The organism is Ornithinibacillus californiensis, assembly GCF_001038485.1.
In the GTDB taxonomy this organism is placed as follows: Bacteria; Bacillota; Bacilli; order Bacillales; family Amphibacillaceae; genus Ornithinibacillus; species Ornithinibacillus californiensis.
This window is the reverse complement of sequence record NZ_LDUE01000061.1, coordinates 1-54,379: the sequence shown is the minus strand read 5'-3', so window position 1 is coordinate 54,379 and position 54,379 is coordinate 1. Positions and strand designations below refer to the sequence as shown.

Below are 54,379 nucleotides of genomic sequence, written 5' to 3'. Positions count from 1 at the left end.
CTCTCCACCACATCATTAACAGCGTAAGCAACATCATTTTCTTGTAATTTCATTTCTAAATCTATCGGCAAAACAACTTGATTCATGGTATAATGTTTGAACATAGGGATACCTCCTGATAGGTTATTGTGTGGTTACTTTAATTTTATCAGAGGGTGTCCTTTTTGTTTACTAAAAAGAGTAAGAATATTAAAAAAGACGTAGCACTTACCATTTTAAATGGTTAGCGCTACGTCTTTAATTATTTACTGGGGTTTTGTCCCAGCCTCTTTCTATATTATTCGGTTTAAGAAGACTAATTAGTTTAGAGGGATTTACTCATTTAAGTGTAAAATGATATATTTGATGTATAAGAGATGGAGGTGTTAAACGTGAAATGGGAGCAAGTTCGTAAACAATATCCAGAACAATGGGTACTTGTTGAAGCAATCTCTGCCTACTCGGAAAACTCAACTCGCTATGTAGAAGAATTATCTATCATTTCAAATTTCTCCGATTCAACTATTGCCTGGAAAGAATACAAGAAGCTACATCTAGCAGAACCTTCACGTGAATACTATATTTTCCATACTGACCATGAAACACTTGATATTAAGGAAGAAAAATTCATTGGAGTTAGGAGGCGACTCCAATGATTATCAGCATGCAGGATGGTTTACCAATAGTCTCTGTCACTCTTTTATATAGAGGAAAGTCAATACTAATAGATAACATTCTTTTAGACACTGGATGTTCCACAACAATCTTTGATACCGATGAAGTAGAATGTATTGGTCTTACGATAGACCGTAGAAATGGTAGACCGAAGCGAATGTATGGTGTTGGCGGCGAGAGTGAGCTATGTTATGAGCAAACCGTTTATGAGTTATCGATAGGCGACTATTTAATGGATTCTTTTGATTTACAGTTAGGTATTACAAAAGAAACATACGGATTTAATGGAATATTGGGCGTTGATTTCATGATGAAATCAGGTCTAACCATTGACTTTGAAGAAATGGAAGTAAAAATATAAGCGAACTAGAAACTATAACCTCCCCCTTAGACTTTAAATGAAAAAGAAGGATGTACTCTTCATCAGGAGTACACCCTTCCTTTAAACCCTACTTCGTATAATTATCAAAATACCCTTGAATATAAATCATCGGTGTCCCTTTATCTCCACTACCGGAAGTCAAATCAGATAGTGATCCAATAAGGTCTGTTAATTGTCGAGGCGTTGTACCTTGTGCTTCCATCGCACCAACAAGATCTTCATCTTTATTCTGAATGTATTCAGAAATAGCTTGTTTTAACTCTTCCCCGCGTAGGTGAGAGAAGTTGTTATCCGCAAGGTATTTTAACTTCACTTCATTCGGTGTACCTTCTAGTCCTGCAGTGTAAGCAGGAGATACAACAGGATCTGCAAGCTCCCAGATTTTCCCGACTGGATCTTTAAAAGCTCCATCCCCATAAACCATAACTTCCACGGTCTTGCCAGTGATTTCTTTTAACTTCGCTTGAATGCCATCTACGATTGGTTGGCAGTTATTCGGGAAAAGCTTTACACTTTCCTCGGTTGATTTATTCGAACCAAGTAAACCGTAGTCTTTATTAAAACCACTGCCATTAACGGATTCGTTTAGAATATCATCCAGGCCAAATATGGTTTCCACTCCATTGTACGTTAGAATGCGTTTCGTTCTAAAGCGAGAGTGGGTATCACATGCTAGTGCGTGTTTCGTATAGTCTAAAATTATATTTGCTTGTAAAAAAGTTTCAACCTTATATTTCTGAATATTTTAATTATATCTTTATTAAATGGCGCCACTCGTATACTATTAAGGTGTGAGAATTTCTACTTATAGCTAATAGGGCAGAGGAGTTTAACAAGGGCTAGGGGGGGCGGTATGAATTCTGAAAATAATATATTAAAGTGGGTTCGGACATTACCATTAATCATTGGAATTATATTCATTGTTTATGGCTGGATTCAATCTTGGAGTTACCAAGGTGTCTCATCGAATTATTATAGTGAAGAGATTGCGATGAAGTATACAATTCGGTCCTATGTTTTTGTTATTAGTGGCATAGTTATTGTATTAAATGGAGTTTTGTTAGGGAAAGTTATTAAATATTTTCATTCCCGTGAAAAACATCTTGAACATGAGATTAATCAATTAAAGAAAATCCAGTAGATGAAAAATATAATCTTTATCAATTCTAGTTCAAGTATTGAGGTTTAATTCAATGAGTTACTAAACTATTAGGAGGTCGATTGTGAACATCGTACATTATTTATTAGTATTAGTAATGGTAATTGGAATAGTAAATATAATAATGTCGCGTGTTTATAGAGATGAGGAAAAAACAGATAAAGGTTTTGAACTAATGAATCATAAATTAACGTATAGAAGGAGAATGTTGCGTGGATTGTTGAGCATTCCCTTTGTATTCCCAGTATATTTTGCCTTTATTGGGATAAGGGGAGATATAACTTCAAATGAAAAGATAGCGATTGGAGTCTTTATAGTGCTTATTCTCATGTTAGAGATCTCCTATAATTATGTGAAATGGAGAAAAGTAGAAAGGAATATATAACCTATAAGTTACTAGAAGAGTGTTGTTTTAGGAGGTGGAAATGATGGGGCAAAATTATTTTATATTACAAGCTAATAATTATAGAGAGTTCCAAATAGAATTCGGAAAAATACAGTGGATGTACTATGACATGGTTACAGATTATGCTGGATTCGGACACAATATTGATTATGAACACTTTGAATATGAGAGATTTCTCTTTGCTACTACGGACAATGAGTTGGATTTTTATCAAAGACAAATGGAAATCGTAAAACAAGGAGCATTAGTAGCATTAGGATGTGAAGTGGTCGATCTTCTTGATGAAGCCCGCAGAGATAGTAAGGTCTATCAATTCATTACAACTGCATTGTCTCATCCAACAATAGAGAAAGTACCATTTGAAAAAGAAGTACTGTTATCCATGAAGAATGCACTAGAAGAAGAAATTGATCATGCATGGACAGTTCTTCCCAATGGTTCCATACTGAATGATAAATTGGGAGAAGTTTACCAAAGATATGTATTCCAATACTTTAAGAATATGTTTGAGGAAGCGAAAAAAACATGAGTTTTTGTACTGTACTAGGATATTTATAAGATAAGCTAGTCTAATTGTGTAACAAGACAATTTAATGAATAATTTTGTTTCAACTTGTGTTTAATAGAATTATAAAGAAGCTATACAGCCAATTTTTTAAAAATGATATAATGTTTTTAAGAGTAATGAAGAATGTGAGGGATTTGTTATGCTATTTGATGTTCTTCAAGAAAAGCGTGATTTGATTTTAAAAGTGGCAGATGATCATGGTGTTCAGAATGTACGTGTTTTTGGTTCTGTTGCTAGGCATGAAGATGGACCTCTAAGTGATCTTGATTTACTTGTACAATTTGAGAAGGATAGAAGTTTGTTTGATTTGATTCGATTTAAACAAGAAATGGAAGAGCTACTCGATGTTAAAGTCGATGTTGTAACAGAAAATGCCATTCATTGGAGTATGAAAGAAGATGTGTTAAGCGGAGCTATTCCATTATGAAAAATGACAAAATCTACTTGCTCCATATTTTAGAATGTATAATAAATATCGAATCCTATATTCCAAATGGCGAGAATGATTTTTTTAGTTCTAAATTAATTCAAGATGCGGTTATCCGTAATCTAGAAATTGTCGGGGAAGCAACTAAGCGTGTATCAAAAGATTTTCGAGAGCAACATTCCCATGTACCTTGGCGTGAGATGGCAGGATTAAGAGATGTTCTAATTCACGATTATTTTGGAGTAGATAATGAAATTGTTTGGAACGTGGTTGAGAAAGAAATACCACTTTTAAAAGATAAGATAAGTGATTTATTGGATCGATTGAATAACTAAGGGCTTGGATTATAAAGAATCTAAAGCCTTTTTAATATTTAATTGTTTTGTATTAACTACAATAAAAAAATCCATTTTTAGGAGTGATTACATGAAGAGAATGTTGTATTCACTATTCTTTATAACTATATTTATAACTATAAGTGTCCTACTTTTATCTGCATGTGGTTCAGAACAAACTGCCGATGAAAAAGATTGGGAACTAACAACTTATGAAGCTGTAAATACATTAGACGGAGTAACTATGAATGTGAAAGAGGAGACGGTATCTGCTACAGGTTTAACCGTAACATTTGAGAACAACACCGACAAGCAGTGCATTTATAGTGAGGATTTTTTGTTGGAAAAGAAAATAGATGGAAAGTGGTATCAAGTTCCCGTTATCCTAGATAACTATGGCTTTAATGAACCTGGCTATGAGATCAATCCTTCCAGTGAGTGGACAGTCGATTGGGAATGGCTCTATGGTAGTCTGGATTCTGGAGAGTACCGAATAGTGAAGAGTGTACTGGGTTTTAGAGGGACTGGGGACTATGATGAGCATCATTTGACAGCGGAATTTACCATTGATTAGTAAAGATATTTAAAGGGAAAGAATGCTCTTCTAGCACCCTTTCCCAGCCAAACCTACTTCGTATAATTATCAAAATACCCTTGAATATAAATCATCGGTGTTCCTTTATCTCCACTACCAGAAGTCAAATCAGATAACGAACCAATTAAGTCTGTTAGTTGTCGAGGTGTTGTACCTTGAGCTTCCATCGCGCCAACTAAGTCCTCGTCTTTATTCTGGATATATTCAGAGATAGCTTGTTTTAGCTCATCGCCACGTAGGTGAGAGAAGTTGTTATCCGCAAGATATTTTAACTTTACTTCATTCGGTGTACCTTCTAGTCCTGCTGTGTAAGCTGGAGATACAACAGGATCTGCAAGCTCCCAAATTTTACCGACTGGATCTTTAAAAGCTCCATCCCCATAAACCATTACTTCTACTGTCTTGCCAGTGATTTCTTTTAACTTCGCTTGAATGCCATCTACGATTGGTTGGCAGTTATTCGGGAAAAGCTTTACACTTTCCTCGGTTGATTTATTCGAACCAAGTAAACCGTAGTCTTTATTAAAACCACTGCCATTAACGGATTCGTTAAGAACTTCATCCAGGCCATACACTTTCTCTGCACCGTTGTTGTTCAGAATGCGTTTCGTTCTAAAACGAGAGTGAATATCACATGTTAATACATGTTTCGTATAGTCTAAAATCGTTTTTGCATTATTAGAGAAGATGACTTCACAAGTAGCCCCTTCAGCTTCAATTAATTCTTTGTAGTATTCAATATAGTCTACACCAGTAAAGCGGTGTTTTTTATAACCGAAATGCTGACGGAATTCAGCTTCTGAAAGGACGTCTGTCCATGGGTTAATTCCTTTAATATCTAACTCATCGATATCAACCAAGTGGTTTCCAACTTCATCGGATGGATAGCTTAGCATTAAGACAATTTTCTTTGTTCCTCTTGCAATGCCTCGTAATATGTTAGAGAAGCGGTTACGGCTAAGAATTGGGAATATCACGCCAACAGTTTCCTCACCAAATTTTCCTTTTATATCAGTAGCAATATCATCAATCGTTGCATAGTTTCCTTGTGCACGAGCAACAACCGATTCGGTGATAGTGACAATGTCACGGTCTTCAATTGAAAAACCTTCCACCTCTGCTGTATGTAATACGGTGTTTACTGCGATTTCTTCAATGTTATCTCCAGTGTTAATGATTGGTGTACGAAGTCCGCGTACGACTGTTCCTACGACTCTTTCCATGTTGATCGCTCCCTAATAAGAGTTTTCTAATATCTGGGTCTATCTATTAACCCTTAGCTACTATACCTCTTAAATTGCTATAAGTAAAATTAATATTTATAATATCCCATATAAGGGGTGTTAATATGATAGGCAAGTTAGATTTATATCGTATCTTCCAAGCGGTGAGCCAGAATGAAAGTTTCTCCAAGGCAGCGAAGGAACTGTACATGACGCAATCTGCTGTCAGCCAAGCTATTTCCAGGCTGGAGAAAGAATTAGATATACAGCTTTTTAACCGCACGTCAAAGGGCGTTGCACTAACCTCTGAAGGAAAATTACTACACGAGCACGTCCAGTCAGCGCTTGGCATGATCCAAGTGGCAGAAGATAAACTAACCGAATTTAAAACATTACAAACGGGCCAATTGCGTATCGGAGTTGGCGATACGATCTCTCGTTATTTTCTGTTACCTTACTTAGAGTTATTCCATGAAAAATTCCCAGGAGTCAAATTAAACATTTTAAATCGTACGACCTCTGAAATTATCAACCTTATAAAGTCAGGGAAAGCAGATGTTGGGATCTGTAATTTACCGGTGAAGGATGAACAACTTGAGGTGATTCCGTGTAAAGAGATTCAAGATACCTTTGTTTGCGGGGAGAAGTATAAGGAACTTGCGGAAAAGCCGATCCAATTAGAAGATTTGATGAAGCAACCGCTTATTTTCTTGGAGCGAAAATCCAATTCGCGTATGTTTGTGGAAAATTTCCTGAAAGAAAGAGGATATCATGTATCACCTGTATTTGAGTTAGGGTCGTATGATCTCTTGTTAGAGTTTACCAAAATTAATTTAGGTATCTCCTGTGTCATTAAAGAATTTGCGAAGGATTACTTAGAACGAGGCGATTTATATGAGGTGAAGTTAGAAGAGGAAATACCGAAAAGGAGTATTGGGATTTGTTATTTGAAGAATGTCCCACTTTCGAATGCTGCGAGAAAGTTTGCGGAGAGTATTCAAGCGATTTGAGTGAGGAGAAAGGGGCTAAGTGAAACAGCCCCTATGTCCCCTAATCCTACAGTTTTTTAACTGCGCTTGCTATATTTGGAGCATGTGCTATGGCTGAGATAACAGCTACCCCATCTGCACCTGCGTCTATGACTTGATAAGCATTAGTGATGTCGATACCTCCGATGCCAACGAGCGGTATCTTTGGATAATGCCTGCGTATGGTTGAAATCCATTTGACACCTACAGGTTCTTTCGCATCGGCTTTTGTTTTTGTTCCAAAAATCGGCCCAGCACCCAAATAGTTGATTATTTCAATGGGGCTTTGATTTAACTCATCGGTGTTGGATACAGAAAGTCCAATTATTTTATCGGGCATGAGCTCCCGTATTTCCTGGACTGACAGGTCCTCTTGCCCAACGTGTATTCCGTCCGCCTCTAAAGGTTCTACCAGGTCGATATCATCATTCACGATAAACAATACACCACATTCCCAGCATATTTCTCTTAGTTTTTTTCCTAATTCTAATTTGTGCACCCCAGTTAAGGAGCCAATTCCTTTTTCACGAAATTGGAAAGCGGTTATTCCTGCTTTTGCTGCGAGCTTCAGTGTTACCACAGGATCGTGGTTACAGTTTTGCGAGCCCATGACAAAATACTTTCTTAGTTTTTTGGCTAATAATGTGTTGTCCATGTCTACCTCCTCTGTAGTGCTTCTACGTCCATTGCTAATGCATCGATAAAGTACGGGATAAAGGTTCCTGGTCCATTTACTGCTGGTAGGGAAGCAGCATAGCTTGCTGCTAATCCGTAATAGGATACGGCTGTTAGTGCTTGTTGTTCGATAGGGTCATTGGTTGTTAAGCAAGCAGTTAAAATGGAACCTAATAAACATCCTGCTCCAGTCACTTTCGTTAATAACTCATGTCCTAATTGGTTATGGATTAGTTTGGTACCAGCACAAATGATGTCTGTTTTCCCTGTAACGATGGCAGTAGTTTGATAAATTTCTGCAACCTTCATGGCTACTTTCTCTGCATCACCACTACCAACAGCATCTACCCCTTTTGACTCCCAAGGAATGCCTGCTAAATGGGCAAGTTCACTAGCATTCCCTTTGATGGCAGTTGGTTGGACTTCTTGTAGTAGCTGCTTTACAACAGACATCCGGAACGGGGTTGCGGCAACGCCAACCGGGTCTAGAACGACTGGTATGTTTCGTTCGTTAGCGGTTTTCCCTGCTAGAATCATAGCTTCAATGTCTTGAGCGGTTATCGTTCCAATGTTTAGCAATACTCCATCAGCCACTTGTGCCATGTCTTTCGCTTCTTCCGTTGCTTTTGCCATGACGGGCGATGCTCCAAAGGAAAGCAGCCCATTAGCAGTAAAGTTCATGACGACTTGATTTGTTAGATGGTGGATAAGTGGTTGTGTTTCTCTGACCTTTTTGATGATCGTTTCATTCATTACTTCACAACCTCCATCCGCCCAGCAAAATGATTGGTTGGTCCATTTCCTTTCCCGAGTGGGAAGGCATGTTGAATAGCTTGGGTAATAAACTGTTTCGATTTCTCCACGGCGATAGGAAGTATAACTCCCTTGCCTAAGTAGGCGGTAATGGCAGCGGAGTACGTGCAGCCTGTTCCGTGGGTGTTCTTGGTATGTATGCGTTCGGCAGTATACGTATACATTTTCTCTCCGTCATAAAGAATATCAGTGGCATCTCCGGTTAAATGTCCTCCCTTTACAAGGGCAGCCCCAGCGCCATATAGGTTTACGAGCTGTTTAGCTGCATACTGCATATCGACAATCGTTTTAATGGTTCTGCCGGTAATGAATTCAGCCTCGGGGATGTTCGGTGTGACAATGGTAGCTAATGGTAAGAGGTGCTCCCGTAAATAACGACGGGCATCCTCATTGATTAAAGCATCTCCGCTAGTTGCAACCATTACCGGATCGAGAACGTATGGGACATCAAGGTTTGTGATTTTTTCTTTAATTGCTTTCATCATGTCCACACTTGCTATCATGCCTGTTTTTAAAGCGTGTAGGGGCATATCAGACAAGATGGAATCGAATTGCTGGGTTATCATCTCAATTGGTAGGTGATGAACGGCTTGAACACCTGTAGTGTTTTGGGCAACCACTGAGGTGATCACAGACATGCCATAGGTTTTTAGTTCCTGAAAGGTTTTTAAGTCTGCGTGAATGCCTGCTCCGCCACTTGGATCGGTTCCTGCGATGGTAAGTGCACATGAAACATTACTCATTAGCAAGCACCGTCCTCTTTGCTGGCCACTCTTCACAGGTAAATGCCATCTCCCAGAACTTCCACTCTAGCTGGCAGCTTTTCCGAAAAGCATCTTGAACACGGACAACCTCTTCCGGTGATGCGTGTTTCATATAGTTGTCGAGAAGGTCCCGCATTTCGAGTGTTATTTTTTTTACGCTATCATCGGCATAGAAAGTAATCCAAGGGTAGAACGGATGGGCTTTTGTTGGATTGTACTTTTTCATTAGCTCTTTACCGATTTCCAAATAAGTCCATGGACAAGGGAGAAGAGCACCTAATATTTCTCCTAACGTCCCCGATTGGGCATGGTACATCATATGTTTAATATAATGGTCTGCGGTCGGGGGCAGTGGATGACCTTGTAACGCTTCATAGCTAACCCCAATATAATCACAGAAATTGTGATGAGGATGGGACTCATCATGTAAAACAAAGCTAATCTTCTCATGGAAGAAGCCGATAGTTTCTCGGTTGGATGATTTAGCGAGTGCCATTCCGTAGATTCTCATGAATGCATTGAGATATTCAAAGTCTGCTTTAACATAATGGGTAATGGCCTCTTTGGCTATATCACCTTTTCCAATTCCTTCTACAAATGGATGTTGAAAAATTAATTGAAAGATATCATCATTCTCACGACGCAATTTTTCTGTGAAATTCATTTCAAAGCCCTCCTTTAGATGGTTGTATCAGTTTTCCTTGACCTACTCGAGATAAAATAAACCAACCTATCAGACCACCTGAAATACTACTGATAAGAAACGACGGTAGGAAAGCAAATGCTCCAACCGAGCTTCCCATGAGTAGAATGGCAAATGGTACAGCAGAAAGTGATCCGATAACCCCGGTACCAACTGCTTCTCCTAGGACAGCTACTCCATTCTTGCGAAACCGTTGATAAAGGACTCCGGCTAGAAATGCACCAATCATCCCTCCTGGAAATGCTAGTAAGGTTCCGAGACCAAGTAAGTTACGCAGCAAGCCAATCATAAATGCAACGGCTACGGCTGGCCCTGGTCCTAGTGTTACTGCGGCCATTACGTTGACAGCATGTTGAACAGGGTAGGCTTTTGCAATGCCCGCTGGAAACCATAATAGTTGGGCACCGATCGTGCCGATTGCGACAAAGATTGCCATTGTGGTTAATAAACGTGTTCGATTCATGTTTTCCCTCCATCTTTTAGGGACCAAAAAAGCCAGATCCATAGGAGGACCTGGCTGTATAAGCTGAAATAGAATAGACGTGTATCGTCCGACTACTTCCCTCCGCTGGTACTAACCAGATCAGGTCCATAAGAGTCAGAAAGCTAACGTGCTTTCCTCTCAGCCCACATTTTTGGGCACCCCTAGTAGTTGATATTGCATATTAAGTTGTTCAGCTATACCATAACAAATGATATTGGATTTGTCTTGAAAAATGGAGAAAAGAGGAAATAAGACCTACAATGTTAATTCCTCAGGAAGTTGTAGATTTAGAATTTACTAAACGTACTATATAATAAGATATGCGCTCGAATCCTGTTACTAATGATGTAAAGAAGTCGTAACCTGCTTCCTTATTTTAATCCATTGTTTCAAAAACTTATATCCTTCAACAAAATAAGGTATATTATACTTAGTGAATGGTCTCTTTAAGGACCAGAAAAGTAGGTGAACAAAGTGGGAAAATATCAATTGGATACCAAAGGTAAGGCAGCTGTGACAAAGTATCATGAAAAACACAAACCTGCCCAATTTGATAAAAAGCAAAGACTTGAAAAAATACGTGCGGAGTATTTGAATAAGAAGCAAGAACAAACAGATAAATAATCATGAAAAAGAAATTAAAAACGCTTGGAATCAAGCGTTTTTGTTTGTTATTTAGGGTGTTAAGATCGATGTTTCTAGATATGAAATTTAACGTGAAATTTTGCTTTTTCTCCTTGTTATCCGAACTACTTACCTTTAAGATGGCCATTTTTAAGTAGCTTGCTATACGGGGACAACGCTCTTTCCCTCTTGCATTTCATTTTTTCGATACATAACGGCTAATACGAAAGCCGGTATCGTACAGGCAACCATACCAATAAATGCATATTTCGGTTCTATATCATACAAGAAGCCACCGAAGATCGTGAAGACAGCAGTACTCCAGCTTAGTGCGAGTGCAGAATACATACCTTGCGCATTTGGAATCTGTGCATGTGGAATATATTTGATTAAGTATTTCATGAATGCATAATGGGCCATAGCGAACGAGAATGCGTGTAAGATTTGCGTGAAACTAAATATGATAACGCTGGGAAAGGCAAATGCTAATACCCAACGAGCAGTTGAACCAATGGCAGATAGTATAAGCAAGGATCCAATAGAATAATTACGAAATGCCCTGTCCGCGACTGCGAAGAAAATAATCTCTGCGATTACAGCGATGTTGATAATAAGACCGATTAAGTATATCGGCGCTTCTATTTCTTGTAGATAAATATAGCCATACGTATAATAAGTAGCGTGTGCTGCTTGTAATAAGATTGCGATAATCAGTACTATACCAAAGTGTTTCACACGTAATAGCTGCAACATACTACTCTTTTGTTTCGTTTCACTTGTTTGTTGTTTCTCCGCTAAAATTGTAGGAGTTTGCATAAATCCTAGTCCAACAAAGCCAATCATTCCGAGGAACAGTGCCCATAATATTACTTCATCCCCAAGCATACCGGTAAATACGGTTAGTATCATTCCGATGGAAACAAAGCCAATCGATCCCCACTGACGACTCCTGCCATAATGTTTTAATTGCTTGTTTTGTACTAGAATACTAGCTGCAGTATCAAGCGCAGGCATGAGAAGGGGATAGAATATATGGATGACAATGGTTACGATTAGTAGACTAGTAAACGAGTTTGCCGGAATATAGCAAAGTATAGCTATAATCGTAGCAATTCCTGCCATATGGAGGAGAATTTTACTACTAATTTTTCCAGACAAATATGGAAATGCAAATAAAGTAGCAATTCCTCTAGCAACTAACCCTAAGCTCATAATTAAACTAGCCTCTGGGACGGAAATTCCTTTTGTCGAGATCATCCATCCTGCCCAATAAGGGAGAAATATTCCCCATGTTAAGAAAAAGCTAAAAAACTGCATACTCATCCAACGTTGTGTATTCATCGATTTCCTCCTTATGGATTGCATGATATCATGATAGTAGAATGAAATAATATGAGATATCTCCTATTTTGAGGTGAATGATGGAAATTTATCGAGATGAGAAGAAACGGTTATATTTGGAACAGATCCTTTTAACAGAGCTATTCTCCTTCCCGGTTGAGGAGAATATGGAGATTCACGAATATAAGCGGGATGACTGGATTATACAAGAGGGGAAACGGCCAGATTATTTATTTTACGTGTTGGAAGGGAAAGCGAAGATATATATTACCCACCAAAACGGGAAGGTTACGCTTATAAATTTTATCAATGATCAAGAGTATATTGGTGAAATGGAGTTATTACATGATGTGTACTATACAAAAGGAATTCAAGCTTCAACGAAGACCATCTGTTTGGCGCTCCCCATGTACTACTATCGAAAACGATTACTAGAAGATACTAAATTTTTGCGTGAGTTATCGAAATTCCTAAGTGCCAAAGCTACGCATATGGCAGCTAAATATACACAGAGTCTTGCGTTCCCTCTAGAAAATAGGCTTGCGGAATTTATTCTTCAAACCTCAGATGAAGGTGTATATAAAGAAAAACATGTAACGGTGTGTGATTATTTAGGGGTATCTTATCGTCATTTACTATATGTTCTTAACCAATTCTGTGAAAAGGAATACTTACAAAAGGCAGGGCGGAATTATCAAATTAAACAATTTGATTCCTTATATAGACTGGCGAAGGTGATTGAAAATAAATAAGTAATAGTGGAATCCACAGGTGAGTGATGAACTATTTTGCTCGGTTAGAATCAGGTGAAATTGTTTCTAGTTTTAATAAATCTTTACTTCTTTTATAACTAACGAAACAATTTTCCTCCAACCCCTTGATTTTCCCTACATAAGTTCTATAATAGCCTCGAAGGCAATTATTAATAGTTTAATATAAACGGGGAAAAAGAGGAGAAGAAAATGACACTCACTGTGAGCAAGACACGCATGGAAAAGGATTTTCTTGGGGAAAAGGAAGTTCCAACCGATGCCTATTACGGAATTCAAACATTACGCGCTGTGGAGAACTTTCCAATCACAGGGTACCGAATTCATGAAGAACTAATCAACGCGTTGGCTGTCGTGAAAAAAGCTGCGGCTCTTGCTAATGTAGATAGTAAGCGCTTACAATCTAATGTTGGTGAAGCAATTGTTCAGGCTGCAAGTGAGCTAATGGAAGGAAAATGGCATGATCAAATAATCGTCGACCCGATCCAAGGGGGAGCAGGAACCTCTATTAACATGAACGTCAATGAAGTTATCGCAAATCGTGCGATTGAAATACTAGGGGAAGAGAAAGGGAATTATGCGATTTGTAGCCCTAATACGCATGTTAATATGTCCCAATCCACTAACGATGCCTTTCCGACAGCTATCCATATCGCTGTGCTTAACATGATTGAAAAATTAACACTCACCATGGAAGAAATGCATTTGGCATTTGAGCAAAAAGCAACGGAATTTGCTAATGTGATTAAAATGGGCCGCACCCATCTTCAAGATGCGGTACCAATTCGACTTGGCCAAGAGTTTGAGGCGTATAGTCGTGTGATTGCACGTGATATTAAACGGATTAAGCAAACAAGAGAGAATCTGTATACGTTAAATATGGGAGCAACAGCTGTTGGAACAGGGCTTAATGCTGATCCAAGCTATATTGTGGGGGTACTAAAGCATCTTACAGACATTAGTGGCCTACCTTTAGTAGGCGCAGAACACTTGGTAGATGCGACACAAAATACGGATGCTTACACCGAGGTATCATCCGCCTTGAAAATCTGTATGATGAATATGTCCAAAATTGCAAATGACCTACGTCTCATGGCATCTGGCCCAAGAGCGGGACTAGCAGAAATCCAATTACCAGCAAGACAACCAGGTTCATCGATTATGCCAGGTAAAGTCAATCCGGTCATGCCAGAGCTTATTAATCAGGTGGCGTTTCAAGTGATTGGAAATGATCAAACAATTAGCCTTGCATCGGAAGCGGGTCAGTTAGAATTGAATGTGATGGAGCCGGTATTAGTATTCAATTTATTACAATCGATTAGTATTATGAATAATGCATTCCGTAGCTTTACGGACTATTGCGTTCGAGGAATAAAGGCAAATGAAGAAGGATTAAAAGCCTATGTAGAAAATAGCGTTGGGATTATTACCGCGATTAATCCACACATTGGCTATGAACGAGCTGCTCAAATTGCAGCAGAAGCAATTCAAACTGGCACACCCGTTAGAGAGCTATGCCTGAAATATGGGGTATTAACAGAGGAGCAATTGAATGTAATCCTAGACCCATACGAAATGACACACCCAGGGATTGCTGGGAAAGGTTTGTTGGAAGGGAAATAATCAGTCTCATTGGAGCTGAGGGTTAAGGCTGACTGAACTATGCGATACGTATCGCAATAAGATAAACTAAAAAAGCACTGCAAATGGTACCGCCGCCCCAAAGTTGGAATTAAAATCTAACTTTTGAGGGTCACTACCTAATGCGGTGCTTTTATTGATCGTTATTCAATAATCACCTTTTTGAAGTTGCTTTTACTATAAGAAAATGAGGGTTCGTCATGAGATAATCATAAGAATCTTCTTTTACAGCCTTCATCTTTTCTATCGGTTTAGGTTCAATCAATTGAGCTAGATTGAAAAACTGAGTCGTTTCATTAACAATGTTTTGTAGGGGCCGTCTGTAGAAACTCACATCAATTGTAATCGTAGGTTTGTTCCAAGTATCTGATAATAATTGGGTTTTAAAATAATCATCACAATCAAATTTTGTATAGTCCATGAATGGGTGATGAACGGAAAATAAAAAGGTTCCGCCTGCTTTTAGAATGCGGTTGAACTCTTGAAATGTATACGTCCAATCTTTTAGATAGTGAAGTGTAAGGGAACTTATAATTACATCAAAGGAATCATCCTCAAACGGTAGGGGTTCTTGAAGATCATGACAAAGAAATGTCGCTTCTTTCCCTAAACGATGCTTCGCTTCTTTTACCATTTCAGGACTTACATCGATACCAGTAACTTCCGCCCCGTGTTGCAATAATTGCGAAGAATACCATCCCGCCGAAGAACCAGCATCAAGTACCTTTTTACCTTTTAATGGAGAAGGCAATGCCTCCATCATGGCCGGGCGCTCATAATAAGCGTTATACGGACTCCCCTCATCAACGTCATTCTGATAGGTAGAAGCTAACTTGTTATAAATGTCTCTCGTTGTGTCGCTCATTTCATTCCCTCCGCCATTTTAATTCTCATTATTGGGTCTTGATCATGAAATGCTATACAAATTGGAATGTTCGTTTTGACTTTTTGACACACATTAGAAAACAAAGCCACAGTTCTTGCAATTAAGTATAATGTATTACCTAACGCTTTATCAGTTGAGTCGAAACCATTTTCTAAATAGATTTCAGAGAGTTTTTCCAAAGTTCCTACCTCAACCTCATCAATCCAGTCACTAGCCCAATCGTCGTCTTCTTCAGCAGGTTGATTATATTCATCACAAATGAAAAAGTTACTGTTCCATTCATTGTCCATATCATATTCAAAATAAACGGCTTTAGCTGCACACTTAGTGGCTATTTCTAAGGATTGAGAGAATCCATTCTCTATTGACTCCCGATACCTATCTAAATTTACTTTTTGAATCTTCTTTGCTTCGTCTTCTCCTGATTTCTCATAGCATAATTGATAATATTTCTTCTCAAATCCCTCTAAATCATATGTTAAAATGTCCTTCTGCATTTCTTCCAGATAATTAAAAATTTCCATATTGAATTTCCTATCTTTTAAAACTCTCTTGTCAAACTATACTGTATCTTTCTTCACAAAGACTTTTTAAAGGTAACAAAAAAAGGTAGCAACAGCGAACCTAGAAGTAAAATAAAGAGTGCTATTCCAAATGTTGCAAAAAAGTTGTTAAAAGGTGAAAGAAAATTACCGAAAATCATTGCCGGTAATATAGTAAGAGACACAAATACGAACCTACCTGAAGTTGTTATCTTGTGCGCCATGCCACATTCGTTACAATTAATAGGTTTATAACCCCACCAGAGTGATTTATAGATTTTATGCCAACTAAATTGCGACTTGCAGTTTTCACACTTTTGCAAAGTAACCCCACCTTACAATAACCAGCCCAGTAGCTAGTATCTCTACTTCAATACTAACACAATATAAAATCACAAAACTTGTTAAATATTTATAAAAAAACATCATAGCCGGCAATTCAGAGCAATGATGTTTATGGGATTATATTTTTAAAGTTTCTAGCATTGTGGATGATTCGAACTACTCTACTGCATCATTATTAATTCGATAAATTATCTTATAGTTAGATAATACTTTTTCTCTGATATTTTCATCTTTCAGTTCCGGAACAATTCGGCCAGAATTAGGGAAGACAGCAGTAGTTTCAATTGCATCCATAATTCTTCTTGCAAACATTCTTGCGTACTCTTCAGAGTCTTCAGCAATATAGGTACATATATTATCTAAATCTTTTACAGCAGATTCTGCCCATCTTAATTCAGCCATTTCCCTAACTTCTCCTTAACTACTTCATGAGAAACAAACTTTTCAGCATCCAGTTCTTTAATCCCTTTTTCTATTTTCTTTCTAACATAAAGTTCCTGCATGATATCATCTAGGGTTACATTTTCCGGTAAATCCTTAATTAGTTTAATTACTTCTTCTTTCGCGCTCATGTGACATACCTCCTTTTTAAGGTTTTGATGTATTATATAAATTATTATATTACACATCATTCCTAATAACGACTAATAAAATTTATCATTTGTACTCTTGCGACCGATAGTTTATAAGGACTCCCCTTTATATTAAAGCTTCTTCGCTTAACATCTCTTCACATACTCATACTAATATTACCATAAATGTTCAGAAGATTCAATCTAACAGGAGTGGATCTCGGCAACACAAAATCCTAACCATAAAAAAAGACCACCAAATCAACTAGCAATTCGGTGATCTTAACCCAACAATTTATCAGTTCACAGCATACTAACGGTTCTAATTTTTCAAGTCTTTTCTCCGTTTAATCTTACCTATTTCGAGTTCTTTTGCTTCTATCCGTAATGCTTTTATCAAGCTAAAGGCCATCAAGGCGATAATGACCGAAAATGGCAAGGCTGCAATAATCATCATATTTTGTAATGCTTGCAGACCGCCTGAATATAGAAGAACTAGGGCTACTGTAGATAGTAAAATACCCCATGTAAATTTAATTTTATTCGTAGGATTCTGTGACCCATTTGTTGTCATCATTCCTAATACAAAGGTTCCCGAATCAGCAGATGTAATAAAGAATACGGCGAGAAGAACCATGGCCGTAATCGATGTCACAAGTGGTAATGGGTAATGTGAAAGAACTCCAAATAGCGCTTTTTCCGCGGATAGACTAGATAGTGTAGCAATCTCATTATGTTCTAGTGAAATAGCAGAGCCTCCGAATGTGGAGAACCATAAGAATACGACGAGTGAAGGAATGAGTAAAACAAAGAAAACAAATTCCCGAATACTTCTTCCCTTAGAAACTCGAGCTATAAAAATCCCGACAAATGGTGCCCATGCAATCCACCAAGCCCAATAAAAGATCGTCCAGCCATTAATCCACCCACGAATATCCTCGTTTAAAGGAGCAATCCGAAAGCTCATCTGTGGCAAGGTTTGAAAATAGGTTCCAATCGTATCGGTAAATAAGTTTAGAATAAACAAGGTTGGTCCGAATACGAACATCAATAGAAATAGCGCAGCGGCTAAAAACATGTTCGCATTACTTAATATTTTTATCCCCTTGCCTAACCCAGTCCATGCGGATATTAAGAATAGGACCGTAACAATCGCAATAATGATCAATTGCATCCAAAATGAGGTAGGTAAATCAAATAAATAGGACAAACCACCATTGATTTGAACTGCTCCAAAGCCTAGTGAGGTTGCAACACCAAGGACTGTCGCCAATACAGAAAAGATGTCAATTGCTTTACCTGTCTTACCGTTCACTCTATCTCCCAAAATAGGCTGTAAGGTTGCACTTATTAAGCCCAGTTTATGATGTCTAAAGTGAAAATAAGCGATTGCAAGCGCGACAACGGCATAGATACTCCAAGCATGAATGCCCCAATGGAAGTAAGTAAATCGCAAAGCATCTTTTATTGCTTGATCTGTGCCTGTTTCACCAGTAGGAGAACTAATAGCATAATGGCTAAGTGGCTCCGACGTTCCATAGAAGACAAGCCCAATCCCCATACCGGCGCTAAATAACATAGCAATCCAAGTAGGTCTTGAGAATTCTGGTTTTTGATCTTGGGTACCAAGCCTAATTCGTCCAACTGGAGAAATTAAGAAAAATAGACAAATAACAACTAGAATGGAAACAATGATTAAGTAATACCACCCAAATGCATTAGAAAAAAATGCTTGTATATTAGCGGTGGTACTCTCGAGTGCTTGAGGGAAAATAATACCCGCAATAACGAGAACCGCAAGTATAGCAATGGAAACATATAACACTAAGTACTTTTGCTTCATCACCTAACCTCCTAAATGTGTTGCAGCAAGTATTAGTGTTTTCATTTTTGCTGATATCATGTATCGGAGGTTGAAATGATTTGCTATTTGTTACCATAATAACCAACGAAGCCATTTTCCTATTTAAAAATCCAACTACATTCTTCACGCAATCGAAGGTCATCCGAAAGTGAGGCATGGGTTTGGTACATCGCTTCTAATTTGGGCGGATCAACAAAATGCTGATAACCCAATCCTAGTTCTTTATAATGCTTTGGAATGTTGTTTTGGATATCGAGCTTTCTCTTTATAATTGTTTCATTCCAAGGACTGAATCCAAACCAAAGTAGAAACGCATCTGGATGGTGAGGTGCAGGAGGATGATTAGAATTATGTCGTCCTAGGATATAATCTCCATCTGCGTACTTGTGAATGAATCGTTCCCGATAGACTGAAGGACCGGTTGGCTTTTCCCTTTCTAAATAACCATGATACCGCTGCTTATTTAGTGGGATGCTTGGATTGGGTCCGCTTGAATAAAAGTTAGAGCTTTATCAAGCGAAGTTAAAGGATGGGGATTTGATTATACAGTTGGATGGAGAGAACAGTAAAATTTACACTCCAGTTCAGAATGAGGAACTACAAACACATTTGAGTGAACTACAAGAAGAGTTCGATAACGTCATGTATCATGCCGAATATAAAGAGAATGAACGCATTAGGAAGTTTTTTGAGGAATTTAGAAGTCCATATGGCTATCTTTATACGAACGAAGACCAAACGATCCAAATGTTTATTAAAATTGATGAGGCACTTCTAGAAGGCGAGTTGTCAGGTAATCTTCTATTGATGAAAAAGGCAGATAACTCATACACCGAAACTACCTATGAATTTAACGGTATTACAGATGGACTGATGATACAACTTTACACGACAATAGATGGCGAACAAGAAAAGTTGGAAGGTAATTTTTATGATGGAAATGCATCTTCTTTTGATTTATCTTTCTGGGAATCGGATGAGAGAGTATGGTTTGGAGCAGTGACGGAGGAAAAATATAATAAGCAATACGAGGAAATTAAGGTGGTAGACTGATAGGGATTTGAAAATGATGAAGTTACGAATTAAGGAAGAGAATACGGACAGTCTGTCCCTATAAAGTAGCAACAAATGTGGTATAATTAAGAGAGTAGTAAGTTTAGTTAGGAGGGTTAAAATGGATAATTCTTACAATAATATTGGTTTAATGGATAAAAATCAGCTTCTAAAAATATTTGATTTCTTAAATGAGCAGTTAAAAGCAAACCAATTACAGTTGGAGATAACTATATACGGCGGTTCGATCATGACGATGGTATATGATAATAGACCAGCTACCAAAGATATAGACTGTGTTTTCAGTCTCAGTAATTCCAAACTATTAGAAAACATTTTAGACCTCACTAAATTTACATTTAACCTTTCTGATAACTGGATTAACGAAGAAATTAAAGAGCCATTAAAATCTATCATTAAAGAAGATAAAGAAACGTTTAGACTATATTCTAATCTAAAAATTCTTAAGCCAAAGGCAGAGCAGTTATTGGCTATGAAAATATTAGCTGCTAGACCTGAACCTTCGAAAGACTTTGTAGATGCATATATTCTATGCAAGGAATTGAACATCACAACAAAGGCGGCGCTATTATCAATCTTTGAGTCATATATTCCTATAACTCTATTAGGCGAGAGGCAGAGAATTTTTATTAAATACCTTGGGGAGGATTTGGGATATGATTGGCAATAGTTATTTACAATCATTATTTTCTTATCCAGATAAAGACACTAGTCTAAATCAAATGTTAGAACTGTTGAAAACAAAGGATAGGGAATTTATTGAAAGTTTGAAAACTCCCATTGATGTAAAACGTTGTAGTGAAGAAGAATTAACGTTCCTTACAATAGTATCAGCTGTTATCGATTATTATTTTCAGGTAAATGAAATCGATGTTCCAAGTTGGCTACGTATGAAAGAATTAACTTTTCAGAAACCATACTTTTATTCAAGAAGGATAAACGATTTTGAAAAGGTAAAATTGATGTACACCAATCCCTCTCCATTTCGAGCAAGAAATGTTTATTTTGACTTGAACAGTCTGGGAAGAGTTTAACTAGTCACCTAGAAAAAACAGTTGTCATGCAACAATTGATAACTGCTTTTAAGTGAGAGGGACTGATCCCTTAAAACATAGAAGGATGGAATTGACAATGAAGAGACTCCCTATAATCATAGATACAGACCCTGGTATAGACGATGCAATGATGCTTACGTATGCATTTGCGCATGACGACATGTTGGATATACGATTAGTTACTACTTGTTCTGGCAACATATCGCAAAGTAAAACAAACTATAATGCACGAGCATTCTTAAGCTATATTGGTGCTGATGTGGAAGTAGCTCGTGGCTTGGAGCATCCGATATTCCGGGAGTTAGAAGTGGCTGAAGATATACATGGCGAGAGTGGGTTTGGGAATGTTCAGTTTCCTGCGCCGACTTTAGCTGAAAGTAATCGCCCGGCAATTACTGCTATGCTAGAGACCATCATGGCGAGTAATGAAAAAGTGACCATCGTAGCGACTGGTCCATTAACCAATGTAGCGGCTCTACTACTTGCACATCCGGAAGTTAAGCCAAAAATTGAACGTATCTCCTGGATGGGAGGCGCAGCAGTTGGTGGCAATATGTCTCCTACTACAGAATTCAACGCACATGTTGATCCACATGCTGTAGAAATTGTATTCCGTTCGGGGATTCCGATTGTAATGAGTGGTTTAGATGTTACTCATAAAGCATATGTTACACCGGATGAAGCCAAGCGGATCTTAGATATTGGCACGGAATTTGCCGAGAAATCCTACCAATTAGTTACCTTTTATTTAGATATGATGAAAAAGACACCATTTCATGAGGGTAACTATGATGAAGTCCTACATTTCCACGATGTGTGTGCAGTAATGTATCTATTAAAACCCGATCTATTCGAGGGGCAGGACTGTTATGTTGAAGTGGCACTAGAAGGAAATACAGCTGGAACAACCGTAGTAGATTACACAAACAAGACGGGTAAAACACCTAATGTTCATGTTCTTCATACGGTCAAACGGGAGGAATTTGTAGGTGAATTTATGGAATCTGTCAGGACTATCTCAGATAGAATGAACTAGCGTTATACTAGAATAAGCCTGTATCTGAACAAAAACAGATACAGGCTTATTTATTATTATCTAAGATTTGGTACGGTAGGTTCTACCAAATCCTTTCTTCTATAAATGCTCAAAATGAGACCAAGAATAGCGGAGTAAACGACAAGCGTGGTATTACCGTAACTAATAAAGGGGATGGATACTCCCGTAATCGGTAACATTCCTAATCCCATCAGGATGTTCCAAAGTGTTGGTACCGTAAATAGTGTCGCACCGCCGATTACTAGCAATCTCCCATATTGATCCTTTGTTTTAAAGGTATTCATAGATATACGCAAAATAAATGTTAACAGGGTGATACAAAGGACAATTCCAAATGCCCAGCCAAACGTATAGACAAGAAAAGGGAATGCAAAATCAGTATGTGCTGATGGTAATGGAGGGACTCGGTCAAGCCCATTACCAAACCATCCTGCCCGAGAAAAGATATCCTGAAGTTTAAGGTAAATATATCCTGAATCAAAAGGATCAGCATTCGGATTCATAAATGCAGTAAGTCTATTCATTCGCTCCGTCCCAAGAAAAGTAGAAAAATATAAACTAAAAATCAGAATAAATACTACTAGATTAAGGATTACCAATTGAATCGCTAACTTTTTTTGAGCCTTAGAAAAGGCAAACAACATTACTATACAGAAGAAGTAAATCATCATAACCCCTAGATTAGGGATCATTATATAAAACAGGATTGGCGTCCAAAATAGGAATGAAAGTAACATTTTCTTTATCCAAGTATTAAATGCATTTATCCTACTAAATATGCCAGCCCAAGCGAGGAAAAAGAAAAACAATGTTGCTGTTCCTACATCAATGGTAATGCCAAAGAGTGAAACCCAATTTTTTGCGCTTAATGATATAAGACCAAACAAACTGGTATAAATAAACAGGATTAAACCAATTCCGTAGAAGCCTATCCAATAGTTCTTAATCTTTCTGTAATCGAAGAAAAGAAATGTACCAATGATAAGGATGGATAGGAAATACCCAATAATTTTCTGATTAAGAAAATGGTTGCCAGAATTCGGTAACTCCGGAACTCCGTTAATTATTGGGAGAAAACTAATCGATGCAATAACAATAAATAATCCAATCAGTAACCAATCCATTTTTGGTTTGTGAATACGGTTTAGATTTTCTCCTAATGTGTATGGATTGCCCATTTCTCGTATTGCTTTTTCTTCTGCTTCCTCTTTCGTAAGGTTACTTTTCTGGAAGGATTCGCTCAACTGGTTGATATGATTAGAGAGCTCATTCTTAATCATGCTATGTGCTTCCTTCGATTTCACTTTAGAGGTAACTTTATTTAAAAATCCCCTGAAGTTTTCTTGGCTCATAACGATGCCTCCTCTAAGAGACTCTTTAATGTAATAAGATGTTTGGGGCTTTCTTCCTTATAGCTTGCCAAGAATTTTTTACCCTTTGAAGATAAGGAGTAATACTTCTTTTCTTCGATCCACTTTGATATAAGAATGCCTTTGTTTTCTAAGAGATGTAGAAGAGTATAAAGTTGTCCTTCATTGCCTTGGAAACTTAGTTCTTGTTTTTGAAAGAGATTGGTGGAAATGTCATATCCTTGTTTTGGTTCGTGTAGAAGAGATTCCAAAACTGCTAATATCGTATTCTCCTTCCAAGAATGTAGCTGATTCCCATTTTGCTTTTCCCTGATTGCTTCTCTTACCGCGATTCTTCGTTCTTTGGAAAAAGATGCCTCCTTAAAGATGGTTTTATTCATAGCGCTTTTTAAGTTAGACAATGGATTACTCATCATAAGCCTCCTCTATGGTATCTTTCAATATTTCTTTTGCTCGTTTCAATCTAGTTTTCAACGTATTTATGTTTATCGTGGTAATCTTGCTTATTTCTGCTAGGGTTAGTTCCTCATAGTAATGCAAAAAAACAACTTCTCTGTACTTAATGGGTAGAGCCATGACAGCGTTAGTCAAATTGCTTTCTTGGCTTTTAGCAATGACTTCTTCTTCCACATTGGTCGATTTAGAAGGTATGTATTCCCAAATTTTTTCGTTAAGAGATATTTTGCGATAATGCCAACTTCTTAAATAGTCTTTACAGTGATTACTAGCTATTCGGTAAAGCCAAGTCTTTAGCGAGGATTGTTGCTTGAATTGATCTAATTTTTCATAACACTTGATGAAAATTTCCTGTGTTAAATCCTCAGCAGTCGTCTGGTTTTTCACGTAAGTTATTACGAGATACAGAATACTGTCACTATATTCTTCCATCAATTGGTCAATGATCGCTTCTCTATCGTTAATAAATGTATCTGTTTTTGCTAATTGTTCCAGTTCATTCATTCTGTATCACCTCTTCTACCTATTTTAGACGAAGTGAACAGCGTTTTGGTTTGAAAATAATTATTTGTGTGGGGTTATGAAGAAATAGATTTATCGGAAATCGGTGATAAAGAGTGAGTAGTATTAAATAGGTAATAGGGACAAAGTTCCAGTAATCTATACCCACTGTCAAGGACGTTTTAATAAAGGGACACTATGCTGCACTTTGAAGATGACCTCTGAATTGGACAGGGGTCATCCTCATTAAGTTCCATTGATATCTTGAGTGGTTATAATATCTTATATAGCCACTAATTTCTGTTTTTAACCCACTTAAATTTCTACATTGTTTTATATTAGCCTCATCCTTTAAATGGCCAAAGAAAGATTCTTGTGGAGCGTTATCCCAACAGTTTGCTTCCCTAGACATAGAATGTGTTAATTTAAGTTTTTTTACTTTTTCCCCTGCCCCCTTTCCATCATTTTCAACTTTTTTAGTAACTCATTTTCTGCTTTAAGCAATTGAATTTGCGCTTCTATACGCGCATTCTTTTCCTCAAGTGACATGTTTTCTTTAGTTGGTCTACCAGAATAATCTTTTCGTGAATCTGTTAGTCCATCTATACCCGACTCTCTATACGCCTTCTTCCACCTGTAAGCAGCTTTCCTAATTCTATAACTACCTAATAAATCAACGTTAAAACCACTATCTTTGAAGATTTCTCTTGGTAATTTTCCATTCTCGCTTTCCGCAATAAAGATCCTTCTAAATTCATCTGTATAGGTTATGATTGATTCACCAACTGAATTAACATAAGGATTTTTCTTTAAAATATCCTTTTCTTTTTGAGTGAAATGCTTTTTATCCATTAGTAACTCCCAGCTCCTGTTTCCTATTTCCCCAAATATATATTAAAAGTACCCCATAAAGTGTGTCCCGTTATTTAGGTGTCCACTCTATAAGGTACAGATTACTGTCCCTGTGTCCCAAATGTTTATAAAGCAATTCAAAAAAAGGAAGAAAGTTAACAACATGGTGAATTAAATAGTAACAAGATTAGAAGCGGAGATATAATGCTTCTTTTGTTTTTTTAAAATCGATGGTTAAGAACCGACCTCCTCATCTCTGTCTAATTTTTTATGAGAGTTCCTAATAGATTTTTTATCCGAGTTCTACCGAATTAGACTTCTCATCAGAATATGAGTAAAATAAATATACTGAAACAAGTATTGATTTTAGTACATGTAATCAATTAGAATATTTCTTGAATATACTTAATTGAAGGATACATAAGGGAAAAAACTTCAGAAATCTAGGCGTGAAATAAGGTAAGAGGGCCATCCCCACCAAAGGAGGTTTATGTATTGATAAATTTACAAGGTGTATTGCCTGCTGTTCGGAGCATGAAGGATTTTGAACATGTACTAGATAGTAAGCATGAAAATATCATTGTGTTAGAGACAAGACTATCGCAGCTTCAAAATATGGTTAAATATTTACGGCAAGCAAATAAAAATGTATTCATACATGCTGATTTAATTCAGGGATTAAAGGTGGATGAGTACGGATTAGAATACTTAATTAATAACATTAAAGTGGATGGTATTATATCTACAAGGGGAAACGTAATTTCAACTGCAAAGAAACATCGCATCATGGGCATTCAACGACTGTTTGCTATCGATAGTCATGCTATTAATCATAATGTGAAGCTATGCAAAAGTATCCAACCAGATTATATCGAAGTTCTACCGGGAATTATCCCACATATTATGAGAGAAATACATGAGGAAACTGGAATCCCAGTAATTGCGGGTGGGCTAATTCGTACAAAAGAGGAAGTGGAAAACACATTAAACGGTGGTGCGGCTGCGGTAACAACTTCTAATAAAGAACTATGGTAACCGATTTGCAAACCAACACAATCCTTAAAAACAGGAAATGCGTTGGTATTAGATGAATCTAGTTTTGACAAAAAACAACAACTATTGACATCGCTTTCAAATGAATTTATACTAGAGTCAAGTTAATAATTTGTGACGGGATATGGAGACACACTATTTTCTTTGAAAAGGTATTTTCAGAGACGATATGTTGTGTCTTTTTTTATTACCTACAATTATTACTAAAACGATATAAAGGGGAGGAAATTATGAAAAAGTTAACAAATCCGGTCTTATGGCTTGTTATTGCACTATTATTAATTTTTGTCGGAAGTTTTGCTGCATCTCAATTTAATAGTTCAGGTGGAGATGTAGAGGTAGAACGCATTTATTTTGAAACACCTAGAGGAGAACTATCGGGTCTATTATATAAACCAGAAGGCGCTGATCAAAACCCTAGGCCTACCATTATTGCAACTCATGGCTATTTAAACTCAGGTGAAATGCAAGATGCCCAAGTGATTGAAATGTCAAAGAGGGGTTATGTTGTTCTTGCACTTGACCAATATGATCATGGACATTCCACAAATACACAAGAAAAAGAAGTTGTCTTCTTCTCGTTCTGGCCACATGCCATATATGATGCGGTTCAGTACATTTATGAGCAAGATTATGTGTTAAAAGATGAAAATAACAATGGTGTGATTGCTGTTTCTGGACACTCCATGGGTGGATTTTCTTCCACACACGCTGTCATGTTAGACGAGCTAGACTTTCAAGAAAATGGCTATCGTAAAATCGCTAGTTCACTAACAATGGGGTCGGATTACTGGTGGTTATCTTTCCTAGGCTATACTCCTGAAGATATAAACGGTTCTTACGGTCCAAGAACATCTGGTAAAATCGCTGGTGTGTATGATGAGTTTTTCTTTGATAATGAAGCAAATGCAGCTGGTACACCAGTTGTGAAGAAAAATTATGTTGGTACGGAAGAAGGACAAGGGTTCTTAGGTAACCCAGCAAACGCTCAAGCGGATGAGTTCTATGAAGTAGATGGTGGAGTTCGTGTGATTTATCAACCAAATGAAACCCATCCATGGAATCACTTCTCGATGACGTCAACTGGTTATGCCATTGATTTTTATGATATGACATTTGCAGACTACAGTGATGTGGTGACAATTGGTGAAGATGGCCAAACGTGGATCTATAAAGAGATATTCTCATTTGTAGCTCTTATTGGGTTCTTCCTATTGTTTATTCCGGTCATTCTATTACTTGCAAAACTACCATTCTTTAATAATATTTTAACGAAAAAGGCAGATGTATTACCTGGTCCAAAAACTACTGGCTCTAAAGTAGCAAGCTATGTGCTACTGTTTGTCGGTGGATTAGTACCAGCATTATTCTTTACTGCTTGGTATAGTGGTGATGAAACTGGCTTAAGAATATTGACACAAATTAACATTGTTACGCTAGTAACTGCTTTAATCGTATTAATCTATTCATTCGTGAAAAAAGCAGAGAAAAATATTAAATCTTGGTCTATCGTTATGCTTGTGTTAAGTGTTATTCAATACTGGTATTTAGATGGAAGAGAGAAGTTTATTGCGACAACAGAAACTTTTGGTGGACCAACTGTGAATCCTGTTGTTTATTGGGCAATTAATGTAGCAATTATTCTTCTTATGTTATTAGTTAGCACACATTATTTTACGAAAAAATCAGAAGGTGCAACCATGGCCCATTATGGCGTAAAGGCAAGTGTGAAAACAATCTTAGCAGGATTAATTGCAGCGGTAATTGCTATTGTCGTTGGATATGCAATGCTTTATCTTGTTGATGCAGTATTCAAAACAGACTTCCGATTATGGACATTTGCGGTGAAAACATTTGAAGGACACCATGTATTAGCGCTGCTAAAATATGCACCATTGTTCTTTATCTACTATTTCGTTATCGGTATTTCTGTAAATGCGAATACGACTGGTGAGAAGTTTAATGGCTTTAAAGGTTATGTTGCATCGATCTTACATTTTGTAGGTGGTTTAATACTTTACCTTGCATTCCACTATGGTCTGCTATTTACAACTGGTGTAGCGGGATATCCATCCGAGTCCCTATCATCTATTATCGTCATTGGTCTTGTGCCAGTATTGGCGATTGCTGCTATCTTTAACCGATTCCTATTTATGAAAACAGGAAATGTGTATACAGCAGCATTCTTAAATACAATCTTAATGACATTAATTACAGTTGCAAATACAGCAATCTATACAGTAATCTAAAGGAAATAGGTACATTTAGGTAAATGTAAGAAGAGCAAGGACTAGTCCTCGGCTCTTCTTTACCTTTTAGAAAGGGAGAAATACCATGCAACAATATATACTTTCCCTAGACCAAGGGACAACGAGTTCAAGGGCAATAATCTTTGATAAAGAAGGAAATGTCGTAGCAACTTCCCAACATGAGTTTGAACAGTTTTTTCCAAAGCCAGGTTGGGTAGAGCATGATCCGAATGAAATCTGGACATCCGTCCTTGCGTGCATTGCAGACGCACTACGAAAAGCAGATATTTCACCTGCTCAAATTGCCGGTATTGGTATTACCAACCAAAGAGAAACAACGGTTGTTTGGGACAAACATACGAAAAAGCCAATCTATAAAGCAATCGTCTGGCAATCTCGTCAAACGGAGGAGATTTGTCAAGAACTTCGTGAACAAGGTTATAACGATACGTTTATTGAAAAAACAGGCTTGCTACTCGATCCATATTTCTCCGGTACAAAAGTAAAATGGATCTTGGACAATGTAGAAGGTGCGCGAGAAAAGGCTAATAATGGGGAGTTACTATTCGGTACAATTGATACTTGGCTCGTGTACAAGCTTTCTGGTGGCCGCGCGCATGTGACGGATTATTCAAATGCTGCCCGTACATTGATGTTTAATATTTACGATTTAGAGTGGGATCAAGAATTACTAGATATTCTAACCATTCCAACAAGTATGCTTCCTGAAGTGCGCCCATCGAGCGAAGTATATGCGGTGACAAAGGATTACCACTTCTTTGGCCATGAGGTACCGATTGCAGGAATCGCGGGTGACCAGCAAGCAGCGCTTTTCGGCCAGGCTTGTTTTGATAAAGGAATGGTAAAGAACACCTATGGAACCGGGTGCTTTATGTTGATGAACACTGGTGAGAAGGCTATCCAATCAAAACATGGATTACTTACCACTATCGCATGGGGTGTGGATGGAAAGGTAGAGTATGCACTGGAAGGAAGTATTTTTGTTGCAGGCTCTGCGATTCAATGGCTTCGTGATGGTTTACGGATGATTAGGGACGCTAAAGAGAGTGAGCTATATGCTGCCAAAGTAGAATCAACAGAAGGCGTATATGTTGTCCCAGCGTTTGTCGGATTAGGAACTCCTTATTGGGATAGTGACGCACGTGGTGCCATATTCGGTCTAACTCGAGGAACGTCCAAAGAGCATTTCATCCGAGCTACCCTAGAATCGTTAGCTTACCAAACTAGGGACGTCTTAGAAGCCATGGAACTAGACTCTGGAATTAAAACGAAAGTACTTCGAGTTGATGGTGGAGTGGTTAAAAATAACCTTCTGATGCAATTCCAAAGTGATATACTAGGAATACCTGTAGAGCGACCAGTTGTAAATGAAACAACGGCCTTAGGTGCAGCTTACCTTGCAGGACTAGCTGTAGGCTTCTGGGAATCAAAAGAAGAGATTGCGAAACAGTGGAAAAATGAACACACATTTACGGATGATTTCTCGAATGAAAAGCGAGATGAACTATACAAAGGCTGGAAAACTGCAGTTAGTGCGACAAGGATGTTTAAATAGTAACTTTTCAATTTCCAAATATAATGGTATACTAATTACAAGTTAATAAGTTGGCTGGAGAAAACCGAGAGACCATAGCACTCTTTATCTAGAAATAGATAGAGAGAAGTTTTGGTCTCTTTTTGTTTTTCTTTGGTAATTTCTTGAATACATGATAAAAACTTGATCCATAGGAAAAGTCAGGAAAGGACTGATTACAACATGAAATTTTCTAATGTGCAAAGAGATGAAATCAAACAAAATATGCAGAACAAGAATTTAGATATACTTGTTATTGGTGGTGGAATTACCGGTGCAGGTATAGCGTTAGATGCTGTTACTAGAGGGATGAATGTCGCTTTAGTGGAAATGCAAGACTTTGCTGCTGGGACTTCCAGCAGATCAACCAAATTAGTTCACGGTGGATTACGGTATTTGAAACAATTGGAGATTAAAGTAGTGGCTGAAGTGGGGAAGGAACGAGCAATCGTTTATGAAAATGGACCACATGTGACAACACCCGAATGGATGATGCTTCCGTTTTATAAAGGAGGAACATTTGGACCATTTACAACGAATATTGGTTTAATGGTCTATGACTTTCTTGCGGGCGTGAAAAAGACGGAACGCAGAAAAATGTTTAAACCAGATGAGGCAATTACTCGTGAACCATTATTAAACCCGACTGGAATGAAGGGTGCAGGGTACTACGTCGAATATAAAACAGATGATGCCCGATTAACTTTGGAAGTGATGAAAAAAGCAGTGGAAAAAGGTGCCTATTCGTTGAACTACATGAAAGTGACGGACTTCATTTATGAAGATGGAAAAGTAGTTGGCGTGAAGGTACTTGATTTGACCAATGATACAGAATCAGAAATCTACGCCAAAAAGATTATTAATGCTGCTGGCCCATGGGTAGATACGTTGCGTGAAAAAGATGGGTCCAAACAAGGGAAGTATTTGCATTTAACAAAAGGAATCCATTTAGTGTTTGATGGAAAACGATTCCCGTTGAAACAAGCAATCTATTTTGATACACCAGATAAACGAATGATTTTTGCTATCCCTCGTGATGGAAAGACTTATGTTGGAACAACAGATACGGTTTATGATGGAGAAATTGCCGAACCGCGAATGACGGTTGCGGACAGGGATTATGTTATTAAGGCGATTAATTATATGTTTCCATCTATCGGTATCACTGTTGCTGATGTAGAATCGAGTTGGACTGGATTACGTCCACTTATTCATGAAGAAGGGAAATCCCCTTCAGAAATATCACGTAAAGATGAAATCTTCGTCTCAGAATCGGGATTAATGTCCATAGCCGGTGGAAAATTAACTGGTTACCGAAAAATGGCTGAGGGTATCATAGACTTGGTTGCTAAGCAATTGAAGGAAGAAGAAGGTATTATCTATTCTGGGGCAAAGACAGAACATTTGCCGATTTCAGGTGGTGACGTTGGTGGCTCAAAAGGATTTGAAGTGTTTCTTAAGCAAAAACTAGTAGATGGACAGGCATTAGGACTAGATGCGACTACTGCAGAGCTGCTAATTAGACGTTATGGTTCGAATGTAGATGTTGTATTTGAAATCTATAAAAATAGTCGTAAAGTAATAGAAACTCACAACAATGATCCAATAATGTATGCCATGCTACGCTATGCTATTGATTATGAGCTAGCCTATAAACCGGTTGACTTCTTTATCCGCCGTACAGGTGCATTGTTCTTTGATATTCACTGGGTGATTGAGCATAAAGAAGCCGCAATCAATATTTTAGCAGACGAATTTGGATGGTCTTCAGAGCAGATAAATGAATATACGCTAGAGTTGGATAAGCAATTGGATGAAGCGAGAAATCCAGTGGTTGAGATATAGATTATAGGGTGACTTTAAAATATAATGAGGGGACTGTCCCTCTGTGAAGTAATTCACAGAGGGACAGTCCCCTCAGATTCTAATAATACAACCGATCCCCTCCCCCATGCTCATGAATAGCATGAGCCAAATCAAAGATAGATACAGCTATATCAGCATACGTCACTTCCCCTTTTGGCTTGAAACGATTATCTTCCGCACTTAATAACTGTAAGGAATCTGCTAAAGCAATATACCCTGTAAATTCCTTCTGAATGTTATAGGCGTCGCTAAAATGTAGCTTATAAATCGAATGATTTTTCACTGCTGTCTCAAGTCCTAATGTACGAACATACCAAACAGCTAGCTGTTCACGAGTGAGTTTTTCCGGAATGGCCAAAAAGCTTATTTATCATATGTTAAAGATGGGTGTACAAAGGCAATTATTGCACACTATTTATCTACCAATCTAGAAATGAGTATTGTTTATAAAACATTAGAACACCTGGATCAAAACACCGGTATTATCAAACCAAATTCTATCTTATATTCAGATCAGGGGGTCCACTACACAAATCCAGAGTTTCAAAAGAAAGCGAAAGAATTGAAGTTAACACAATCCATGTGCCGTAAGGTAAATTGTTGGGATAATGCCCCTATGGAGTCACTTTTTGGACACTTTATAGATGAAGTAGAATATAAACATTGTCGGAATTTTAAAGAATTACAGCAAGTTGTGGATTCTTATATTGATGTATACAATAACCGACGGTATCAATGGGGGTTAGAGAAAATGACTCCGGTACAATACCGGAATCATTTACTAGCTGCATAAGTATCCCTTTTTATTAATGTCTGATTTTAGGGTAGTAGTTCTCTGTCCCCATGTCCCTAGTGTTTAATCGCTGGTATAGTCATCAGGTTTTCTTCGTATAAAGAGACTTGTAATTCCAGATATTTATTAATGGAAGCAAAGAAGACTTCTTCTATGTCCATAATATCTCGTTCTTTAAGTTGTTTTTTAATCCACCCTTCATCTAACCCCAAATCACGAAGAACATCGGAATAGATTTCTCCTTCTACGATAACAGGGAAAGTGAGCTTTGAAGTTGTTCGGACAATGTCCATATCCTCTAGTGTTACCGAGCTTTTAAGTGGTTTCTTCCAGTACACTAATCGCTCCATTTGACTCAACGATGGCGATTTCTACTTCACTAATATCAAAGACATCTTTTTCCCTTAGCATTTGCAGAACATTATCAATGGAGTAGCGAATTCTTTTTAAGTTGCCTTGTAGAATGACGCCATTTTGTACGACAATGGTAGGTTCAAAGGTTAGTAATCTTCCTACCTTTCGATTAGAGATTTTCCACTTTGCAACGACTTTCTGAAGTAATGCAATACCAACAATAGCAACAGCAGTAGGAAGATGATGAATATTAGGGTCAGCAATATCTGCACCAACAACTGCCCCGAGCGTTACGATAATTAAAAAGTCAAAAACAGGCAGCTCCCCTATTGCACGCTTTCCCATAAATATCGTAACGATTAATAACAACGGTAGAATAGTAATGATTCTACCTAGAATGACGGCCATTTCTTTTAAGAATTCTATCATAAATATACCACGTCCAAACTAATGAAATTCTCTTAACATCGTTGCCAAGTTCCTATTAATCAATACCTGATAGAGGAATTATGCTTCATGCTGGATTGGTTGTATCTTGCAAAGTTAAGGGCACATGTCACTAGGTTCGGGAGCATCTTACTTGGTTTAGGGCACATCTTGCTAGGATCGGGAGCATCTTACTTGGTTTAGGGCACATAACGCTAGATTCGGGAGCATCTTACTTGGTTTAGGGCACATCACACTCAGGTACGGGTACATCTCACCCGAGATTAGTCATATCTGCAAAGGCGCCAGAGTCCGCAGCATAATAACTGGCTGAAGTAATGGTATAATATTCAAGTTATTATAATTCAACGATGAGGAGAACCAATCATGAGTAACATAACCTTCATTCTATTAGCCTCAGGGGTAGCTGCATTTATTATTTTTATTCTAGTAATCTTAGTTAAAAAGGAAAACAAAATTACGTTTCCTACCGTGAGCATCCTGCTAATTAGTTTGATACTCGTTACGGGGAGTCTAGTAAATACATTGCTGGAGATTAATGTTTTCGAAAGCAACACCGCTAGTACTAAAGAAGAACCTACTAATGTAGTAGAAAAGAATGAGCCAAAAAGTGAGCAACCGAAGCAATCACAGGAAGTGGAAAGTGAAGAAGAGCAGGTGGTTCAAGAACCATCTCCACCAGTTTCCAATGAATCAGAGTTTCAAAGAATGGCAAGGGAATTAGTAGAAATAGAAATGGCCAAGCAAGTGGGACTAAAGGAATGGGAAATTACGGAAAATGAAGTAACGTCCGATCAAGAGGTCTATAATATTTCAGATTATGATAAGCCAGAAGGCGATATGCGAATCGTTTGGGTTTCAGGAAACGTTCAAGCAACCACGGAAGAAGATAACATTACTGGGAATGTCGGATTCGAACTGGAACTCTACCAAATGAAAGGCGAAGATACCTGGTACATAGGAAATCATTGGGGTGCCTTAATTAGTTTGGAGCTAACAGAATACCAATAAGGAGAAAGGGTTGTCTATAGCTTTTATAGACAACCTTTTTATTTTAGGTATAGCCGGTGAAAAAATAGACTACCACCTATTGACCACCCTGGTCTAATCTGTTATATTCAAATCGACCATGCTGGTCTAAAGTGATGAAAAGCTACATAACCTTTACTAAAAGGAGGGGTTCCTGATAACAACGTCATTTAACAACTTAGATATTGAAAAGCAAAAACGAATTATAGATGCAGCGTTGGAAGAGTTTGCTGCGAATGGTTATGAGAAAGCCTCTACGAATCAAATTGTGAAAAATGCTGGAATTGGGAAGGGCATGCTCTTTTACTACTTCCAGAATAAGAAAGAACTATATAACTACCTAGTGGATTACTGCTTAGATGTGACAACTACAGAATTCATTAATCGTATGGATACGTCGGAACCTGACTTTATCGAACGGCTAAAGTATATTGCGAGAATAAAAACGGACTATCACCTAAAACACCCTAACGTACTGAACTTTTTAGGTAGTGTTTTTATTAACGAAGGAGGATTACCGGATAACTTTAAGAAGCGGCATGCAGAAATCATGATGCTAGGGAATTCAAAACTCTATGACAATATTGATACTTCACTATTTGGTAATGACATAGATACAGAGAAGGCGTTTAAATTGATTCAGTGGTCGATGGAAGGCTATCAAAATGAGTTAATTGCCCGATTAAAGAGCCAAAGCTTAGCAACGGTCAACTTTGATCCATATTGGGATGAATTTTATGACTATATAGAAGTATTGAAAACAGTGTATTACAAATAAGGGGAGGGAAAGCGATGAGTGTCTTACAAGTTAGTAATTTAACAAAGCGGTTTGGAAAGTTTACGGCATTAGATGGTGTGAATTTAGAAGTCCATGAAGGGGAAGTGTTTGGGTTTATTGGGCCGAATGGTGCCGGTAAATCAACAACGATTCGCGTATTGCTTGGTATTCTAAAAGCTACCAGTGGGGAAGCAACAATCTTTGGTAAGGATGCTTGGAGTGATGCGGTTGAGATTCACAAACGAATTGCTTACGTACCTGGGGATGTCAATCTTTGGCCGAACCTAACTGGTGGAGAGGTTATTGATTTATTTGTCAAACTCCGTGGCGGAAATAATATAAGCAAGCGGGAAGAATTAATCGAACGCTTTGATTTAGATCCAACGAAAAAATGTCGTACCTACTCTAAAGGAAATCGTCAGAAGGTCGCGCTTATTGCAGCGTTTTCTTCAGATGCCGATCTGTATATTTTGGATGAACCTACATCTGGACTAGATCCACTTATGGAACAAGTCTTTCAGCAATGCGTGTTCGAAGCTAAACAAGCAGGTAAAAGTGTCCTTCTATCGAGCCATATTTTATCCGAAGTGGAGAAGCTTTGTGACCGTGTTGGTATTATTCGTCAAGGCAAAATGATTGAAACAGGTTCATTGAAAGAGTTGCGCCATTTAACTCGTACGAACTTCTTAGTGGAAACGAAAGAAACGATTGCGGACCTTGATGGTCTATCCGGCGTTCATGATATAGAAGAACGGGATGGAGCCCTTTCCTTCCAAGTGGATACAGAGGACCTAGATGCAGTTATTAAGCATGTGAGCCGATTTGGAATTGTGAAATTTGAAAGCTCCCCACCAACGCTAGAAGATTTGTTCATGCGTCATTATGAGGAGAAGGAGCAAACGGAGACAGGAGCAGGGGGGAATTCCTAATGGCGGATACAGTGTATAAGGGAACCGGTCGTCTATCTCGATTAATCATTCGACGAGATCGGATCCGTATTCCGATATGGCTTATTGGTATCAGCTTCTTTACCCTTATCGTTCCGGGAGCATTTACCGAATTATATAGTAGCCAAGAGCAACGAGATGTAATGGCACAAACAATGGAAAACCCTGCCATGGTTGCGATGGTAGGACCTGTTGATATAAGCAACTATACGCTTGGTGTCATGACAGCACATCAGATGGTACTATTGACGGCAGTGGTTGTTGGGTTAATGAGTATTTTACTTGTCACTAGGCATACCAGAGGTGATGAGGAAAATGGCCAGACGGAAATGGTTCGTTCGCTGCCAGTTGGCAGACTTTCTACGTTAAATGCAACCTTACTCGTTAATACGTTGACGAATATCTTATTGGCTCTCATTATTGGGTTAGGATTATTCTCGCTAAATATTGAGAGTATGGATCTAGAAGGATCTTTATTATATGGAGCAACTTTAGGGGCAACGGGGATTGTTTTTGCTGGGGTAACGGCAGTATTTGCTCAGCTTTCGGAAAGTGCACGAGGGACGATTGGTTTTTCCATTGCCTTTCTTTTAATTGCTTATATCGTACGAGGAATAGGTGATGTGAGTAACGAAGCGCTAAGTTGGGTATCGCCTCTTGGATGGGTAGTACAAACGGAGATTTATGGTGCGAATAATTGGTGGCCGATTCTGTTGATGCTAGGCTTTTCTATCTTACTATTTATGGTAGCAAACTATTTAAATAGTATTCGAGATTTAGAGGCAGGATTATTACCAGCAAAGCCGGGTAGAAAAAATGCATCCGCCTTTTTACAGAGTCCAATCGGTCTTGCGTTCAGATTACAGCGCACCGGAATTATCTCCTGGGCAGTTGGTATGTATGTTTTAGGCGTATCCTATGGTTCTATCTTAGGCGATATTGATTCCTTCTTTGAAGGAAATGACATGATGAAGCAGATGTTTGTGACCGAAGCGGGTTATTCGGTGACGGAACAGTTTGTATCAATGATTATGATGGTCATTGCCATTATTGCAACCATTCCACCAGTGATGGCGATGAATAAATTATATGCCGAAGAGAAAAAAGGTCGGTTGAGCCATTTGCTTGCGAGAGCTGTTTCTAGAACGCGCTTGATGGTCAGTTTTTTCGTTATAGCTGCCATTAATGCGTTTGTCATGGTCTCACTAGCTTCGATTGGTCTCTGGAATGCAGCTGTAGCTACGATGGATGATCCATTTCGTTTTGGAAGTATGTATCAGATGGGGATTGTCTATTATCCAGCAATGCTAGTTATGATCGGTGTTGCAGTATTACTAATTGGCATTAGTCGAAAGTTAACTAGCTTTATTTGGCTCTATGTGTTCTATTCCTTTATCGTGCTGTACATGGGAGCATTATTCCAGTTCCCGGAGTGGGTGGGCAAACTTACCCCATTTGGACATATTCCACAGTTACCGATGGATGAGTTAACATGGATGCCAATGGTTCTATTAACTGGAATTGCAGCTATTTTAACCGTGATTGGTGTCATTGGGTATAACAGAAGAGATATAGAAGGATGATGGAAAAGCCTCGAACTTTGAGATAGAAGTTTGGGGCTTTTTGTTAGGAAGCAGAGACAATTCTGTGAAATGGATTTATTTTACAATCCTAAAGGTGTAGTATAGAAGCATATAGCTTAGTTGCAGCAACTGAAGGAGGAAATAAAACATGAGTAATTTACCTAATTGCCTGAAATGTAATTCAGAATATACCTATGAAGATGGGACGATGCTTGTTTGTCCAGAATGTGGACATGAGTGGATGTTGAATGAAGAAGCAGACAGTAGCGATGAGAAAGTTGTAAAAGATGCAAACGGAAATGTTCTACAGGATGGGGATAATGTAACGGTTATTAAAGACCTGAAAGTAAAAGGTAGCTCATCAGTGTTAAAACAAGGGACAAAAGTGAAAAGCATTCGCTTGGTCGATGGGGACCATGAAATCGATTGTAAGATTGATGGTTTCGGCCCGATGAAATTGAAATCGGAATTTGTGAAGAAAATATAGGGTAGGTTAACGATTGATGAATAAATATGATGAATTTATAAATATTGCCAAAAAGCTAAATGAAATGGAAATCATTCCATTATTAATGGGCTCCGTTGGTTTAGAGCTCGTGACAGAAAAGAGCTGGGGTGCTCAGGATTTAGATATTCATATTCCTGGAGATGAGCGAGGGTGGGAAGTGCCACCTGAATTATCGATCCATAACTGGGATGACATTGTATCGATCATGAATGATATGGGTTATACACTAATTGATTTGCATGAACATGAGTTTTCCAAGAATGGTTTATCTGTAGAATTTGGTATTATGGACACACTGCCAAGCTTTGCTGGGGTGCCGTTAGAGGATTTAGTTATCCATGAAAAAGATGGCGCGAAGTACTACCTATTAAGTGTGGAGCAATACCTATCTGTCTACGAAGCGTCATCAAAGGATAGCTACCGAGCAGATAACAATAATAACAAAGATGTGAAGAAGATAGAATATTTGAGAAGTTTACTAGTTAAATAAGGATCCTTGTGACTAGCTATAACAAGTAACAGGGGTGAATGAAAGGGGTGCTATTTGCATCCCTTTTTTATCGGAATTAATAATATAATTGCCGAGGTTGTGTTAGTATTGAATAGTAATTAGATTATTTTGTCTATTTCGGGTGTAGGTGATTGAGTGTAGAGTTTGTGAATAAATGTACTTAAATTAACGGGGTAGAAGAGTTGAATAACATTTAAGGGGGTATGATTTTTGAATAGGCGGGCAATAACGTATTATATTTTAGGTATTCTTATTTTATTGGTAAGTACACCTTTAGGTCATAGCTTAGTTAATATCGTATATCTAAACAAGAATTTAACTGGAGTATATGTGCCAATCCTAAATGGTTTTATCCATTCGTTAATGCTAATTGGTATCTTGGTGTTTAGTATTGGAATAATTACTTACATAAAAGATAAACAATAGTTATTGTATTAAAGGGTGCATTACTGCAAATAGAGTATTGCCCTTTCAAATAACGGAGCGATAATGTCAAGAAGAGGGTTGGTAATCTATGAAAAGAAAACGAATTAAAATCTTCTTCACTATAATCATTATACTTTTTCTAACCTTATCTTTATCAAGACCTTCTCCCCAGACATTCAATAAGTGGTTAGTGGATAAATATGATATAGAGTGTATTGGGGATAAATGTTTATACATGAATTATCAGGAAAAAATTGTACACAGAACTATAAAAGATTATATCTTGATCAATAAGATGGGCATTATCCTTGAAGATGAAGAAGGGCGTAGAACTTTAATTGAAGGAATCGGGATATTTGGAACCTTTATTCCATTTACATTCAATCCTGGGTATAGTCCGTTTATCGATATATATAAATATTAAATTTATGAAAAAGCTTCTCTTATTAGCGTAGAACGCTTGGGTTCTTTGAGTATTGGTATAAAAGATCAATAACGAATCATCAGGTTTCAAGTCTCTTATTAAACGATAGCTAAATTATCTGTATATAAGTAGCAGGTGAGGAGGTGGAAAAATGAAATCGAAAAAATCACTTATTATATCTGCAATACTTTGTCTCCTTCTTCTTGTGTTAGTCTTCGGAAGTCTTAAACAGTCCTCGATATATAATTTTCCAGTACCAATAATTGCTCAAATTGATGAAAAACATTCTGAAAATAGTATCTCATATGACTTCTATGGGATTAACACTCTCTATGTTCAACATGTGAAATTATTCGGTTGGAAAGAGATAGACAGATTAGGCTCTAAAAAGATATTTGAAAAAGATGGAAATAAGGTTTCGGTAATAACATATAAGGATGGGCTTACAATACATGCTGAATAATACCATTACTAACGGGAGATTATCTGCAGTATGCAATAGTTCAACAAGGCGGTCATTAATGATCGTCCTTTTTAGTAAGGCAGGTTTGAAGAAGGACTTTCGCTGATGGTATAGAATTAATTAAAATACAAAACTTTCTGTCATTATAAACGTACGACTTATTAGGTTATATCTCACCAGAGTTTAATATTCAACAAATAAATGATGGGAGGGGTGTATATTGGGCATAAGTAAAAAACTTATTAAACTACTTTTAGTAATTATAATGATTGCTTTGGTAATTAGTTCATTTCTGCTAATTATCTTAGGTCATTATACTTCGGGTATTATCGTAGGTGGAATATTTATGTTTTTAGCCAACTTTGTAAATTGGTGGTTCTCAGATAAAAATGAAGAATATGTTTATAGTAATATTTACGAACATAACAGAGATAGATGGAATAAGTGATGGAATAAATGTTATGAAATACACAGATGCCTTTCGTGTGTATTCTCGAAGTAGGATAGGGGGATTTAATTGGAGGAATATTATTGGGACACGCAACTAGAATACCTCAGAAAAACAAGAGATTTGTATTATAACGATGACTATCTAGAATTCTTAGTAAATAACGTTTGGAAGATTACTAGACCTGTTCACATGATTGATTATGGTTGTGGGTATGGATATTTGGGACTTAAGTTACTGCCGCTTTTACCAGAGGGATCCAAATACACAGGTGTAGATAAAGGGGAACAACTTATTAACCAGGCGAAAGCGTATTTTCAAAGACTTCCGTATGAAACAGAATTCATAGTAGCGGATACGAACGAGTTAGAATTAGAGAGCAAGTATGACATTGCTGTATGCCATGCTTTTTTATTGCATATGTCTGAACCAAAAAGAATGCTACAACGAATGGTAGATTCTGTTGTTAACGGTGGAAAGATAATTTGTTTCGAACCACATTGGATTTCAGGTATGTCCTCCTATGAACTACAAGGAAGTGCACAATCGGAAATTGTGCCACTTGGTATTCTACAGAAGTTATTCGAAACAAGTGTAAAGGAATCAGGTATGGATGGCAATATTGGGGCGAAAATACCGGGGTATCTATCTGAATTAGGGTTAGAGAACATAGAATGTAGAATTAGTGATAAGGTGAACTTCCTAAATCCTGATCAGGCTCAACAAGAGAAGCAAAGATTGTATGATTCGCTAAAGGGTGATGGAATAGGTGGTGCACCTGTCAATGAGGAGGCATTTCTAGAAAGATTGATTAGACGTGGCGTTACCTCTGAGGGGGCAAAGGAACAATATGAAGCTGAACTACTTTTTTCACAACTATTTACTATCGATTCCTCTTTCGCATATTCCCCCAGCATGAAAATTACTTTTGGAGATATAAAACGGAAATAGAATTCTCATAGAAAGAGGGGAGGTATATTTATGCCTAATTATGTAGGTCTCTCAGGAAGTGTGATTTTGTCGGCCCCTGATAAATTCCACTTGTTATTTAAGAAGAATGTGGAACATATAGAGATTGGTGAATTTCCTAGCAAAGAGTCTTTTGACGCTTTTCTGAAATTATTAAAAACTAGTGATAAGTCATTCGGTTTACATTCCCCTTTGTTTAGAAATCAAAGCAAATATGACTTGTTGGAGAAGGTACAATACGAGCCCGACCAAGCTTGGGAACAGTTTGAAAAAGAGGTTGAACACATGTCTCGGTTAGGGGCGGAGTACATATTAGTACACTTTCCATATTTCAAGGGAGAGAAAAAAATAGAGACGAACGATATGATTGAAAGCGGATTAAGAAAGCTGCAGGTTTTGCAGGAGAAATATTCTATCCCTATTGTCTGTGAACCTAAGCTTGGTCAACATATGTCTACATTTGGAATAGAGTCTCTTGATCAATTTCCTGTTGAGGTATGGGATAAATACGGAATAAACCTCTGTATTGATATAGGCGACTATTTACTAGCGACTAAAGATAGAGCATTAGATTATATGGTGAAGTGGAAAAAGTACATCAAAGTGGTTCATTTACATAATGTGGAATTTCAAGGTGATAAATACATCTGGATACCGGTTCACCCCTCTCATGAAAGTGATGGCATGCATTTTAATGTGGAGGAGATAATTAAAGAACTTGCATCAAATACAGGTATTTACTTTGTTTTTGAGCATACCCCACACTCTAATCCAACAGAACAGTTTGTTGATGAAGGCATTAAGTGGGTAGCAGAAATGATTGGAGGTCAGCATTGATGGCTACAAATAAGAAACCACTAAAAGATTGGATAGCTTTCTTCGCCTTACTTGCGATTATATTAGGCGGAGCCTTGTATTACGTGTATTTCCTTACACCTAAGAATTCCTTAGAGTTGTATCAAGAATTGGCATTTGCGGATAGTTTTGAGGATGTACAAAAGCATTTGTTGGAAGGTTATGAGGGTAATTTTTCTGAAGAAGACTTTAACTATATTCAGAATAACTCTGCCGATTGGATTGGGCAATTTACGATATTTGATTATGATGGCAAGTCTTATGTAGTGATGACTTCACCAGGAACAGAGCGATTAAAAATCCTTGCGGTAGAGGAATTACCAGAAGATATGAGGGCTTTCTTTTCAGGGCTGTCTGAATAAGAAGGCTTGTTAAAAGAAGAGTGCTTTAATAACGAACAGAAGTATATGGATTATTGGTATCCTATCTGTCATCTTATTAATTTCCTTGTTATACGTGATGGAGCGGATAGAACAGATAAGTTTGATGACCTGAGTAAGTATATGTATGAATTAGAGGTTGAGGACCCTTTAGTAGTCATCTCTTATTATTTAGGGCAGCAGTCACATGAAGAAGTAGATTGGGATGCCAGAAACATCCGCGAAGACCTTATTCCGTTGATTGAAGACCTAAATAGAGGCATAACGAATATAGGTCATCCGTCTATTCAAATTGTTCCTGAGGAAACACTTTTACTACTTCAAGACTTTCAAGGAAGTGTTATGACCATACATAAGAGTCTTCTTAAAGAAGATCCATTAGAAGAGCAAACGAAAGAAGCTATTACGGAGCTTTCCAGATCCGTCTATTTGTGTAAAGTGGATGAGGTTAATAAAAGTTGGAAGCAAATCTATACAGAAGTGGAATGTGTGAACGAGTTGAATTAACTAGCTAGCGGGAAGGGCAATGCTATTTGACGACTTGAACCAATTTATTACGAGTTTACTCTTTTGGTGGGCATTCTTACTGATATTTCAAAGGTTATACAATCGTTATCCACAGAAAAACCCTTGGAAAAAAGATATTATACTTACATTGGTGCAGAGTTTAGTTTTATTGCTTATTGCAATGCCTGTTTTAGCTATGATCCTTAGATTGTGTGGTTAAGTTTTGAAAAAAACTAGTGGTTACTGGGTTATTGGAAAGAATGCTTGAATAAGGGGGCTTAAAATGGAAGGCGAAGAGAAAAGAAAGCTATATATATAGATTGACCATCTAAAAAGAGAACAAAAAAGGTTTAAACTTAGGGTTAGTGTAATTGCAAACTTATTCATACCGGGAATAGGCTTTGTTATATACGGTAGTGGCATATTAAAAGGTTTACTAACCTTTATTCTTTTTCTGTCCTATAACTTATTTTACTTTCTTGTCATTCTTAATAATACGGATGCGGGTGGAGCTGTTTTATACTATGTTCCATCAGTAGTAATTTGGTTAGTAAGTGCAATTATGGTTGCTGGTTTAGATGACTGAGTTTTACTATTTGAGTCACCTTCACTCTTCAAAGAGGACAAGGGGTTAGTCCCTTGTCCCACACCAATAATAGTACTTTCTAAGTTTGATAGTTTTATTCCCTTTGTAGTTTTAAGTATTCCTCTAAATTTGGAGATTGATTATATTTAAGTGCGGCTTGTTTATCTTTAGTAATAATTGCTTCGGTTAAATCAATCTGATTAATGCTCGCAATAGCCACAGCATAATGGATTACATCAACTAATTCTTTTTCTAAAGACGCAGTTCCTGTATTTGCCTTTCGCCCTTCTAACTGGTTAAGCACCTCTGCTACCTCACCAATTTCTTCTACTAGTTTCATAAACAATGAAGATGAAGTGCGTCCTTCTGTATATTTAAGTGCTAGGTAATTCTGTAACTCATGAAATGTTAATTGCTTCATTTGTATCCTCACTTTTATTATTTATTGAATATAAATTAGCAATGCACCTTTATTGGTAATGCATTGGATATCAACAAGGAGAAAAGGAATGCAAAGGCTGTATCCCTTTTAACCCTTAAACCTGCACTTCACTCATCAACGCATGCGTATTATCTTCTGTATCTTTAAAAAAGGCCATCCAAGTCTCGGTTTGTCCAACCTTTGCCACAAGATGTGGTTCATCCACAAAAACAACCTCTTTATCCACAAACTCTTGATAAGCCTTTTCTATGTCGGCAACTTGAAAATATAGAATCGAGCTAGCGTTGGCGAATTCCTCTGTTTCAGGTAGACTTAGCAGTAGCCGCACGCCATTACAATCGAAGAATGCTAGGTTACCAGTATTGAATAATAGCGGTAGACCTAGTTTCTCTTTGTAAAAATGAACAGCTCTCTCGAAATCTTTAACTGGAATACCGATTTGCCCGATTTTTTGTATTGTAGTAGTTTCCAAGAAAATTCCCCCTTTAGCTTTAGTATTAAACCTTCACATCTGCCTCTTGCATCTTCTTCACTTCATCGGAATGATAAGGTGAACCTTCCACTTCATTCACGACACTAAATGGATTTCCATCTGGATCGAAGAAGTCAAAGAACTTCATCCCATTAAAGTCATCGATTTCACTGACGACAACGTCATTGTCCTGCAACTGGCGATGGGTCGCTTCGATATCTTCCACGATAAAATTAAAATAACAATTCTTCTGATTCCCCTTAATTACAAACTCTGTTGGTTGAGGAGACGCTACTTCTACTAAAGCCATCTGAGCGGAGCCAATAGGGAAGTAAAACCCAGCACCCTCTCCCCAACTATCAATCTTCTTCACCCCAAGGTTTTTCTCATACCATTCGGTAGACTTTTTAAGGTCTGTAACAGGAATAAAAACTCCTCCGACTTTAAACATTATGTTTTCCTCCTTCAAATGAAATTCCTACTTATAACGTATATAATAATATAAAAGTTACATGAAAAATAAAAAAATTGTAAAAAGGTGTATGACATGATATTCGATGAACTAGAATTACAAATTCAAAAGCTATATAAATATTGCTTAACATTAACCAGATCATCTTGGGCTGCGGAAGACCTCGTCCAAGAGACCATCCTAAAGGTCTACCGATTGAAACAAACAGACCCCAACCGAACGTTCTCATATTCATTTCTATGTATAGTGGCGAAAAACCTTTTTATTGATGAAAAAAGAAAGCAAAAAGAGCAAATCAATTTCCTAGAAGATGTGTATGGAGAAGAAGATAGTAGGTTAGAGTTAGATAGTTTGCTAGAGGTTTTATTTTCATCGTTACCGTTAAAACAAGCGATGCTCGTCACATTGAAGGATGTGTTTGGGTATACGACGAAGGAGATAGCCGCGATGCTACGGGTGAGCAATGAAGTAGTTAAAACAACCTTACATCGTTCTCGGAAAAAGTTACAAACAAAAGCAAGTTCCACGGACTTACCGCCGTATGAGATTATTCCCGCACTTTCAGCTGCAATTAAACAATCTAACCCGATGAAAATATTTTACTATTACCGGCTGTTAGAGGCACAAAACTATCAACTAAGAAGGGAGTCTGGTCAGTCCGTCTTTCATGTAATTGATCCAGATGGAAATATTTTAGAAATACAGTCTAGAAATTAGAAAATGAGGTATTACTCCCACCGTAACACCTCATTCTACCCCTATTCTAGAGTGTTCCAATATACGTCATTTCTTTAGGGGCGATTGCATCAGCTCCACCATCTAATATCTTGCGAATATCATTCAGAGTAGAAGTAAGATCTACCGATTCTCCTTCTATTCCGGAATATTCTTTCGCAATATAGAATGGCTGAGTTAAATAGGCCTCTAACCGTTCACCGCGGTGATACGTTTCCTGATCCGAAGCAGGAAGCTTTTCCAAACCTCTAACAGATACGATAGATCGCAGCTCACGGTAGCGGCGTAGTAGTTTTCTAGCTCGTTGCTGGATATGGAGATGATTCTGGTCTAGGTGTGCGCCTTCTAATACAGACGAAGTAGAAAAGATTGGGTTGATGGCTGGGAAGCTGTGGCGTGCTGCAAGGTCTGCATCAAAGTATAATAATGTTTCTAACGGACCGTATGGTAGGTCTTCGTCTACAATCTCCCCTTTTAGGTCTAACAGTAAAGTTGTCACTGTTTTCACGGGTACGTCTTGTATACGGTCTTGTAGCTCGAATATTTCTCCTGACAAAACATGAGAACGATCTGCCGTGAAAATAACATCCTTCTCTGCTCCTAAGGAAGTAATTTTTTCATATGCTTCTTCAATTGAGTCAACGATAACATCGACATGGTCAGTAATGTTATTTACTTCTGGGTGGTCTCCTTCTGGCTTTAATAACACGGATGCATACCCTTCTTGCTTCAGTCTGTAGTACAACTCAGCAAGTAAAACCAGCTGTCCCATTCCTGGACGAGCCACTAAACCGACCGTACCACCCTTCGATATCGGAGCAAATAAATCAACCGTTTTAATCTTCGTTTCAATCATCTCTACAGCTTCCCCCTTTAGAATCAATTCATCTAAACTACATTGTGCTAATGACGCTAATGCAACTAACGTTTTTACTTCTGCGCGCTCAATTGGAATTTTTCCTGTACAAAGGTTAGAGACAGTAGCGGGACGTAATCCAACTGATTTCGCTGCACTTGTAAGATTTGGTACTCTTCTGCGTAGTAATGAAACATTTAATCGGATATTTTCCATAATTTTCTTCACCCCCTTACTTTGTATAGTAATACATATTACGTTGAAATGCAATAATTAATTACTTTGAAAAGTAATTATTTTTACCCGAGCGGCAAAAAGGGCTATTCCAAAGGGATAAAAGGTGCTATTTATTATTAATTGTTCCCTTTAATTCTAGCTAAACTAGTAGTCCAAATTCTGGATAGCCATTTAATAGTATTCTCAAAATAAATCTGATAAACTAGTAATATGTTATAATGGATACAGAAAATAAGTACGATTAGGCTGTACCATAATGATTGGTGCTCCTTAAATCGTATTTTTCACTTCTAGAAGATAGGGATGGGGAAAATGAGCAACAATGACAAGAAAACAGATGTTATCTTAATTGGTGCTGGTATTATGAGTGCAACATTGGGCTCGTTATTAAAGGAACTAGTACCTGAGTGGGAAATTACCGTGTTTGAACAATTGGATAAGCCAGGTGAGGAAAGTTCGAATGAGTGGAATAATGCGGGAACGGGGCATGCCGCATTATGTGAGCTTAATTATACTCCTGAGAAACAGGATGGTTCGATCGACATAACGAAAGCGATTGCAATCAATGAGCAATTTCAACTTTCTAGACAATTCTGGTCTTACCTTGTAAACCAAAAGTTAATTCACAATCCACAAGAGTTCATCATGCCATTACCACATATGAGTTTGGTACATGGAGAAAACAATGTGGAATTTCTTAAGAAAAGATTTGAAGCGCTATCAAACAGTCCGCTGTTTAAAGGAATGGAATTCTCGGATGATCCAGAGAAGTTAAAAGAATGGATTCCACTCATTATGGAAGGTCGTAAAGCAGAGGAAGCATTAGCTGCTACGAAGATTGATTCCGGTACAGATGTCAATTTTGGTGCGTTAACACGTACGTTATTTGATCATTTACAGGAAAAGAATGTAAAAGTTAACTATAAGCATAGTGTGAAGAACATGAATCGTACAAGTGACGGTTCATGGGAAGTAAAGGTGAAAAATCTTGAAAGCGGAACCGTTGAGCGTCATACTGCTAAATTCGTATTCCTTGGCGCAGGTGGTGGAAGTGTCCACTTGCTACAGAAATCTGGTATTCCAGAAGGCAAAGGTATTGGCGGATTCCCTGTAAGTGGATTGTTCTTAGTATGTAACAATCCAGAAGTAATTGAAAAACATCAGGCGAAAGTTTACGGTAAGGCTAAGGTAGGTGCGCCTCCTATGTCCGTACCGCATTTGGACACCAGATATATTGATAATAAAAGATCATTATTATTTGGACCATTTGCAGGCTTTTCACCTAAGTTCTTAAAAACAGGCTCATATTTAGATTTATTCCTTTCAATTAAACTCCATAATATCATCAACATGATTGGCGGAGGATTGAAAAATCTCGGGTTAACCAAATATTTGATCCAACAAGTCTTATTATCGAAAGAAAAACGTATAGAAGAATTGCGTGAATTTATCCCTGATGCGAAGAGTGAAGACTGGGATATCGTCGTTGCAGGCCAGCGTGTACAAGTAATTAAGGAAACAGAAGCGGGCGGTAAAGGAACACTTCAATTCGGTACCGAAGTGGTTAATGCTGCGGACGGATCGATTGCTGCATTACTTGGTGCTTCTCCAGGAGCATCCACTGCGGTAGATGTTATGCTTAAAGTGTTATCCAGATGCTTCCCAGAAAGAATGCCAGAATGGGAACCGAAGATTAAAGAAATGATTCCTTCTTATGGTATATCACTAACAGAAAATCCAGAGCTTGCACAAGAATTATTAAACGAAACAGCACAAACATTAGGTTTATCATCGACCCTACAACAAGGATAAAGCTACACCCCAGAAGTTAGTCTTAACTTTTGGGGTGTTTTTGGTTCGGAAGATTCAATCGAAAAGTGTGTTATGTGTGATGAGGGGGATGAAGATGAAAGTCTATGGAAGCGTTGTGGATAGTGAAACACGTTGTACACATTACTATTCGGAAAAAGATATTATTGCTATTAAGTTTAAATGCTGTAATCGCTATTATCCTTGCTATAAATGCCATGAAGAACACGCGGATCACAATATTGAACGCTGGCCACGTCAACAGTTTGACGATTTTGCCATCCTATGTGGTAGCTGTCACACAGAGTTGACGATTCACCAGTATATGGATACAGCTAACTGCCCTCATTGTCAGGCATCCTTTAATGAGGGATGCAGTGCTCATTATCCTATTTACTTTGACACTTCCTTTGAAAAGTAAAAGGGAATTAGTTGGGCACCTGTAGTTGCTAAATGAATTCATAGTGAATCAAACGTACAAGAAGGAAGGTTTTCTCATTAATAGAGGGCCTAATTAGTGAAATAACATTCAAAAATCTTAATTGGAGTGATTCTTAATGAAACCAAAAGTATTAGTTTTAGGAACACACCACATGAATCCAACTGAAGATATGGTACAAATTAACGGGTCGGAACTACTTCCAGAAAGAGAAAAGGAGATAAGGGAACTTTTAGAAAAATTTAAGGTTTATCAGCCTACGAAAGTGGCTGTCGAAGTGGAAGTGAAAGAACAAGAGCGTATCGATCAAGAATATCAACAATATATGCTTGACCAATTAACACTACCAATCAATGAAGTGTATCAAATTGGTTTTCGTTTAGCCAAAGAGATGAACCATAAGAAAGTACATGCTATTGATTGGATGGAAATACTCCCTGGACAACGGGCTTATGGAGAGGTAATGAATTGGGCAGAGGAGCACCAACCAGACATGTATAAGTATCTTGTAGAAGATTTAATTCCACGGAATGATTATCAAAGTGAAGGGTTATCCTTATTAGAGATGTATCGAAAATTTAATGACCCTGAACAGATAGTACGAAATCATGAAATTTATATGCACCTTGCCCGAATAGGAAAGGGACAAGATTATGTTGCTATGGACTGGTTACGCTGGTGGTATCAACGTAATTTAATAATTTATACCAATCTTACAAGATTAGTAAAGCACGAGAATGATCGGATTTTCTTAATAATTGGTTTTGATCATCTTCATACGGTTAACCAATTTTTAGAGGAATCTAATATGTTCGAAGTTGAATATACAGGAAGATATTTATGACTTAATAATTGTTAACAACATCAATAACAATAGTATTCACTTTGCTGAATGTGTTATTCAACTAAAGGAGCAGTAGAGTCGAACATGACTATGTTAGTATTGGATTTGGAGGTGTAATTTTGAATCAAAAGTTAAAAGTTATTTTTAAATGTGTACCTTTGATCTTATTAACATTTATAATAAGTGCTTGTAGTGCAAGCGAAGAAAAGGATATTGTTTTTATTCGACATAACTTAGATGATTATAGTGCTAACACAGTACCTTTTGAGGAAGGCATTGAGTTTACTTTAACTACAGAAGAGATACTTAGAGGTGTTGAAGAACCTATGTTACTTGAAAAAGTCTATGACACTGAAATACACCTTGTCCAAGCACAAGAAAGGCAAATTCAAAAGAGTAATTATGTAATTCAAGTAGGGTTAGATAGTGAATTACAACAGGAAGGAACGATGCTTAGTCTTTTCCGTTTAAATAATGATTATTCACATTCCAGAGAATTAGAATTTGAAGTATCTAATGAAGAAGGTGAAAGTGGAAACTTTGGTCACGGTGGTGGTGATGGTGATGCACCATATAACCAATCTTTCCATTTTGACGCAGATAAGGAAGAACTATTAAAAGGAGAAAAGTGGACCTTTAAGGTTAGTGGACTTTATCTATTAAAATACAGTAAAGTGAACTAAATATAGTATGCAAGAGTTCAATAAGGGATCATCTAGTGTAGAATTTTTTTAGTAATAGCTAATAGCTCAACAGAAGTGCGTTAATTCAAAAGAATTAGCGCTTTTATATTTTATGGGAACCAAACCTAATTAACTGTCGTCTATTGGGGTGGAAGGGGGAAGAAAATGAAAAGGGAATTAGTAAATTCTGAAGAGATTAAGATCCAAAAAGTTGAATCATTGCTTAATCAGTATGGAACTGAATTAAAACGGATTGCTTATCTCTATGTTAAAGACCATTCCCTCACTGAAGATATTTTACAAGAAGTATTTATTTCTTGTTATAAGCAAATGGACTACTTCAGGGAGGAAAGCAGCCATAAAACTTGGTTAATTAAAATTACAATTAACAAATGCAAAGATGCATTAAAAAGATGGAGTTTTCGAAATATCATTTACAAAGAAAATTTGGATTCGAGTTTAGTAGAGACAAGAACACCAGAGTTTCATACCGTTTCAAAATTAGATGATATACAATTAGCAAAACATATTTTAGCTTTGCCTATAAAGTTCCGAGAAGTTATTATTCTATTTTATTATCAAGAGCTGAGTATAGAGGAGATAAGTCTTCTTCTCGATTTAAAAAGTAATACAGTAAAAACGAGACTTCATAGAGCAAGAACAAAATTAAAAGATTCATTGGAAAGGAGTGGGTTGAATGGATGAAAAATTAAAATCAGTGAGAGAAACATTAAAACAAACAGTCCTTCTCGATGTCACTGTTTCACAAGGTGAAAAGAAAAAAATAATGAATTCCTTAACTAAGAAAGAGAAGAAACGTATTCCTTATGCATATTACTTCTCCTTTGTGGGTGTTGTAGCAATATTATTTATCTTGCTAATTCCAACTATATCTGAACAACTTAATACAACTTCCAGTGTTATCAAGTCAATTGAAGACCAGATAATTGAAGAAATAGGTACTGAGGTATTTATACCAGAATTTACTGATTACCCAATTTTATCGGCAGAGATTATATATCCTCCAATAGGTGATAAAAGAGATTTGGTAGTTGTATACTCTAAGGAAAAGGGCATATTGCAAAACAAAGAATACATCAAACAACACGAAGAAGATACGAACTCAAGAGTACTATATGGAATTTATAATGGAGAACCACATTGGCTTTTTAGAATAACTTATAACACATCTAAAATCAATGTAAGTGATAGTGTTGATACTATGACTATAAATGGTATTGATGTTCAATATACTAAAGTTAATATTGGTAATTCTAATATGCTTATAGCTCATTTTAATGTTGGAAAAGGTTCATATACCACTGAATTTACACTTACCGAGAATATAACAGAGGATAGAGCATTTGAAATTATAGAAACAATTACAAAAGAAAACAACTCATAAAATTAAGTCCATCTGGAAAGTAATACATCACCGTCTTATTTTATTTCTAAAGGAGGAGTGTTGATGTTTAATAGAAAAGTGTTACCGGTTGTTTTACTTTTAGCAATGGCAATGGTAGCTTGTAGCAATCAAGCTACACCAAAAGAACCAGAAATTGTTCTTGATAACCCAACTCCTGAAGAAATTTTAGCAGATAATGAGAATGCAGATATATTTGTCATAAATGGTATTGTATATAGTAACGCTGATCATATTGAATGGGTTAATGAAAAAGAATTAACTTTAGGCGAGGAAGTTGGCGAGATTAAGAAACAGACTAGTAATAGCGATGAATTTGAGAATTACTCAGCAACTTTATTGCCAGTTGGAACTAAAATATACCAGCCTGTAGAAAAAGGTGACATCTATATAGTAAGGGTAGATGGTAAGGAAATTAGATATTTAGGATTGAGAGAAGGATAACTCAAATAAATTAAGCATAAAGAGAAACATTATTGGGGGGAGTTTTGTTGTTATTTTTTATTGGCTTTGTCTTAATAATATTTATACTTCTAACGATAGAATCACATCTGAAAAAGGGAACTAAACAAAATGAGGAAATAATCGAATTGTTAAAAGAGATAAAGGAAAAGCAATGAAATTACGTTTTTAACGGTTATTAATATAGCGGGAGTGTAATATAAACTGTGTAAGTAAGAGAGCGTACGGCTCTTACTTCGCAGTTTATTTTTTTATTGTTACACTATAACTATATAAATTGGGGAGTTGTTTATAATGGCGAAATCTAAACGTGATCCGAAATCAGTAGAATTAGCTAATAGAATTATAGAACAATACCAACCAGAGTCCGTACAAGACATGCAGAATGCTTTAAAAGACATATTTGGCCCTATGTTTGAAGCGATGTTAAAAGGAGAGATGAACCATCATCTTGGTTATGACTCAAACGATAAAGGGGAAAAAGTCACAGATAATCGCAGAAATGGTTATGGAAAGAAAACCTTGAATACGAGTTCTGGAGAAGTAGAAATTGAAGTGCCTCGAGATCGTGACGGCTCTTTTGAACCGAAGATTATTCCTAAGCGTAAAAAAGATGTATCTGAGATTGAGGATAAGGTTATAGCTATGTATGCCAGAGGGATGTCTCAGCGGGACATTTCTTCTACCATTGAGGACATTTATGGTTTTTCTGTATCTCATGAAATGGTTTCTGATATCACAGATACTGTGCTGCCTGACTTAGAAGAGTGGCAAAGTCGTCCATTAAATGACTGTTATCCTTTTGTTTTTGTGGACTGCATGTACACAACCATTCGCAATCAATATGAGACAAAGAAGTATGCTGTGTATACCATTTTAGGTTATACCATGGAGGGAAAAAAAGAAATTCTTGGTCTATGGTTAAATGAAACAGAAAGTAAGCATAAATGGATGCAAATCTTTGATGAAATAAAGGCTAGAGGGGTCGAAGATATCTTCTTTATTTCTATGGATGGCGTATCTGGTTTGGAGGAAGGTGCTCGCTCCATATTCCCTGATGTCATCGTTCAACGATGCATTGTACACTTAATTCGTAACTCCATTAAATACGTACCAAGCAAGGACTACAAGGCATTCACAGCCTCTTTAAGAAAGGTTTATGGAGCTCAAAGCCTAAAGGCCTGTCAAAGTACATTTGAATCCTTCAAACAACAATGGTCTGCCTATCCAGGAGCTATTGATGTTTGGGAACGCAACTTTGAACATGTAGAACAATTATTTGACTTTGGTAGTGCAGTTCGACGAATTATGTACACGACTAACGCAGTGGAAAGCATCCACTCCAGTTTTAGAAAAGTAACAAAAAAAGGAGCATTCCCCAACGAGAATGCCCTACTTAAAGTCCTATATTTACGAGTTAAAGAACTAGAAACCAAATGGGAAGGTGGACATGTCCATAACTGGTCTCTAGCCATGAATCAGCTATTGATGGATGACCGATTAAAGGAAAGGGTACTCAAATATATCTAAGTGTGTGATCCCAACTTACACACTTTATTTGACAAACCC

At 37.4% G+C, this 54,379-nt stretch carries 65 protein-coding genes, 3 pseudogenes and 1 riboswitch; of the genes and pseudogenes, 44 read left to right on the top strand and 24 right to left on the bottom strand.

The genetic code is table 11. The features are described 5' to 3' along the window. The first annotated feature begins 371 nt into the window (after positions 1-371). The gene (locus TE34_RS16260) at positions 372-635 is read left to right on the top strand and encodes a hypothetical protein (RefSeq protein WP_047985878.1); all 264 of its coding nucleotides are present in this window, start codon (positions 372-374) and stop codon (positions 633-635) included. After that, positions 632-1,015 carry an aspartyl protease family protein gene (locus TE34_RS16255; RefSeq protein ID WP_047985877.1) on the top strand — a complete coding sequence of 128 codons (384 nt, stop codon included), beginning with the start codon at positions 632-634 and terminating at the stop codon, positions 1,013-1,015. The genes TE34_RS16260 and TE34_RS16255 overlap by 4 nt, the downstream gene beginning before the upstream one ends. 88 nt (positions 1,016-1,103) lie before the next feature. On the opposite strand, the pseudogene TE34_RS16250 reads toward TE34_RS16255, so the two are convergent. After that, positions 1,104-1,778, bottom strand: a pseudogene (locus tag TE34_RS16250) (coenzyme F420-0:L-glutamate ligase); the annotation flags it as partial. A gap of 111 nt (positions 1,779-1,889) precedes the next feature. Between TE34_RS16250 and TE34_RS16245 the strand changes: the two are divergent. The 6 genes from TE34_RS16245 (at position 1,890) to TE34_RS16220 (ending at position 4,505) form a co-directional block, all read left to right on the top strand. After that, positions 1,890-2,177 (top strand): hypothetical protein, encoded by a 288-nt coding sequence (locus TE34_RS16245; RefSeq protein WP_047985876.1) that lies wholly within the window; start codon positions 1,890-1,892, stop codon positions 2,175-2,177. 82 nt (positions 2,178-2,259) lie between these two features. Next, a complete protein-coding gene (locus TE34_RS16240) occupies positions 2,260-2,580 on the top strand; it encodes a hypothetical protein (RefSeq protein ID WP_047985875.1) in 321 nt (106 codons plus the stop codon). A 43-nt stretch (positions 2,581-2,623) separates the two neighbouring features. Then, entirely contained in the window at positions 2,624-3,130 is a 507-nt protein-coding gene (locus TE34_RS16235) for a hypothetical protein (protein ID WP_047985874.1), read from the top strand. A gap of 178 nt (positions 3,131-3,308) precedes the next feature. Continuing rightward, positions 3,309-3,596: a nucleotidyltransferase family protein gene (locus TE34_RS16230; RefSeq protein ID WP_047985873.1), complete on the top strand. Its 288-nt coding sequence runs from the start codon at positions 3,309-3,311 to the stop codon at positions 3,594-3,596. Further along, a complete protein-coding gene (locus TE34_RS16225; protein ID WP_047985872.1) occupies positions 3,593-3,931 on the top strand; it encodes a HepT-like ribonuclease domain-containing protein in 339 nt (112 codons plus the stop codon). The genes TE34_RS16230 and TE34_RS16225 overlap by 4 nt, the downstream gene beginning before the upstream one ends. Positions 3,932-4,022: 91 nt before the next feature. Then, a complete protein-coding gene (locus TE34_RS16220) occupies positions 4,023-4,505 on the top strand; it encodes an immunoglobulin-like domain-containing protein (protein ID WP_047985871.1) in 483 nt (160 codons plus the stop codon). Between the two features lie 53 nt (positions 4,506-4,558). On the opposite strand, the gene TE34_RS16215 is transcribed toward TE34_RS16220, so the two are convergent. Beyond that, the gene (locus tag TE34_RS16215) at positions 4,559-5,749 is read right to left on the bottom strand and encodes a coenzyme F420-0:L-glutamate ligase (protein WP_047985870.1); all 1,191 of its coding nucleotides are present in this window, start codon (positions 5,747-5,749) and stop codon (positions 4,559-4,561) included. 125 nt (positions 5,750-5,874) lie between these two features. On the opposite strand from TE34_RS16215, the gene TE34_RS16210 reads away from it, so the two are divergent. Next, positions 5,875-6,759, top strand: a complete 885-nt coding sequence (locus tag TE34_RS16210; RefSeq protein ID WP_047985869.1) for a LysR family transcriptional regulator — start codon at positions 5,875-5,877, stop codon at positions 6,757-6,759. 46 nt (positions 6,760-6,805) lie between these two features. Here the strand turns inward: TE34_RS16210 and thiE are convergent, their stop codons facing one another. Genes thiE through thiW form a run of 5 tightly spaced genes read right to left on the bottom strand, consistent with a single transcriptional unit; the run spans position 6,806 to position 10,195 of the window. Then, the gene (gene thiE, locus TE34_RS16205) at positions 6,806-7,432 is read right to left on the bottom strand and encodes a thiamine phosphate synthase (protein WP_047985868.1); all 627 of its coding nucleotides are present in this window, start codon (positions 7,430-7,432) and stop codon (positions 6,806-6,808) included. Between the two features lie 2 nt (positions 7,433-7,434). Next, positions 7,435-8,205 (bottom strand): hydroxyethylthiazole kinase, encoded by a 771-nt coding sequence (gene thiM, locus TE34_RS16200; protein ID WP_047985867.1) that lies wholly within the window; start codon positions 8,203-8,205, stop codon positions 7,435-7,437. Further along, the gene (gene thiD / locus TE34_RS16195) at positions 8,205-9,008 is read right to left on the bottom strand and encodes a bifunctional hydroxymethylpyrimidine kinase/phosphomethylpyrimidine kinase (protein ID WP_047985882.1); all 804 of its coding nucleotides are present in this window, start codon (positions 9,006-9,008) and stop codon (positions 8,205-8,207) included. The genes thiM and thiD overlap by 1 nt, the downstream gene beginning before the upstream one ends. Then, positions 9,001-9,693 carry a thiaminase II gene (gene tenA, locus TE34_RS16190; RefSeq protein ID WP_047985866.1) on the bottom strand — a complete coding sequence of 231 codons (693 nt, stop codon included), beginning with the start codon at positions 9,691-9,693 and terminating at the stop codon, positions 9,001-9,003. The genes thiD and tenA overlap by 8 nt, the downstream gene beginning before the upstream one ends. 1 nt (position 9,694) lies before the next feature. After that, complete coding sequence (thiW, locus tag TE34_RS16185) at positions 9,695-10,195, bottom strand: energy coupling factor transporter S component ThiW (RefSeq protein ID WP_047985865.1); 501 nt, start codon at positions 10,193-10,195, stop codon at positions 9,695-9,697. Positions 10,196-10,275: 80 nt separating this feature from the next. Beyond that, positions 10,276-10,389: riboswitch (TPP riboswitch) on the bottom strand. Positions 10,390-10,690: 301 nt separating this feature from the next. On the opposite strand from thiW, the gene TE34_RS21265 reads away from it, so the two are divergent. Beyond that, positions 10,691-10,840, top strand: a complete 150-nt coding sequence (locus TE34_RS21265; RefSeq protein WP_047985864.1) for a hypothetical protein — start codon at positions 10,691-10,693, stop codon at positions 10,838-10,840. Positions 10,841-11,002: 162 nt separating this feature from the next. Here TE34_RS21265 and TE34_RS16175 read toward each other — a convergent pair whose 3' ends face one another. Then, positions 11,003-12,181, bottom strand: a complete 1,179-nt coding sequence (locus TE34_RS16175; protein WP_047985863.1) for an MFS transporter — start codon at positions 12,179-12,181, stop codon at positions 11,003-11,005. Positions 12,182-12,261: 80 nt separating this feature from the next. Between TE34_RS16175 and yeiL the strand changes: the two genes are divergently transcribed. Continuing rightward, a complete protein-coding gene (gene yeiL / locus TE34_RS16170) occupies positions 12,262-12,933 on the top strand; it encodes a transcriptional regulator YeiL (RefSeq protein WP_047985862.1) in 672 nt (223 codons plus the stop codon). Positions 12,934-13,143: 210 nt separating this feature from the next. After that, complete coding sequence (aspA, locus tag TE34_RS16165) at positions 13,144-14,574, top strand: aspartate ammonia-lyase (RefSeq protein ID WP_047985861.1); 1,431 nt, start codon at positions 13,144-13,146, stop codon at positions 14,572-14,574. A gap of 172 nt (positions 14,575-14,746) precedes the next feature. Here aspA and TE34_RS16160 read toward each other — a convergent pair whose 3' ends face one another. The 6 genes from TE34_RS16160 to TE34_RS16135 form a co-directional block, all read right to left on the bottom strand. After that, positions 14,747-15,457, bottom strand: a complete 711-nt coding sequence (locus tag TE34_RS16160; RefSeq protein WP_047985860.1) for a class I SAM-dependent methyltransferase — start codon at positions 15,455-15,457, stop codon at positions 14,747-14,749. Beyond that, positions 15,454-16,002 carry a hypothetical protein gene (locus TE34_RS16155; RefSeq protein ID WP_047985859.1) on the bottom strand — a complete coding sequence of 183 codons (549 nt, stop codon included), beginning with the start codon at positions 16,000-16,002 and terminating at the stop codon, positions 15,454-15,456. The genes TE34_RS16160 and TE34_RS16155 overlap by 4 nt, the downstream gene beginning before the upstream one ends. A 53-nt stretch (positions 16,003-16,055) precedes the next feature. Next, positions 16,056-16,343: a TIGR04104 family putative zinc finger protein gene (locus TE34_RS21760; protein ID WP_047985858.1), complete on the bottom strand. Its 288-nt coding sequence runs from the start codon at positions 16,341-16,343 to the stop codon at positions 16,056-16,058. A gap of 178 nt (positions 16,344-16,521) precedes the next feature. After that, positions 16,522-16,767 (bottom strand): type II toxin-antitoxin system RelE/ParE family toxin, encoded by a 246-nt coding sequence (locus tag TE34_RS16145; RefSeq protein ID WP_047985857.1) that lies wholly within the window; start codon positions 16,765-16,767, stop codon positions 16,522-16,524. Continuing rightward, positions 16,755-16,937 (bottom strand): hypothetical protein, encoded by a 183-nt coding sequence (locus tag TE34_RS16140; protein WP_047985856.1) that lies wholly within the window; start codon positions 16,935-16,937, stop codon positions 16,755-16,757. The genes TE34_RS16145 and TE34_RS16140 overlap by 13 nt, the downstream gene beginning before the upstream one ends. A gap of 322 nt (positions 16,938-17,259) precedes the next feature. After that, positions 17,260-18,780, bottom strand: coding sequence for a glycine betaine uptake BCCT transporter (locus TE34_RS16135; protein ID WP_047985855.1), 1,521 nt, complete (start codon positions 18,778-18,780; stop codon positions 17,260-17,262). A 558-nt stretch (positions 18,781-19,338) separates the two neighbouring features. Between TE34_RS16135 and TE34_RS16130 the strand changes: the two genes are divergently transcribed. The 4 genes from TE34_RS16130 to TE34_RS16115 all read left to right on the top strand — a co-directional run bounded on the left by TE34_RS16130 (position 19,339) and on the right by TE34_RS16115 (position 21,966). Beyond that, a complete protein-coding gene (locus TE34_RS16130) occupies positions 19,339-19,854 on the top strand; it encodes a hypothetical protein (protein ID WP_047985854.1) in 516 nt (171 codons plus the stop codon). A 121-nt stretch (positions 19,855-19,975) separates the two neighbouring features. Beyond that, positions 19,976-20,545 carry a DUF6036 family nucleotidyltransferase gene (locus TE34_RS16125; RefSeq protein ID WP_084710747.1) on the top strand — a complete coding sequence of 190 codons (570 nt, stop codon included), beginning with the start codon at positions 19,976-19,978 and terminating at the stop codon, positions 20,543-20,545. Continuing rightward, complete coding sequence (locus TE34_RS16120; RefSeq protein WP_047985853.1) at positions 20,532-20,909, top strand: hypothetical protein; 378 nt, start codon at positions 20,532-20,534, stop codon at positions 20,907-20,909. Before TE34_RS16125 ends, TE34_RS16120 begins: the two co-directional genes overlap by 14 nt. A gap of 97 nt (positions 20,910-21,006) precedes the next feature. After that, the gene (locus TE34_RS16115) at positions 21,007-21,966 is read left to right on the top strand and encodes a nucleoside hydrolase (protein ID WP_084710746.1); all 960 of its coding nucleotides are present in this window, start codon (positions 21,007-21,009) and stop codon (positions 21,964-21,966) included. Positions 21,967-22,022: 56 nt separating this feature from the next. Here TE34_RS16115 and TE34_RS16110 read toward each other — a convergent pair whose 3' ends face one another. The 4 genes and pseudogenes from TE34_RS16110 to TE34_RS20805 all read right to left on the bottom strand — a co-directional run bounded on the left by TE34_RS16110 (position 22,023) and on the right by TE34_RS20805 (position 25,166). Continuing rightward, positions 22,023-23,339: an FtsW/RodA/SpoVE family cell cycle protein gene (locus TE34_RS16110; protein ID WP_047985851.1), complete on the bottom strand. Its 1,317-nt coding sequence runs from the start codon at positions 23,337-23,339 to the stop codon at positions 22,023-22,025. Next, positions 23,336-23,770 carry a PadR family transcriptional regulator gene (locus tag TE34_RS16105; RefSeq protein ID WP_047985850.1) on the bottom strand — a complete coding sequence of 145 codons (435 nt, stop codon included), beginning with the start codon at positions 23,768-23,770 and terminating at the stop codon, positions 23,336-23,338. The genes TE34_RS16110 and TE34_RS16105 overlap by 4 nt, the downstream gene beginning before the upstream one ends. Then, on the bottom strand, positions 23,763-24,317 hold the full coding sequence (locus TE34_RS16100; RefSeq protein WP_047985849.1) for a sigma-70 family RNA polymerase sigma factor: 555 nt from the start codon (positions 24,315-24,317) through the stop codon (positions 23,763-23,765). The genes TE34_RS16105 and TE34_RS16100 overlap by 8 nt, the downstream gene beginning before the upstream one ends. Positions 24,318-24,510: 193 nt before the next feature. Continuing rightward, positions 24,511-25,166, bottom strand: a pseudogene (locus TE34_RS20805) (IS3 family transposase). 495 nt (positions 25,167-25,661) lie between these two features. Between TE34_RS20805 and TE34_RS16085 the strand changes: the two are divergent. From TE34_RS16085 to TE34_RS16070, 4 genes are all read left to right on the top strand, one after another. Further along, entirely contained in the window at positions 25,662-26,201 is a 540-nt protein-coding gene (locus TE34_RS16085) for a glycerol-3-phosphate responsive antiterminator (protein ID WP_157037659.1), read from the top strand. 248 nt (positions 26,202-26,449) lie between these two features. Next, positions 26,450-28,468 (top strand): alpha/beta hydrolase family protein, encoded by a 2,019-nt coding sequence (locus tag TE34_RS16080; protein WP_047985846.1) that lies wholly within the window; start codon positions 26,450-26,452, stop codon positions 28,466-28,468. Between the two features lie 85 nt (positions 28,469-28,553). Then, a complete protein-coding gene (gene glpK, locus TE34_RS16075) occupies positions 28,554-30,044 on the top strand; it encodes a glycerol kinase GlpK (RefSeq protein ID WP_047985845.1) in 1,491 nt (496 codons plus the stop codon). 201 nt (positions 30,045-30,245) lie between these two features. Further along, positions 30,246-31,907 carry a glycerol-3-phosphate dehydrogenase/oxidase gene (locus TE34_RS16070; RefSeq protein WP_047985844.1) on the top strand — a complete coding sequence of 554 codons (1,662 nt, stop codon included), beginning with the start codon at positions 30,246-30,248 and terminating at the stop codon, positions 31,905-31,907. Positions 31,908-31,986: 79 nt separating this feature from the next. Here TE34_RS16070 and TE34_RS16065 read toward each other — a convergent pair whose 3' ends face one another. After that, on the bottom strand, positions 31,987-32,286 hold the full coding sequence (locus TE34_RS16065) for an S-layer homology domain-containing protein (protein ID WP_047985843.1): 300 nt from the start codon (positions 32,284-32,286) through the stop codon (positions 31,987-31,989). On the opposite strand from TE34_RS16065, the gene TE34_RS21700 reads away from it, so the two are divergent. Then, the gene (locus tag TE34_RS21700) at positions 32,254-32,721 is read left to right on the top strand and encodes an IS3 family transposase (protein ID WP_084710745.1); all 468 of its coding nucleotides are present in this window, start codon (positions 32,254-32,256) and stop codon (positions 32,719-32,721) included. The two genes, TE34_RS16065 and TE34_RS21700, sit on opposite strands and share 33 nt — an antisense overlap. Before the next feature lie 56 nt (positions 32,722-32,777). Here TE34_RS21700 and TE34_RS16055 read toward each other — a convergent pair. Continuing rightward, positions 32,778-33,504: pseudogene (locus TE34_RS16055) on the bottom strand (DUF421 domain-containing protein). 384 nt (positions 33,505-33,888) lie between these two features. Between TE34_RS16055 and TE34_RS16050 the strand changes: the two are divergent. From TE34_RS16050 to TE34_RS15985, 13 genes are all read left to right on the top strand, one after another. After that, complete coding sequence (locus TE34_RS16050) at positions 33,889-34,533, top strand: hypothetical protein (RefSeq protein ID WP_047985842.1); 645 nt, start codon at positions 33,889-33,891, stop codon at positions 34,531-34,533. 172 nt (positions 34,534-34,705) lie between these two features. Then, positions 34,706-35,329, top strand: coding sequence for a TetR/AcrR family transcriptional regulator (locus tag TE34_RS16045; protein ID WP_047985841.1), 624 nt, complete (start codon positions 34,706-34,708; stop codon positions 35,327-35,329). 14 nt (positions 35,330-35,343) lie between these two features. After that, entirely contained in the window at positions 35,344-36,258 is a 915-nt protein-coding gene (locus tag TE34_RS16040) for an ABC transporter ATP-binding protein (RefSeq protein ID WP_047985840.1), read from the top strand. Continuing rightward, positions 36,258-37,859: an ABC transporter permease gene (locus TE34_RS16035; RefSeq protein WP_047985839.1), complete on the top strand. Its 1,602-nt coding sequence runs from the start codon at positions 36,258-36,260 to the stop codon at positions 37,857-37,859. The genes TE34_RS16040 and TE34_RS16035 overlap by 1 nt, the downstream gene beginning before the upstream one ends. A gap of 148 nt (positions 37,860-38,007) precedes the next feature. Further along, a complete protein-coding gene (locus TE34_RS16030; protein WP_047985838.1) occupies positions 38,008-38,346 on the top strand; it encodes a zinc ribbon domain-containing protein YjdM in 339 nt (112 codons plus the stop codon). A gap of 16 nt (positions 38,347-38,362) precedes the next feature. After that, on the top strand, positions 38,363-38,857 hold the full coding sequence (locus TE34_RS16025; protein ID WP_047985837.1) for a hypothetical protein: 495 nt from the start codon (positions 38,363-38,365) through the stop codon (positions 38,855-38,857). A 231-nt stretch (positions 38,858-39,088) separates the two neighbouring features. After that, positions 39,089-39,304 (top strand): hypothetical protein, encoded by a 216-nt coding sequence (locus tag TE34_RS16020; protein WP_047985836.1) that lies wholly within the window; start codon positions 39,089-39,091, stop codon positions 39,302-39,304. Between the two features lie 88 nt (positions 39,305-39,392). After that, positions 39,393-39,728 carry a hypothetical protein gene (locus tag TE34_RS16015; protein WP_047985835.1) on the top strand — a complete coding sequence of 112 codons (336 nt, stop codon included), beginning with the start codon at positions 39,393-39,395 and terminating at the stop codon, positions 39,726-39,728. 151 nt (positions 39,729-39,879) lie between these two features. Continuing rightward, on the top strand, positions 39,880-40,191 hold the full coding sequence (locus TE34_RS16010; RefSeq protein ID WP_047985834.1) for a hypothetical protein: 312 nt from the start codon (positions 39,880-39,882) through the stop codon (positions 40,189-40,191). A 517-nt stretch (positions 40,192-40,708) separates the two neighbouring features. Continuing rightward, positions 40,709-41,590: a methyltransferase domain-containing protein gene (locus TE34_RS16000; protein ID WP_047985832.1), complete on the top strand. Its 882-nt coding sequence runs from the start codon at positions 40,709-40,711 to the stop codon at positions 41,588-41,590. Between the two features lie 30 nt (positions 41,591-41,620). Then, entirely contained in the window at positions 41,621-42,445 is an 825-nt protein-coding gene (locus TE34_RS15995; RefSeq protein WP_047985831.1) for a TIM barrel protein, read from the top strand. Next, positions 42,445-42,825: a hypothetical protein gene (locus TE34_RS15990; protein ID WP_047985830.1), complete on the top strand. Its 381-nt coding sequence runs from the start codon at positions 42,445-42,447 to the stop codon at positions 42,823-42,825. The genes TE34_RS15995 and TE34_RS15990 overlap by 1 nt, the downstream gene beginning before the upstream one ends. Positions 42,826-42,831: 6 nt before the next feature. Next, positions 42,832-43,350, top strand: a complete 519-nt coding sequence (locus tag TE34_RS15985) for a hypothetical protein (protein WP_047985829.1) — start codon at positions 42,832-42,834, stop codon at positions 43,348-43,350. Between the two features lie 680 nt (positions 43,351-44,030). Here the strand turns inward: TE34_RS15985 and TE34_RS15975 are convergent. From TE34_RS15975 to TE34_RS15965, 3 genes are all read right to left on the bottom strand, one after another. Further along, positions 44,031-44,357 (bottom strand): MazG nucleotide pyrophosphohydrolase domain-containing protein, encoded by a 327-nt coding sequence (locus tag TE34_RS15975; protein WP_047985827.1) that lies wholly within the window; start codon positions 44,355-44,357, stop codon positions 44,031-44,033. 115 nt (positions 44,358-44,472) lie between these two features. Next, on the bottom strand, positions 44,473-44,850 hold the full coding sequence (locus TE34_RS15970; protein ID WP_047985826.1) for a VOC family protein: 378 nt from the start codon (positions 44,848-44,850) through the stop codon (positions 44,473-44,475). 25 nt (positions 44,851-44,875) lie between these two features. After that, complete coding sequence (locus TE34_RS15965; protein WP_047985825.1) at positions 44,876-45,301, bottom strand: VOC family protein; 426 nt, start codon at positions 45,299-45,301, stop codon at positions 44,876-44,878. Between the two features lie 96 nt (positions 45,302-45,397). Between TE34_RS15965 and TE34_RS15960 the strand changes: the two genes are divergently transcribed. After that, complete coding sequence (locus tag TE34_RS15960; RefSeq protein ID WP_047985824.1) at positions 45,398-46,039, top strand: RNA polymerase sigma factor; 642 nt, start codon at positions 45,398-45,400, stop codon at positions 46,037-46,039. 46 nt (positions 46,040-46,085) lie between these two features. Here TE34_RS15960 and TE34_RS15955 read toward each other — a convergent pair whose 3' ends face one another. Then, positions 46,086-47,129 (bottom strand): ATP synthase beta subunit C-terminal domain-containing protein, encoded by a 1,044-nt coding sequence (locus tag TE34_RS15955; RefSeq protein WP_047985823.1) that lies wholly within the window; start codon positions 47,127-47,129, stop codon positions 46,086-46,088. A 333-nt stretch (positions 47,130-47,462) separates the two neighbouring features. Between TE34_RS15955 and TE34_RS15950 the strand changes: the two genes are divergently transcribed. From TE34_RS15950 to TE34_RS15915, 9 genes are all read left to right on the top strand, one after another. After that, positions 47,463-48,962 carry a malate:quinone oxidoreductase gene (locus tag TE34_RS15950; protein ID WP_047985822.1) on the top strand — a complete coding sequence of 500 codons (1,500 nt, stop codon included), beginning with the start codon at positions 47,463-47,465 and terminating at the stop codon, positions 48,960-48,962. Between the two features lie 88 nt (positions 48,963-49,050). Further along, complete coding sequence (locus TE34_RS20800; protein ID WP_084710744.1) at positions 49,051-49,380, top strand: CHY zinc finger protein; 330 nt, start codon at positions 49,051-49,053, stop codon at positions 49,378-49,380. Positions 49,381-49,516: 136 nt separating this feature from the next. After that, positions 49,517-50,242 carry a DUF5694 domain-containing protein gene (locus TE34_RS15940; protein ID WP_047985820.1) on the top strand — a complete coding sequence of 242 codons (726 nt, stop codon included), beginning with the start codon at positions 49,517-49,519 and terminating at the stop codon, positions 50,240-50,242. Between the two features lie 119 nt (positions 50,243-50,361). Beyond that, positions 50,362-50,925: a hypothetical protein gene (locus TE34_RS15935; RefSeq protein WP_047985819.1), complete on the top strand. Its 564-nt coding sequence runs from the start codon at positions 50,362-50,364 to the stop codon at positions 50,923-50,925. A gap of 165 nt (positions 50,926-51,090) precedes the next feature. Next, complete coding sequence (locus TE34_RS15930; protein ID WP_047985818.1) at positions 51,091-51,630, top strand: sigma-70 family RNA polymerase sigma factor; 540 nt, start codon at positions 51,091-51,093, stop codon at positions 51,628-51,630. Continuing rightward, a complete protein-coding gene (locus tag TE34_RS15925) occupies positions 51,623-52,330 on the top strand; it encodes a hypothetical protein (RefSeq protein ID WP_047985817.1) in 708 nt (235 codons plus the stop codon). The genes TE34_RS15930 and TE34_RS15925 overlap by 8 nt, the downstream gene beginning before the upstream one ends. 63 nt (positions 52,331-52,393) lie before the next feature. Next, positions 52,394-52,792 carry a hypothetical protein gene (locus TE34_RS15920; RefSeq protein WP_047985816.1) on the top strand — a complete coding sequence of 133 codons (399 nt, stop codon included), beginning with the start codon at positions 52,394-52,396 and terminating at the stop codon, positions 52,790-52,792. A gap of 47 nt (positions 52,793-52,839) precedes the next feature. Then, positions 52,840-52,968 carry a hypothetical protein gene (locus TE34_RS21640; protein ID WP_269083194.1) on the top strand — a complete coding sequence of 43 codons (129 nt, stop codon included), beginning with the start codon at positions 52,840-52,842 and terminating at the stop codon, positions 52,966-52,968. Positions 52,969-53,104: 136 nt separating this feature from the next. Continuing rightward, the gene (locus tag TE34_RS15915; protein ID WP_047984673.1) at positions 53,105-54,340 is read left to right on the top strand and encodes an IS256 family transposase; all 1,236 of its coding nucleotides are present in this window, start codon (positions 53,105-53,107) and stop codon (positions 54,338-54,340) included. Positions 54,341-54,379 lie beyond the last annotated feature (39 nt).

Excerpts from the sequence above, each read along its gene's own strand:
- TE34_RS16255 (WP_047985877.1), top strand. The coding sequence starts at position 632 with ATGATTATCAGCATGCAGGATGGTTTACCAATAGTCTCTGTCACTCTT.
- TE34_RS16245 (WP_047985876.1), top strand. The coding sequence starts at position 1,890 with ATGAATTCTGAAAATAATATATTAAAGTGGGTTCGGACATTACCATTA.
- TE34_RS16235 (WP_047985874.1), top strand. The coding sequence starts at position 2,624 with ATGGGGCAAAATTATTTTATATTACAAGCTAATAATTATAGAGAGTTC.
- TE34_RS16230 (WP_047985873.1), top strand. The coding sequence starts at position 3,309 with ATGCTATTTGATGTTCTTCAAGAAAAGCGTGATTTGATTTTAAAAGTG.
- TE34_RS16225 (WP_047985872.1), top strand. The coding sequence starts at position 3,593 with ATGAAAAATGACAAAATCTACTTGCTCCATATTTTAGAATGTATAATA.
- TE34_RS16220 (WP_047985871.1), top strand. The coding sequence starts at position 4,023 with ATGAAGAGAATGTTGTATTCACTATTCTTTATAACTATATTTATAACT.
- TE34_RS16215 (WP_047985870.1), bottom strand. The coding sequence starts at position 5,749 with ATGGAAAGAGTCGTAGGAACAGTCGTACGCGGACTTCGTACACCAATC.
- TE34_RS16210 (WP_047985869.1), top strand. The coding sequence starts at position 5,875 with ATGATAGGCAAGTTAGATTTATATCGTATCTTCCAAGCGGTGAGCCAG.
- thiE (WP_047985868.1), bottom strand. The coding sequence starts at position 7,432 with ATGGACAACACATTATTAGCCAAAAAACTAAGAAAGTATTTTGTCATG.
- thiM (WP_047985867.1), bottom strand. The coding sequence starts at position 8,205 with ATGAATGAAACGATCATCAAAAAGGTCAGAGAAACACAACCACTTATC.
- thiD (WP_047985882.1), bottom strand. The coding sequence starts at position 9,008 with ATGAGTAATGTTTCATGTGCACTTACCATCGCAGGAACCGATCCAAGT.
- tenA (WP_047985866.1), bottom strand. The coding sequence starts at position 9,693 with ATGAATTTCACAGAAAAATTGCGTCGTGAGAATGATGATATCTTTCAA.
- thiW (WP_047985865.1), bottom strand. The coding sequence starts at position 10,195 with ATGAATCGAACACGTTTATTAACCACAATGGCAATCTTTGTCGCAATC.
- TE34_RS16175 (WP_047985863.1), bottom strand. The coding sequence starts at position 12,181 with ATGAATACACAACGTTGGATGAGTATGCAGTTTTTTAGCTTTTTCTTA.
- yeiL (WP_047985862.1), top strand. The coding sequence starts at position 12,262 with ATGGAAATTTATCGAGATGAGAAGAAACGGTTATATTTGGAACAGATC.
- aspA (WP_047985861.1), top strand. The coding sequence starts at position 13,144 with ATGACACTCACTGTGAGCAAGACACGCATGGAAAAGGATTTTCTTGGG.
- TE34_RS16160 (WP_047985860.1), bottom strand. The coding sequence starts at position 15,457 with ATGAGCGACACAACGAGAGACATTTATAACAAGTTAGCTTCTACCTAT.
- TE34_RS16155 (WP_047985859.1), bottom strand. The coding sequence starts at position 16,002 with ATGGAAATTTTTAATTATCTGGAAGAAATGCAGAAGGACATTTTAACA.
- TE34_RS16145 (WP_047985857.1), bottom strand. The coding sequence starts at position 16,767 with ATGGCTGAATTAAGATGGGCAGAATCTGCTGTAAAAGATTTAGATAAT.
- TE34_RS16140 (WP_047985856.1), bottom strand. The coding sequence starts at position 16,937 with ATGAGCGCGAAAGAAGAAGTAATTAAACTAATTAAGGATTTACCGGAA.
- TE34_RS16135 (WP_047985855.1), bottom strand. The coding sequence starts at position 18,780 with ATGAAGCAAAAGTACTTAGTGTTATATGTTTCCATTGCTATACTTGCG.
- TE34_RS16125 (WP_084710747.1), top strand. The coding sequence starts at position 19,976 with ATGGATAATTCTTACAATAATATTGGTTTAATGGATAAAAATCAGCTT.
- TE34_RS16120 (WP_047985853.1), top strand. The coding sequence starts at position 20,532 with ATGATTGGCAATAGTTATTTACAATCATTATTTTCTTATCCAGATAAA.
- TE34_RS16115 (WP_084710746.1), top strand. The coding sequence starts at position 21,007 with ATGAAGAGACTCCCTATAATCATAGATACAGACCCTGGTATAGACGAT.
- TE34_RS16110 (WP_047985851.1), bottom strand. The coding sequence starts at position 23,339 with ATGAGCCAAGAAAACTTCAGGGGATTTTTAAATAAAGTTACCTCTAAA.
- TE34_RS16105 (WP_047985850.1), bottom strand. The coding sequence starts at position 23,770 with ATGAGTAATCCATTGTCTAACTTAAAAAGCGCTATGAATAAAACCATC.
- TE34_RS16100 (WP_047985849.1), bottom strand. The coding sequence starts at position 24,317 with ATGAATGAACTGGAACAATTAGCAAAAACAGATACATTTATTAACGAT.
- TE34_RS16080 (WP_047985846.1), top strand. The coding sequence starts at position 26,450 with ATGAAAAAGTTAACAAATCCGGTCTTATGGCTTGTTATTGCACTATTA.
- glpK (WP_047985845.1), top strand. The coding sequence starts at position 28,554 with ATGCAACAATATATACTTTCCCTAGACCAAGGGACAACGAGTTCAAGG.
- TE34_RS16070 (WP_047985844.1), top strand. The coding sequence starts at position 30,246 with ATGAAATTTTCTAATGTGCAAAGAGATGAAATCAAACAAAATATGCAG.
- TE34_RS16050 (WP_047985842.1), top strand. The coding sequence starts at position 33,889 with ATGAGTAACATAACCTTCATTCTATTAGCCTCAGGGGTAGCTGCATTT.
- TE34_RS16040 (WP_047985840.1), top strand. The coding sequence starts at position 35,344 with ATGAGTGTCTTACAAGTTAGTAATTTAACAAAGCGGTTTGGAAAGTTT.
- TE34_RS16035 (WP_047985839.1), top strand. The coding sequence starts at position 36,258 with ATGGCGGATACAGTGTATAAGGGAACCGGTCGTCTATCTCGATTAATC.
- TE34_RS16030 (WP_047985838.1), top strand. The coding sequence starts at position 38,008 with ATGAGTAATTTACCTAATTGCCTGAAATGTAATTCAGAATATACCTAT.
- TE34_RS16025 (WP_047985837.1), top strand. The coding sequence starts at position 38,363 with ATGAATAAATATGATGAATTTATAAATATTGCCAAAAAGCTAAATGAA.
- TE34_RS16015 (WP_047985835.1), top strand. The coding sequence starts at position 39,393 with ATGAAAAGAAAACGAATTAAAATCTTCTTCACTATAATCATTATACTT.
- TE34_RS16010 (WP_047985834.1), top strand. The coding sequence starts at position 39,880 with ATGAAATCGAAAAAATCACTTATTATATCTGCAATACTTTGTCTCCTT.
- TE34_RS15995 (WP_047985831.1), top strand. The coding sequence starts at position 41,621 with ATGCCTAATTATGTAGGTCTCTCAGGAAGTGTGATTTTGTCGGCCCCT.
- TE34_RS15990 (WP_047985830.1), top strand. The coding sequence starts at position 42,445 with ATGGCTACAAATAAGAAACCACTAAAAGATTGGATAGCTTTCTTCGCC.
- TE34_RS15975 (WP_047985827.1), bottom strand. The coding sequence starts at position 44,357 with ATGAAGCAATTAACATTTCATGAGTTACAGAATTACCTAGCACTTAAA.
- TE34_RS15965 (WP_047985825.1), bottom strand. The coding sequence starts at position 45,301 with ATGTTTAAAGTCGGAGGAGTTTTTATTCCTGTTACAGACCTTAAAAAG.
- TE34_RS15960 (WP_047985824.1), top strand. The coding sequence starts at position 45,398 with ATGATATTCGATGAACTAGAATTACAAATTCAAAAGCTATATAAATAT.
- TE34_RS15955 (WP_047985823.1), bottom strand. The coding sequence starts at position 47,129 with ATGGAAAATATCCGATTAAATGTTTCATTACTACGCAGAAGAGTACCA.
- TE34_RS15950 (WP_047985822.1), top strand. The coding sequence starts at position 47,463 with ATGAGCAACAATGACAAGAAAACAGATGTTATCTTAATTGGTGCTGGT.
- TE34_RS20800 (WP_084710744.1), top strand. The coding sequence starts at position 49,051 with ATGAAGATGAAAGTCTATGGAAGCGTTGTGGATAGTGAAACACGTTGT.
- TE34_RS15940 (WP_047985820.1), top strand. The coding sequence starts at position 49,517 with ATGAAACCAAAAGTATTAGTTTTAGGAACACACCACATGAATCCAACT.
- TE34_RS15930 (WP_047985818.1), top strand. The coding sequence starts at position 51,091 with ATGAAAAGGGAATTAGTAAATTCTGAAGAGATTAAGATCCAAAAAGTT.
- TE34_RS15925 (WP_047985817.1), top strand. The coding sequence starts at position 51,623 with ATGGATGAAAAATTAAAATCAGTGAGAGAAACATTAAAACAAACAGTC.
- TE34_RS15920 (WP_047985816.1), top strand. The coding sequence starts at position 52,394 with ATGTTTAATAGAAAAGTGTTACCGGTTGTTTTACTTTTAGCAATGGCA.
- TE34_RS15915 (WP_047984673.1), top strand. The coding sequence starts at position 53,105 with ATGGCGAAATCTAAACGTGATCCGAAATCAGTAGAATTAGCTAATAGA.